48 protein-coding genes and 1 pseudogene (1 of these 49 running past the window's edge) are annotated in these 57,671 nt (G+C 73.4%); 24 read left to right on the top strand and 25 right to left on the bottom strand.

All coding sequences use genetic code 11. The features are described from left to right. The 8 genes from IE124_RS32340 to IE124_RS32305 form a co-directional block, all read left to right on the top strand. On the top strand, nt 1-6,026 hold the 3' portion of the coding sequence (locus IE124_RS32340) for a non-ribosomal peptide synthetase (protein WP_189513288.1). Its footprint begins 97 nt before the window's first position; 6,026 of the gene's 6,123 nt are visible here — the last part of the coding sequence; its start codon lies off the left edge, out of view; its stop codon occupies nt 6,024-6,026. Nucleotides 6,027-6,492: 466 nt separating this feature from the next. Next, entirely contained in the window at nt 6,493-7,338 is an 846-nt protein-coding gene (locus IE124_RS32335; protein ID WP_189513286.1) for a HipA family kinase, read from the top strand. Then, nucleotides 7,335-7,718, top strand: coding sequence for a DUF3037 domain-containing protein (locus tag IE124_RS32330; RefSeq protein WP_189513283.1), 384 nt, complete (start codon nt 7,335-7,337; stop codon nt 7,716-7,718). The genes IE124_RS32335 and IE124_RS32330 overlap by 4 nt, the downstream gene beginning before the upstream one ends. Before the next feature lie 202 nt (nt 7,719-7,920). After that, a complete protein-coding gene (gene fabG, locus IE124_RS32325) occupies nt 7,921-8,682 on the top strand; it encodes a 3-oxoacyl-ACP reductase FabG (protein ID WP_189513281.1) in 762 nt (253 codons plus the stop codon). Between the two features lie 29 nt (nt 8,683-8,711). Then, nucleotides 8,712-9,479 (top strand): SDR family oxidoreductase, encoded by a 768-nt coding sequence (locus IE124_RS32320; protein WP_189513279.1) that lies wholly within the window; start codon nt 8,712-8,714, stop codon nt 9,477-9,479. A 148-nt stretch (nt 9,480-9,627) separates the two neighbouring features. Further along, entirely contained in the window at nt 9,628-11,205 is a 1,578-nt protein-coding gene (locus IE124_RS32315) for an ABC transporter substrate-binding protein (protein WP_189513277.1), read from the top strand. Nucleotides 11,206-11,308: 103 nt separating this feature from the next. After that, complete coding sequence (ung, locus tag IE124_RS32310) at nt 11,309-11,992, top strand: uracil-DNA glycosylase (protein ID WP_189513275.1); 684 nt, start codon at nt 11,309-11,311, stop codon at nt 11,990-11,992. A 71-nt stretch (nt 11,993-12,063) separates the two neighbouring features. Beyond that, nucleotides 12,064-12,537 (top strand): tetratricopeptide repeat protein, encoded by a 474-nt coding sequence (locus IE124_RS32305; protein ID WP_189513273.1) that lies wholly within the window; start codon nt 12,064-12,066, stop codon nt 12,535-12,537. A gap of 36 nt (nt 12,538-12,573) precedes the next feature. Here IE124_RS32305 and IE124_RS32300 read toward each other — a convergent pair whose 3' ends face one another. The 3 genes from IE124_RS32300 to IE124_RS32290 all read right to left on the bottom strand — a co-directional run bounded on the left by IE124_RS32300 (nt 12,574) and on the right by IE124_RS32290 (nt 14,492). After that, nucleotides 12,574-13,098: a hypothetical protein gene (locus IE124_RS32300; RefSeq protein WP_189513271.1), complete on the bottom strand. Its 525-nt coding sequence runs from the start codon at nt 13,096-13,098 to the stop codon at nt 12,574-12,576. A gap of 102 nt (nt 13,099-13,200) precedes the next feature. Further along, on the bottom strand, nt 13,201-13,728 hold the full coding sequence (locus IE124_RS32295) for a DinB family protein (protein WP_189513269.1): 528 nt from the start codon (nt 13,726-13,728) through the stop codon (nt 13,201-13,203). Between the two features lie 149 nt (nt 13,729-13,877). Beyond that, nucleotides 13,878-14,492, bottom strand: a complete 615-nt coding sequence (locus IE124_RS32290; protein ID WP_189513304.1) for a TetR/AcrR family transcriptional regulator — start codon at nt 14,490-14,492, stop codon at nt 13,878-13,880. A gap of 205 nt (nt 14,493-14,697) precedes the next feature. Between IE124_RS32290 and IE124_RS32285 the strand changes: the two genes are divergently transcribed. Together IE124_RS32285 and IE124_RS32280 are read left to right on the top strand one after the other, a co-directional pair. Then, nucleotides 14,698-15,885 carry an FAD-dependent monooxygenase gene (locus tag IE124_RS32285; RefSeq protein WP_189513267.1) on the top strand — a complete coding sequence of 396 codons (1,188 nt, stop codon included), beginning with the start codon at nt 14,698-14,700 and terminating at the stop codon, nt 15,883-15,885. Nucleotides 15,886-16,015: 130 nt separating this feature from the next. Next, nucleotides 16,016-16,921: a Gfo/Idh/MocA family protein gene (locus IE124_RS32280; protein ID WP_189513265.1), complete on the top strand. Its 906-nt coding sequence runs from the start codon at nt 16,016-16,018 to the stop codon at nt 16,919-16,921. Here the strand turns inward: IE124_RS32280 and lnt are convergent. Then, on the bottom strand, nt 16,845-18,452 hold the full coding sequence (gene lnt / locus IE124_RS32275; protein ID WP_189513263.1) for an apolipoprotein N-acyltransferase: 1,608 nt from the start codon (nt 18,450-18,452) through the stop codon (nt 16,845-16,847). The genes IE124_RS32280 and lnt overlap by 77 nt on opposite strands. A 95-nt stretch (nt 18,453-18,547) precedes the next feature. Then, a complete protein-coding gene (locus IE124_RS32270; RefSeq protein ID WP_189513261.1) occupies nt 18,548-18,991 on the bottom strand; it encodes a nuclear transport factor 2 family protein in 444 nt (147 codons plus the stop codon). Between the two features lie 102 nt (nt 18,992-19,093). Here IE124_RS32270 and IE124_RS32265 point away from each other — a divergent pair, with 102 nt between their 5' ends. Then, entirely contained in the window at nt 19,094-19,687 is a 594-nt protein-coding gene (locus IE124_RS32265) for a flavin reductase family protein (RefSeq protein WP_189513258.1), read from the top strand. A gap of 31 nt (nt 19,688-19,718) precedes the next feature. Here the strand turns inward: IE124_RS32265 and IE124_RS32260 are convergent, their stop codons facing one another. Continuing rightward, nucleotides 19,719-20,591: an undecaprenyl-diphosphate phosphatase gene (locus IE124_RS32260; protein WP_189513256.1), complete on the bottom strand. Its 873-nt coding sequence runs from the start codon at nt 20,589-20,591 to the stop codon at nt 19,719-19,721. Between the two features lie 111 nt (nt 20,592-20,702). Continuing rightward, the gene (locus IE124_RS32255; RefSeq protein WP_189513254.1) at nt 20,703-21,176 is read right to left on the bottom strand and encodes a winged helix-turn-helix transcriptional regulator; all 474 of its coding nucleotides are present in this window, start codon (nt 21,174-21,176) and stop codon (nt 20,703-20,705) included. Between the two features lie 104 nt (nt 21,177-21,280). Here IE124_RS32255 and IE124_RS32250 point away from each other — a divergent pair, with 104 nt between their 5' ends. Then, on the top strand, nt 21,281-22,450 hold the full coding sequence (locus IE124_RS32250; protein WP_189513252.1) for a thiolase family protein: 1,170 nt from the start codon (nt 21,281-21,283) through the stop codon (nt 22,448-22,450). 46 nt (nt 22,451-22,496) lie between these two features. On the opposite strand, the gene IE124_RS32245 is transcribed toward IE124_RS32250, so the two are convergent. After that, complete coding sequence (locus IE124_RS32245) at nt 22,497-23,267, bottom strand: TVP38/TMEM64 family protein (protein ID WP_189513250.1); 771 nt, start codon at nt 23,265-23,267, stop codon at nt 22,497-22,499. A 96-nt stretch (nt 23,268-23,363) separates the two neighbouring features. Between IE124_RS32245 and IE124_RS32240 the strand changes: the two genes are divergently transcribed. Both IE124_RS32240 and IE124_RS32235 read left to right on the top strand, forming a co-directional pair. Beyond that, a complete protein-coding gene (locus IE124_RS32240) occupies nt 23,364-24,077 on the top strand; it encodes a DNA alkylation repair protein (protein WP_189513248.1) in 714 nt (237 codons plus the stop codon). A 74-nt stretch (nt 24,078-24,151) separates the two neighbouring features. Continuing rightward, nucleotides 24,152-24,997: a spermidine synthase gene (locus tag IE124_RS32235; protein WP_189513246.1), complete on the top strand. Its 846-nt coding sequence runs from the start codon at nt 24,152-24,154 to the stop codon at nt 24,995-24,997. On the opposite strand, the gene IE124_RS32230 is transcribed toward IE124_RS32235, so the two are convergent. Then, nucleotides 24,959-26,374, bottom strand: coding sequence for an MFS transporter (locus IE124_RS32230; protein ID WP_189513244.1), 1,416 nt, complete (start codon nt 26,372-26,374; stop codon nt 24,959-24,961). The genes IE124_RS32235 and IE124_RS32230 overlap by 39 nt on opposite strands. 88 nt (nt 26,375-26,462) lie before the next feature. Continuing rightward, nucleotides 26,463-27,608, bottom strand: coding sequence for a DUF8017 domain-containing protein (locus IE124_RS32225; RefSeq protein WP_189513242.1), 1,146 nt, complete (start codon nt 27,606-27,608; stop codon nt 26,463-26,465). Nucleotides 27,609-27,690: 82 nt separating this feature from the next. On the opposite strand from IE124_RS32225, the gene IE124_RS32220 reads away from it, so the two are divergent. Continuing rightward, nucleotides 27,691-28,152 carry a DUF4442 domain-containing protein gene (locus tag IE124_RS32220; RefSeq protein ID WP_223835315.1) on the top strand — a complete coding sequence of 154 codons (462 nt, stop codon included), beginning with the start codon at nt 27,691-27,693 and terminating at the stop codon, nt 28,150-28,152. A 107-nt stretch (nt 28,153-28,259) separates the two neighbouring features. Here the strand turns inward: IE124_RS32220 and IE124_RS32215 are convergent, their stop codons facing one another. After that, complete coding sequence (locus IE124_RS32215) at nt 28,260-28,697, bottom strand: NUDIX domain-containing protein (protein WP_189513240.1); 438 nt, start codon at nt 28,695-28,697, stop codon at nt 28,260-28,262. Nucleotides 28,698-28,949: 252 nt separating this feature from the next. Between IE124_RS32215 and IE124_RS32210 the strand changes: the two genes are divergently transcribed. Beyond that, nucleotides 28,950-29,603 (top strand): DedA family protein, encoded by a 654-nt coding sequence (locus IE124_RS32210; RefSeq protein ID WP_189513238.1) that lies wholly within the window; start codon nt 28,950-28,952, stop codon nt 29,601-29,603. Between the two features lie 74 nt (nt 29,604-29,677). Here IE124_RS32210 and IE124_RS32205 read toward each other — a convergent pair whose 3' ends face one another. Further along, on the bottom strand, nt 29,678-30,205 hold the full coding sequence (locus IE124_RS32205) for a gamma carbonic anhydrase family protein (protein ID WP_189513236.1): 528 nt from the start codon (nt 30,203-30,205) through the stop codon (nt 29,678-29,680). Between the two features lie 133 nt (nt 30,206-30,338). On the opposite strand from IE124_RS32205, the gene IE124_RS32200 reads away from it, so the two are divergent. Next, nucleotides 30,339-31,094, top strand: coding sequence for an acyltransferase (locus tag IE124_RS32200; protein ID WP_189513234.1), 756 nt, complete (start codon nt 30,339-30,341; stop codon nt 31,092-31,094). Between the two features lie 23 nt (nt 31,095-31,117). On the opposite strand, the gene IE124_RS32195 is transcribed toward IE124_RS32200, so the two are convergent. Further along, nucleotides 31,118-31,981: a DMT family transporter gene (locus IE124_RS32195; RefSeq protein WP_189513232.1), complete on the bottom strand. Its 864-nt coding sequence runs from the start codon at nt 31,979-31,981 to the stop codon at nt 31,118-31,120. Between the two features lie 111 nt (nt 31,982-32,092). Between IE124_RS32195 and IE124_RS32190 the strand changes: the two genes are divergently transcribed. Both IE124_RS32190 and IE124_RS32185 read left to right on the top strand, forming a co-directional pair. Next, nucleotides 32,093-32,665 carry a helix-turn-helix domain-containing protein gene (locus IE124_RS32190; protein WP_189513229.1) on the top strand — a complete coding sequence of 191 codons (573 nt, stop codon included), beginning with the start codon at nt 32,093-32,095 and terminating at the stop codon, nt 32,663-32,665. 44 nt (nt 32,666-32,709) lie between these two features. After that, nucleotides 32,710-33,273, top strand: a complete 564-nt coding sequence (locus IE124_RS32185) for a YbaK/EbsC family protein (protein WP_189513228.1) — start codon at nt 32,710-32,712, stop codon at nt 33,271-33,273. Between the two features lie 161 nt (nt 33,274-33,434). Here IE124_RS32185 and IE124_RS32180 read toward each other — a convergent pair whose 3' ends face one another. The 3 genes and pseudogenes from IE124_RS32180 to IE124_RS32170 all read right to left on the bottom strand — a co-directional run bounded on the left by IE124_RS32180 (nt 33,435) and on the right by IE124_RS32170 (nt 37,071). Beyond that, a complete protein-coding gene (locus IE124_RS32180) occupies nt 33,435-33,842 on the bottom strand; it encodes a CoA-binding protein (protein ID WP_189513226.1) in 408 nt (135 codons plus the stop codon). Nucleotides 33,843-34,018: 176 nt separating this feature from the next. After that, nucleotides 34,019-35,515: pseudogene (locus tag IE124_RS32175) on the bottom strand (carboxylesterase/lipase family protein); the annotation flags it as partial. Nucleotides 35,516-35,583: 68 nt separating this feature from the next. Continuing rightward, nucleotides 35,584-37,071, bottom strand: coding sequence for a long-chain-fatty-acid--CoA ligase (locus IE124_RS32170; RefSeq protein ID WP_189513222.1), 1,488 nt, complete (start codon nt 37,069-37,071; stop codon nt 35,584-35,586). Nucleotides 37,072-37,257: 186 nt separating this feature from the next. On the opposite strand from IE124_RS32170, the gene IE124_RS32165 reads away from it, so the two are divergent. The 4 genes from IE124_RS32165 to IE124_RS32150 all read left to right on the top strand — a co-directional run bounded on the left by IE124_RS32165 (nt 37,258) and on the right by IE124_RS32150 (nt 44,017). After that, on the top strand, nt 37,258-38,898 hold the full coding sequence (locus tag IE124_RS32165) for a PucR family transcriptional regulator (RefSeq protein ID WP_229833092.1): 1,641 nt from the start codon (nt 37,258-37,260) through the stop codon (nt 38,896-38,898). A 9-nt stretch (nt 38,899-38,907) separates the two neighbouring features. Further along, nucleotides 38,908-39,534, top strand: a complete 627-nt coding sequence (locus IE124_RS32160) for a YigZ family protein (RefSeq protein WP_189513220.1) — start codon at nt 38,908-38,910, stop codon at nt 39,532-39,534. Nucleotides 39,535-39,806: 272 nt separating this feature from the next. Then, complete coding sequence (locus tag IE124_RS32155; RefSeq protein ID WP_189513218.1) at nt 39,807-40,985, top strand: exonuclease SbcCD subunit D; 1,179 nt, start codon at nt 39,807-39,809, stop codon at nt 40,983-40,985. Beyond that, complete coding sequence (locus IE124_RS32150) at nt 40,982-44,017, top strand: AAA family ATPase (RefSeq protein WP_189513217.1); 3,036 nt, start codon at nt 40,982-40,984, stop codon at nt 44,015-44,017. Before IE124_RS32155 ends, IE124_RS32150 begins: the two co-directional genes overlap by 4 nt. Here IE124_RS32150 and IE124_RS32145 read toward each other — a convergent pair. The 3 genes from IE124_RS32145 to IE124_RS32135 all read right to left on the bottom strand — a co-directional run bounded on the left by IE124_RS32145 (nt 44,007) and on the right by IE124_RS32135 (nt 46,794). Next, the gene (locus IE124_RS32145; RefSeq protein WP_229833091.1) at nt 44,007-44,456 is read right to left on the bottom strand and encodes an Lrp/AsnC family transcriptional regulator; all 450 of its coding nucleotides are present in this window, start codon (nt 44,454-44,456) and stop codon (nt 44,007-44,009) included. The genes IE124_RS32150 and IE124_RS32145 overlap by 11 nt on opposite strands. Before the next feature lie 88 nt (nt 44,457-44,544). Continuing rightward, nucleotides 44,545-46,248, bottom strand: a complete 1,704-nt coding sequence (locus tag IE124_RS32140) for a DUF885 domain-containing protein (protein ID WP_189513213.1) — start codon at nt 46,246-46,248, stop codon at nt 44,545-44,547. 48 nt (nt 46,249-46,296) lie between these two features. After that, the gene (locus IE124_RS32135) at nt 46,297-46,794 is read right to left on the bottom strand and encodes an Lrp/AsnC family transcriptional regulator (protein ID WP_189513211.1); all 498 of its coding nucleotides are present in this window, start codon (nt 46,792-46,794) and stop codon (nt 46,297-46,299) included. Nucleotides 46,795-46,853: 59 nt separating this feature from the next. On the opposite strand from IE124_RS32135, the gene IE124_RS32130 reads away from it, so the two are divergent. Continuing rightward, nucleotides 46,854-48,083 carry a trans-sulfuration enzyme family protein gene (locus IE124_RS32130; protein ID WP_370468854.1) on the top strand — a complete coding sequence of 410 codons (1,230 nt, stop codon included), beginning with the start codon at nt 46,854-46,856 and terminating at the stop codon, nt 48,081-48,083. Here IE124_RS32130 and IE124_RS32125 read toward each other — a convergent pair. From IE124_RS32125 to IE124_RS32100, 6 genes are all read right to left on the bottom strand, one after another. Then, entirely contained in the window at nt 47,992-49,455 is a 1,464-nt protein-coding gene (locus tag IE124_RS32125) for a GNAT family N-acetyltransferase (RefSeq protein WP_189513209.1), read from the bottom strand. The genes IE124_RS32130 and IE124_RS32125 overlap by 92 nt on opposite strands. 141 nt (nt 49,456-49,596) lie before the next feature. Beyond that, on the bottom strand, nt 49,597-52,236 hold the full coding sequence (locus IE124_RS32120; protein ID WP_229833089.1) for a DUF7824 domain-containing protein: 2,640 nt from the start codon (nt 52,234-52,236) through the stop codon (nt 49,597-49,599). Nucleotides 52,237-52,403: 167 nt separating this feature from the next. After that, a complete protein-coding gene (locus IE124_RS32115; RefSeq protein WP_189513207.1) occupies nt 52,404-53,813 on the bottom strand; it encodes an SWIM zinc finger family protein in 1,410 nt (469 codons plus the stop codon). A 71-nt stretch (nt 53,814-53,884) separates the two neighbouring features. Further along, the gene (locus tag IE124_RS32110; RefSeq protein WP_189513205.1) at nt 53,885-55,513 is read right to left on the bottom strand and encodes an alkaline phosphatase D family protein; all 1,629 of its coding nucleotides are present in this window, start codon (nt 55,511-55,513) and stop codon (nt 53,885-53,887) included. Nucleotides 55,514-55,638: 125 nt separating this feature from the next. Continuing rightward, nucleotides 55,639-57,081 carry a MocR-like pyridoxine biosynthesis transcription factor PdxR gene (pdxR, locus tag IE124_RS32105; RefSeq protein ID WP_229833086.1) on the bottom strand — a complete coding sequence of 481 codons (1,443 nt, stop codon included), beginning with the start codon at nt 57,079-57,081 and terminating at the stop codon, nt 55,639-55,641. Between the two features lie 58 nt (nt 57,082-57,139). Further along, on the bottom strand, nt 57,140-57,671 hold a 532-nt coding region (locus tag IE124_RS32100), incomplete at its 5' end, for a flotillin domain-containing protein (protein WP_306432454.1).

The raw sequence follows: 57,671 nt of genomic DNA, 5'->3' as shown, positions 1-57,671 counted from the left end.
TGACGTTCCCGGTCGGCGGACCCGAGCACGGGCAGCGCGTCTCGCTCAGCCGTGCCGAATTGGACGGCCTGTGCCGCGCGCTGGCCGACGTGCTGGGCGCGCACGAACTCGCCCGCCACCGCGTGCTGATACTCGCCCCGCCGGGCCTGGACTTCATCGTGGGTCTGTTCGGCACGCTCTACGCCGGCGCGGTCGTCGTGACCTGCCCGCCACCCGTGAGCGACGAGAGCGATCCGCGCACCGAGCGGGCGGTCCAGATCGCGTCCGACGCGCAGGTGTCGGCGGTGGTGACGACCCGCGAGGTTCGGGACCGGCTCGGGGAGCTGCGCCGCCGGTTCGGCGACGTGCCGTGGATCGCGGTGGACGACGTGGAACCTTCGGCGATCGGGCCACTCGCCCTCCCTGCCATCGACCGGAGCGATCTGGCCCTGCTGCAGTACACCTCCGGGGCCACCGGAGGGCCGAAGGGTGTGATGATCAGCCACGACAATCTGGTGCACCAGCTGCCGCAGGCGGCGACGATCTTCCAACTCCCGCCCGGCAGCAACGTGGTCAGCTGGATATCGCCCTACCATGCGCTCGGAATCGTCGTGCACCTCATGCTGTCGCAGTATCTCGGCGGCCAGGCGGTGTTCCTGGCGCCGGAGGACTTCGTCGGACACCCCCTGCGCTGGTTGCGCGCCATCTCCGACACGCCGGGGCCGGTGCTGTCCTGCGCGCCGAACTTCGCCTTCGGCCTCTGCACCGATCAGGTCGGCGAGGAGGAGCGTGCGGGGCTCGACCTGTCCGGCTGGCGCACCACCCTCAACACCGCCGAGCGCGTCCAGGCGCACGGCATGGCCCGGTTCATCGAGGCCTACCAGCCGCACGGCTTCCGGACGGCTGCCATGTGCCCCGGCTTCGGCATGACCGAGGCCATGGTGCTGACCGGGCAGCGCCGGGGCCGGCCGCTCGTGCTGGACGTGGACGCGGCCGAGCTGGAACGGGGCAGAGCGGTGGTACTCGGCGAGCCGGACGCGGCCCCGGTAGCAGCCGCCGCCGAGGGCGAACGCAGGCTGCGCCTGGTCGGGGTCGGTCAGCCAGGTCCGTACTCCGAAGTGATCGTGGTCGACCCGGAGAGCAGGCGGCGGCTGGGCGAGCACGAGATCGGCGAGGTGTGGATCCGCGGCCCGGTCGTGTGCCAGGGCTATTGGAAGCGTGCGGAGCTGACCGAGGAGACGTTCGGCGCGCGGCTGTCCGACGGCGAGGGTCCGTATCTCCGTTCCGGCGACATGGCCTTCCTGCACAACGGCGAGCTGGTGCTGTGCGGCAGGCGCAAGGAGATGATCATTGTGCGGGGCCGCAACTTCTACCCCCACGACATCGAGTCGGCCGGCGAGCGGGCACACCCAGCGCTTCGAGGCGCGCCCGCGGCGGCGTTCTCCGTGGACCGCGACGCCGGCGAGGAGCTGGTCCTCGTACAGTCCGTGCCGGACACGGACGCGCTCCCCATTCCGCTGCCGGAGTTGGCCCGGCGTATCCGCTCCGCGGTGACCGCGGAGCACGAGGTGGACGTGCACCACCTGGTTCTGGTGTCGCCTGCTCAGATCCCCAAGACGATCAGCGGCAAGATCCAACGCGGCGAGTGCCGACGCCGCTATCTTGCCGACGAGCTCGAGACACTGCTCGAACCGCTCCAGGTTGGTCCGCCGTCCGCGTCCGCGTCCGTACCGGATCGGCGGGCGAACCGTCGACCCGCCGGTGGGAGCGCCGCCCTGCCCGGTCTGCTCGCGGCCCTGGACCCGTCCCTGCGGGCGGGAGTGATATCGGCCGAACTGCGTCGACGCCTCGGCGATGTGTTCGACGTTCCCGCCGACGAGGTTCCCACCGCCGTGCCGCTGGTCGCCCAGGGGCTCGAATCGATACGCGCCATGGAACTGCGCGCCATGCTGGAACGGGACCTTCAGGTGGATCTTCCGCTGGCCACCTTCCTCCGTTCGTCCGTGGAGGAGCTCACCGAGCTGATGGTCCACCGGCTCGACGCTCGGCAGGCGTCGTCGGAGTCCGAGACTTTCCACGCCGACCCGGAGCATCGGTTCGAGCCCTTTCGACTCACCGGTCTCCAGCAGGCCTACCTCGTCGGCAGGCACGCCGGCGACGAACGGGGCGATGTCGCGACCCACCTCTACCTGGAGATCGAGGCGGGCGACCTGGACCTGCGCCGGTTGAAGACAGCGCTGACCGCGCTGGTCTCCCGGCACGACATGTTGCGCGCGGTGGTGGCGGAGGACGGCACCCAGTGGGTGCTCCCGGAAGCCGATGCCACACCGGTCCCGTTCTCGGTCACCGACTGCTCCGCGGAGTCCGGCGCGCGGACCGCCGCCGCCGTACGCGAGGAGATGTCCCACGAGATCAGGCCGATCGGTCAGTGGCCGATGTGGGAAGTGCGGGCGCTGATCCTGCCGGGCGACCGGATCCGCCTGGCCATCAGCATCGACTTGCTGATCGCCGACGTGGCCAGCATCAGGCTCTTCTTCGACGACTGGCGGCGGCTGTACGCCGGTGAGCGGCTCCCACCGCTGCGGACCACCTTTCGGGACTGTGTCAACGCCCATGCCGTCGATCCGGAAGATCCGGAGTATGTCGCCGCCCGTGACTACTGGCTGCGACGGGTGCCCGAACTTCCCGAGGGGCCACGGCTGCCGTGGCGGCGCGGGGCGACCGCGCCCGCACGGTGGAGCAGAAGGGCTCACCGGCTGCCGGCCCGGTCCTGGTCACGCATCAGGCAACTGGCGCGACAGCACGAGCTCACCCCGACGTCGGTGTTGCTCGCGGCCTTCGCGACCGTGCTCGGGCGCTGGTCCACGAGCGACCGATTCCTGCTGAACCTGCCGCTGTTCAGCCGGCGCCCGGTGCATCCGGACGTCGATGCTCTGATCGGCGACTTCACCAGCGTGGTCCTGCTCGAAGTGGACCTCCGCGGCCGCCCCGGCATCGCCGAACTGGCCGACCGGTTGCACCGGCAGCTGTGGCGCGACCTGGAACACCGCTCGTTCGACGGGGTGGCGGTACAGCGGGAGCTGGCCGGAGCGCGCTCGGCCACGGGTGTCCCGCACTGCCCGGTGGTCTTCGCCAGCGCCCGCGACCAGGGCTGGGACCAGCAGGGTCGGGACACCGGAACGTTGGGCCAGAACTGGCTCGGCCGGACCACGTTGAGCATTTCGCAGACCCCGCAGGTGCTTCTGGACCATCAGGTGTACGAGAACGCCGGGGCGTTGGAGTTCAACTGGGACTCGCCGGGCGACGCGTTCCTGCCCGGCGTGCGGGACGAGATGTTCGACGCCTACTGCGGCTTGCTCGACGGTCTGGTCGACGCCGGGGCGTGGTCGGGCGGCGCGGATGCCCGCGGTGCCGGCCTGGACGAGTTCGTGGCCCGGGTGGACGCGACGGACGGTGCGGTGACTCCGTCGGCGTCGTTGGCCGACGGGGTGATGGGCTGGGCCGAGCGCGAGCCGGACCGGGTGGCGGTGGTGACGGCCGACGGCGACCTGTTGCGGTACGGGGATCTGGGGTGGTGGGCGTCCGGGGTCGCGGAAACCCTCCTGGACTCGGACGCCGACCCGGGCGCGTTGATCGCGGTGGGGATGTCGAAGTCGGCACAGCAGGTGGTGGCTGTGCTGGGCGTCCATCTGGCAGGCCGCGCCTATCTGCCGGTGGATGTGGATCTGCCTCCGCGGCGGCGTGCCGAACTGCTGGCGGCGGCGGGCTGTTCAGTGGTCCTCGTCCGCGCGGGCGACGACCACCGACAGTGGCCTGACACGGTTCGGGTCGTGGAAGTGGAGGACTGCCGGGACAGGGCCCGACGGCTCGCCACATCGCCGGCGAAGGCCACGGATGTGGCGTACGTGCTCTTCACCTCCGGCTCCACCGGTGCGCCCAAGGGCGTGGCGGTCTCGCATCAGGCCGCGCTGGGCACGTGTACGGACGTCTGCGACCGCTTCGGGATCGGGGCCGACGACACGGTGCTGGGTCTGTCGTCGCTGAGCTTCGACCTGAGCGTGTTCGATGTGTTCGGGGTGTTGGGGGCGGGCGGCCGGCTGGTGCTGCCGCGTCCCGGCTCGCAGCGGGATCCGGAACACTGGCTGGAAATGTCGGCCGAGCATGCGGTGACGGTGTGGAACAGTGTGCCCGCGGTCGCGGAGATGGTCGTCACTCAGCTGGGTGCCGGCGGTCGGCGGGCCACTGCGCTGGCCGGTGTCCGGGTGGCGTTGTGGTCCGGTGACTGGATCCCCGTCGGCCTGCCCGACCGCTGGCGCGCGTGGTCGCCCGGGTGCCGGCTGATCTCGCTGGGCGGGGCCACCGAGGCCGCCATCTGGTCCGTCTTTTACGAGATCGGCGAGGTCGACCCCGCGTGGGACTCCATCCCGTACGGCCGGCCGCTGACGAATCAGCGTGTCCATGTCCTCGACGACCGGTTGGAGAACTGCCCGGTCTGGGTGGTGGGCGAGCTGTACATCGGCGGCCTGGGGCTGGCCGAGGGGTACTGGGACGACCCGGTGCGCACTGCGGAGCGGTTCATCATCCACCCCGTGTCCGGAGAGCGGCTCTATCGCACCGGGGATCTGGGCCGGTGGCGGCCGGACGGCACGATCGAGTTCCTGGGACGGACGGACGGTCAGGTCAAGATCGGTGGTTTCCGGATCGAGCTCGGCGAGATCGACGCCACGCTCGGCCGGCACCCGGCGATCGCGAGGGCCGTCACCACGGCCACGGGGACCCGCTACCACCCGCACCTCACCACGTTCGTCGTTCCGGACCGTGTGCGACGGCCGGCCCCGGCTGAGGAAGCCGGTGGCGAGGGTGCCGAGTACGAGAGCCTGCTCGGCGCCGTGATCACCGATGCCGCCGACCGCGCGGCCGTCACCGCGGCCCAGCGTGGCCGGCGTGCCGACCTGACCTCGCCGGCGGTCGGACTGCCCGACTTCCATGACCCGGAGCGGACCGACCGCCGGTGGAACCGGCGGCGCAGCCATCGGCGGTTCGCGGCGACCGAGGTTCCGTTGGCCGAACTCGCCCGGCTGCTCCACTGCTTGCGGGCCGTCGGCGCCGAACACCGCCCGGTGCCGAAGTACCGGTACGGTTCGGCCGGATCGCTGTACCCGGTGCGGACCTATGTCTACGTCCGCCCCGGGCGAGTCGACGGGCTGCCCGGCGGCTCCTACTACTACGACCCGATGACACACCGGCTGTGCACCTTGGGTAGTGGTGTCGAGTTGCCGGCGTCCGTACACCTCTCGATGAACCAGGACGCCTTCTCCTCGGCAGCGTTCCACCTGTTTCTCGTCGGCCCGATGGCCGAGGTCGAGCCGATGTACGGGCGGCGCGCCCACGACTTCTGCCTCATCGAGGCGGGCGCGATGAGTCAGCTGCTGGCCGAGTCGGCCACCGAGGGCCCGCTGGGGCTGTGCCAGATCGGACTGCTGCGGGACGAGCAGCCTTTACGCGCGCTCTTCAGCCTGGGCGAGGACGAAGTGCTGCTGCACGGCCTGCTCGGCGGAGTGGCGCTTCCAGAACCGGGCGAGGCCATGGGCGTCGGCGTCGGCGTCCCGTCGGCTCGGGGGGCGGGGCCGGCCGGTCTGGCCGGCCAGGTGCGCGAACTCGCGGTGAACGCGCTGCCCGCGCACATGGTGCCGAGCAGGATCCGCGTGATCGACGAACTGCCGTTGACCGACCAGGGCAAAGTGGACCGTCGCCGTCTTGAGGAACTGGCCGGCGAACCCGAGACCGGCGTCGAGGCCGTCGAACCGGGATCCGATACGGAGGCGCGGGTCGCGGCGATCGTCGCCGAGACGCTCGGGCTTGACCGCGCCGGAGTCACGGAGAATCTCTTCGGCCTCGGGGCTGACTCCGTGCAGCTCATCGCCATCCGGCAGCGGCTGTCCACGGCGTTCGGCCATGAGCTGCCTCTGGTTCGGCTGTTCGAAAACGCCTCGATCCGTACGGTGGCCGCCGCACTTGAGGCCGCACCCCGGGTCCCGCCGCACTAGGACCTGTCGTCACATTCCCGTCTGCCCCGCGGCGTCTGGCACGCACCAGACGCCGCGGGGCCGCCCTTCGGGCGACGACGGGAATGTGACGACACCCCCTAGGTTCTGTTCCCGGTAGGACGAGTTCACCTGCTCCTGCTGCGGCCGGGCTTCGAGCAGGGCGCGAAACGGCTGTCCAGGCCGCGCCCTGCGCTCGCCGCCCGCACCCTCGACACCCCCTGGCCCAGGCGCGGTGGCTCGGACCTCCTCCCTGGCGATCACCCTCGGTTACTATGCTCACTTCATGTCGGAGGCCGGCAGCGAGGGGCGCGGCACCATCGGCGGTCTACTCGGGGAGCGGGGATCCCGGCTCGCCGGCCGAACTCCCCAGGTTCTCCCCAGCGCCGTTGACCGGCGATTCCTGCCTCTACGCCCCGGAGAAGTCGTCCGTGGATCATAAGATGGAAAAGATGGGTGGCCTGGGAAAGTGTTGGAAGAAGTCGTAGCGACCCGCTATGTCACGCCCTTGCGTGAGGGCGGCTCGCTCCCCGGGATCGTCGAGGCCGACGACCTCGGCACCTACGTCATGAAGTTCACGGGCGCGGGCCAGGGTCGCAAGACCCTCGTCGCCGAGGTCGTCTGCGGACAGCTCGCGCGCAGGCTCGGGCTGCGCGTGCCCGAGCTCGTCGCCATCCAGCTCGACCCGGTCATCGGTCTCTCCGAGCCCGACCAGGAGGTCCAGGAGCTGCTCAAGGCGAGCGGCGGCCTCAACCTGGGCATGGACTTCCTCCCCGGCTCGCTGGGCTTCGACCCGCTGGCGTACGAGGTCGACCCCAAGGAGGCCGGCAAGGTCGTCTGGTTCGACGCCGTGATCAACAACGTCGACCGGTCCTGGCGGAACCCGAACATGCTGGTGTGGCACGGCGATCTGTGGCTCATCGACCACGGCGCCACCATGATCTGGCACCACAACTGGCCGGGCGCGCAGGCCTCCGCGGCCAAGCCCTACGACGCCTCCGACCACGCGCTCGCGCCCTTCGCGCCGGACGTCGCCGCCGCGGCCGCCGAACTGGCGCCGCTCGTCACCCGCGAGCTGCTCGAAGCGGTCGCCGCCGACGTACCCGACGAGTGGCTCGTCGAAGAGCCCGGCTTCTCCGGCACCGACGAGGTGCGCGCCGCCTATGTCGAGGCCCTCCTGCCCCGCGCCGCCACCATCCACGAGCGGATCACGCTCGGCCCCCGCACCGAGAACCGCCCCCAGCAGCCGCCCGGCTGGCTGGCCGAGCGCCTCGCGCCCCGGACGCACTCCACCGAGAAGGACAGCACCACGTGACCCAGCGCGATGTATTCGAGTACGCGCTGCTGCGCGTGGTGCCGCGGGTCGAGCGCGGCGAGTGCTTCAACGCGGGCGTGGTCGTCTACTGCCGCGCCCGGTCCTACGTCGCCGCCCGCACCCACCTGGACGAGGCCAAGCTGGCGGTCCTCGACCCGGCGGCGGACGTCACGGGCGTCCGGGCCGCGCTGCGCGCCGTGGAAGGGGTCTGCCTGGGCGGCGACGACGCCGGGCAGGCCGCGCGAGACGACGCGGGCCGGCGCTTCCGCTGGCTGATCGCGCCGCGCTCCACGGTCGTGCAGCCGGGTCCCGTGCACACGGGCCTCACCGCCGACCCGGAGGCCGAGGTGGAGCGCCTCCTCGATCTGCTGGTGCGCTGAGCCGACGGCGGGAGGTGTCCGTCGCCGTTCCGCCACGGGGCGTGACCTGGGGCACCCGGTGGGCCGTTGACACCGGGTGCCATCGCTTCTAGCGTCTCGTTCTGCGGACGATACTAAGCGGTCGCTCATGTGCGGGACGCCTGAGCGGCGCGCTCGGTCCGTCCGCGGTCAAGGGATGATCCAAGGGCGAGGAGAACCAAGCATGTCCACCACCGAGCAGCGCGTAGCCGTCGTCACGGGTGCCGCACGAGGCATCGGCGCCGCCACCGCGCTCCGCCTCGCGGCCGAGGGCCGCGCCGTCGCCGTACTCGACCTCGACGAGGCGGCCTGCAAGGACACGGTCGAGAAGATCACCGCCGCGGGCGGCACCGCCCTCGCGGTCGGCTGCGACGTCTCCGACGGCGCCCAGGTGGAGGCCGCCGTCGCGCGGATCGCCGCCGAGCTCGGCGCGCCGACGATCCTCGTCAACAACGCCGGCGTGCTCCGCGACAACCTCCTCTTCAAGATGTCGGAGTCCGACTGGGACCTCGTCATGAACGTGCACCTCAAGGGTGCCTTCCTGATGTCGAAGGCCTGTCAGAAGCACATGGTGGACGCGGGGTTCGGCCGGATCGTCTCGCTCTCCTCCTCCTCGGCGCTCGGCAACCGCGGCCAGGCCAACTACTCGGCCGTCAAGGCCGGTCTGCAGGGCCTCACCAAGACGCTCGCCAAGGAGCTCGGCAAGTTCGGCATCACCGCCAACGCCGTCGCCCCCGGCTTCATCGTCACCGAGATGACCGCGCAGACCGCCGAGCGCGTCGGCATGGGCTTCGAGGACTTCCAGGCCGCCGCCGCCTCCATGATCCCGGTCCAGCGGGTCGGCCGCCCCGAGGACGTCGCGAACGCGATCGCCTTCTTCGCGGGCGACGACGCCGGCTTCGTCTCCGGCCAGGTCATGTACGTGGCCGGCGGCCCGCTCAACTGATCAGTCGGACCCAGCGAGAGGAAGCGGTCATGACCGCGAACGAACAGCCGGAGCTCTCCGGCAAGGTCGCCCTGGTCACCGGCGCGAGCCGGGGCATCGGCTACGGCATCGCCGAGGCGCTCGTCGCCCGCGGCGACCGGGTCGTCATCACAGGGCGTGGCGAGGAGGCCCTCAAGGAGGCCGTGGACCGGCTCGGCGCGGACCGGGTCATCGGTGTCCCCGGCAAGGCCCACGACCTGGACCACCAGGCCGCGGCCGTGGAGGCGGCCATGGACGGGTTCGGCCGACTGGACTTCCTGGTCAACAACGCCGGCACGAACCCGGTCTTCGGCCCCATCGCCGATCTGGATCTCGGGGTGGCCCGCAAGGTCTTCGAGACCAATGTGATCTCCGCGCTCGGTTTCGCCCAGCGGAGCTGGCACGCCTGGCAGAAGGATCACGGCGGTGCGATCGTGAACATCGCCTCGATCGCCGGCGTGTCCGCCTCTCCCTTCATCGGTGCGTACGGCATGAGCAAAGCCGCGATGGTGAATCTGACCCTCCAGCTCGCCCATGAATTCGCGCCTCTGGTGCGGGTCAACGCCATCGCCCCCGCCGTCGTGAAGACGAAGTTCGCGCAGGCGCTGTACGAGGGCCGTGAGGCGGAGGCGGCCGCCTCCTACCCGCTCGGCCGGCTCGGCGTCCCCGCGGACATCGGAGGCGCCGCCGCCTTCCTGACCTCGCCGCAGTCGGAGTGGATCACCGGCCAGACGCTCGTCGTGGACGGTGGGATTTTCCTGAACGCCGGAGTCGGCTGACCGATATCCGGACACTTTCCGGATTTCGTGTCCGGATTGGACCCGGTTAAACGTCGAATGACGCAAGTGCCCCGTCAGACTCGAACATTGACCTGACGGGGTGCTGCGGTATCGTCGGCCGACCCGTGGCTGAACGAGGAGCGTGCACGTGTTCAACCGGACCAGTCTGCAGGCCGCTGCAGCCCTTGCGTCCATATCCCTGGTGTCCGGATGCGGTGTGTTTTCGGACAGCGAATCCGCCGGGGATCAGAGAATCGTCATCGGTACGACGAGTTCTCCCACCACGCTTGATCCGGCTGCGGCCTGGGACAATTCCTGGGAGCTCTTCCGGAATGTGTTCCAGACCCTGGTGAGCTTCCCGACCGGCAGTACGACGCCGCAGTCGGACGCCGCCGACTGCAAGTTCACCGACACGTCGAGCCGGGTCTTCGAGTGCAAACTCCTGGACGGACTGAAGTTCTCGAACGGTCACAATCTGGACGCCGAGGCCGTGCGGTACTCGATCGAGCGCATCCGCACGATCAACCACAAGGGCGGCCCCAACGGAATGCTCGGCTCGCTCGACAAGATCGAGACCGTCGGCGACCGCACGATCGTCTTCCGCCTGAACAAGCCGGACGCCACCTTCCCCTTCGTCCTCGCGACCCCCGCGATGTCGCTCGTGGACCCCGCCGAGTACCCGGCGGACAAGCTGCGCACGGACGGCAAGCTCGTCGGCTCCGGCCCGTACGTCCTCGACGCGTACGAGGAGCGCAAGACGGCCGAGCTGACCAAGAACCAGAGCTACAAGGGCTTCGCCGCCCGCAAGAACGGCGGCGTGACCATCAAGTACTACGACCGGTCCGACGACATGGTCGCCGCGCTCCGCAAGGACGAGATCGACGCCACCTACCGCGGTCTCACCGCCGAGGAGGTCGTCGGCCTCCAGGACGACAAGCCCGAGAACAAGGGCCTCCAGCTCGTCGAGTCGACCGGCGCCGACATCCGCTACCTGGTCTTCAACACCCAGGACCCGACCGTCGCCAAGCTCGCCGTCCGCAAGGCCATCGCCCAGATCGTCGACCGCGACGAACTGGTCAACAAGGTCTACCAGGGCACCGCCGAGCCCCTGTACTCCATGGTGCCCAAGGGCATCGGCGCTCACACCACCAAGTTCTTCGACCGCTTCGGCACGCCGAGCAACAAGAAAGCCAAGAAGATCCTCCGCGACGCGGGCATCACCGAGCCGGTCGAGCTGACCTTCTGGTACACGACGGACCGGTACGGCTCCTCGACGGGCGCCGAGTTCGCGGAGCTCAAGCGCCAGCTGGACTCGTCCGGCCTCTTCACCGTCACCCTGAACGGCAAGCCCTGGAAGGAGTTCCAGGCGGGCTACCAGAAGGGCGAGTACCCGGTCTTCGGGCGTGGCTGGTTCCCCGACTTCCCGGACCCGGACAACTTCGTGGCGCCCTTCATCGGCGAGGAGAACGTCCTCGGTACGCCGTACGTGAGCCCCAAGATCACCGGCGAGCTCCTCCCGAAGTCCCGCCGCGAGAGCGACCGCGGGACCGTGACGGACGAGTTCGTCGAGGCCCAGGAGATCATGGTCCAGGACGTCCGGCTGCTGCCCCTGTGGCAGGGCAAGCTGTACATCGCGGCAGGCGAGGACATCGGCGGCGGCGAGCGCGCCCTCGACCCGCAGACGGTCATGCAGCTGTGGGAGCTGCACCGCCGCGCCAGCTGGTAGAAGTCCGGGAGCCAGAGGTCGACATACCTGCCGGGGGCCACTGTCAGTGGCCCCCGGTAGGTTTTCGGGCGTAGACAGGAACGTCCACCGGAGGTTGTTGACCGTGACCGACACCAGCATGCTGCCCGAGTCCTGGCGGGGAGTCCTCGGCGAGGAGCTGCAGAAGCCGTACTTCGCCCAGCTCACCGAGTTCGTCGAGGAGGAGCGCGCGAAGGGACCGGTCTTCCCGCCGAAGGACGAGGTCTTCGCCGCCCTCGACGCCACCCCGTACGACAAGGTGAAGGTCCTGATCCTGGGCCAGGACCCCTACCACGGCGAGGGCCAGGGACACGGTCTCTGCTTCTCCGTCCGCCCCGGCGTGAAGACCCCGCCCTCCCTGCGGAACATCTACAAGGAGATGCAGGCCGAGCTCGGCCACCCGATCCCGGACAACGGCTATCTGATGCCGTGGGCCGAGCAGGGCGTCCTGCTGCTCAACGCCGTGCTGACGGTCCGCTCCGGCGAGGCGAACTCGCACAAGGGCAAGGGCTGGGAGAAGTTCACCGACGCCGTGATCACCGCCGTCGCCTCGCGACCCGACCCCGCCGTCTTCGTCCTCTGGGGCAACTACGCCCAGAAGAAGCTGCCGCTCATCGACGAGGAGCGGCACGTGGTGGTCAAGGGCGCCCACCCCTCGCCGCTCTCCGCGAAGAAGTTCTTCGGATCGCAGCCCTTCACCCAGATCGACGCGGCCGTCGCGGCCCAGGGACACGAGCCGATCGACTGGCGCGTTCCCGACCTCGGCTGAGCCTCGGCCGGATCGGGGCCGGGTGCGGCTAGCGTCGGCTCTCCCATGGGGCGAAACGGGCGGAGGTCGGCGTGACGGAACAGCAGCAGGCGGCGGACGACGGGGTCATGACCAGGATCGGGCAGGCCATGATGCTGCTCCACGGCGGCGACCGCGAGGAGGCCCGCAACCGCTTCGGGGTGCTGTGGCAGCAGATCGGCCCCGACGGGGACCCGCTGCACCGCTGCACCCTCGCCCACTACATGGCGGACGCCCAGGACGATCCCGACACCGAACTGGCCTGGGACCTCCGGGCGCTCAGTGCGGCCGAGGGGCTCGCGGAGGAGCGGCTCGCCGCGCACGGCTCGGCCGTGGCGCTGCGCGCGCTGTACCCGTCGCTCCACCTCAACCTCGCCGCCGACTACGTCAAGCTCCAGCAGCCGGACGCCGCGCGGGTCCACCTGGACCGGGCTCGCGCGGCGTCCGACACGCTCGATGACGACGGCTACGGAAACGGGGTCCGGGCCGCGATCGAGCGCCTGGAGCTGCGGCTCAGGGCCATGTGACGAGGCCGAGGAGTCCGAGGCGGGCGGGGCGGCGGCTCACCGGCCGTACGTGCCGTGGCAGATCCTGGCCTGGTCGCTGCGGGGCTCCCAGCCTCCGTACCGCTCGCCCAGGTCGCAGACCTCCGCCCGGGAGCGCGGGGGTTCCTTCGGCAGGTCCTTGAGCTCTCTGAGCTCCTTCAGGTCCGGTACGGCGGGCCGGGGCATCGGGTCCGGGACCTCGCGGTGCCAGGGCGTGGGAGCGGTGCGCGGCGCCGGCGGTTGTGGCGCGGCCGTCGTCCGCCGGTGCTGCTCGGGTGCGGGGGCGGGTGCGGGTGTCGCGCGGGGGGCGGCGGACGGCGGGGGCGCGGCGGGGGGCGGGGGAGCGGGGAGCGCCGCTTCGAGTGCCTCGCGGGCCGGTCCCTCGACGATCTGCGGCGCCACTTCCCGGGCGGGGAGGACGGAGCTCTCCGCGGCGGGCGCGGGGGAGGGCGCCGGTGGCGGCGCGTCCACCGAGGCGCAGCCCGCCAGGGCGGCGACCGCCGCCCCGACCAGGATCTTCGCTGTGGTTCGGGTTCCATGCACCGCGCCACTCTGCTGGTCCGGCGGTGATCTTCGCGCCCCTACCGGCCGGGAATGCCCCGCACGGGTGAGGTGCCGCGGGCCCCTTGACCCGCGGGACGGTCCTCAGTCGCCGGTGGCGCCGTCGATCCGCTCACGGATGAGGTCCGCATGGCCGTTGTGGCGGGCGTACTCCTCGATCATGTGCAGGTAGATCCAGCGGAGGTTGAAGGTCTTCCCGGTGCGGTGCCTGCCCACCCCGAGGTCGTCGAGGCCGTGTCGGGCGGCCACGGTGCGCGCGTGGTCGATCTCGGCCTGCCAGGTGGCGTAGGCCTCCTCGTAGGTGTCCTCGTCCGTGACGTGGATGTCGCGGTCCCAGTCCTCCTCGTTGGCGTAGATCCAGCCCTGGTCCTCGCCGGTCAGCACACGGCGGAACCAGCCGCGCTCGACCTCGGCCATGTGCCGGACGAGACCCAGCAGGTTGAGGTCGGACGGCGGGGCGGAGAGCGTGCGCAGCTGGGCCTCGTCGAGCCCCTCGCACTTCCTCGCGAGGGTCACGCGATGGAAGTCGAGCCACTGCTCCAGCGCCTCGCGCTCGCCCGTGGTGGTGTCCGGGTCGACGCGGGGGACGGTTTCGATGCGTTCGGTGGTCATGCGCGGCATCGTCCCTCAAGATCAGCCGGCCCCGCCAGTGCTTTCGCGCCGTGCGCCCCGTCCACGGCACCCGCGGGGTCAGCGGAATCCGCGGGGTCAGCGGAATCCGCGGAGCCGGCGGATCGGCGGAAGCCCGGGGCCGGCAGCCTTCAGCCGGTGCCGAGCATGCCCCGCAGCAGCTCGTCGAAGCCGGTGCGCAGCTCTGCACGGCTGGGCACGGCGGCGTGGAAGGAACCCGCGGCGCAGGAGAACATCAGGCCCTCGCACCAGGCGACGAGCGAGAGTGCGTGCCGCTCGGGTGCCGGGGAGCCGGCCGCCGCCATCATCGCGATGACAGGGCCGTGGAAGGCGGAGCCGGCGGCGTCGAAGAAGGCGCGGAGTTCGGGACGACGGGTCGCTTCGAGGGCCAGTTCGTAGCGGGAGACGAGCAGCGCGCGGTGGTCCGTGAGGTATCGGTGCAGAGCGAGGGCGAGCGCGTCGGCGAGGGCCTCGGGGGTCGGGGGCGTACCCGAGCCGCCCTCGGCGTCCGGGCCGCCGCCGGGCAGCTCGTCCGGGGTGAGCACGCGTGCTTCCCAGTGGACCTGGCGGCGTACGGCCGTCTCCAGGAGCGCCTGGCGGGTGCGGGCGTGGTTGGAGGTCGACCCCTGCGGCAGACCGGCCCGTTCGTCCACGGCGCGGTGCGTCAGGCCCCGCATGCCGCGCTCGACGAGGAGGTCGAGGGCGGCGTCGCCGATCCGCTCGGCGCGCGAGGCGGCGGCGGGCATCGCTGCCGGAGGGGCCGGAGCGGCCGGAGGGGCCGACGGGGCCGATTGGGCAACGGAGGCCGGGGAGGTGACGGGCTCCTCGGCCGGGGCGGTCGATGCGCTCATGGGGACAACCTACTACCCGCCACTACCCGACTGACTACACCTGTAGTACGGTTCTGGCATCGGAGTCACTACATCTGTAGTCGGAGCTCAGGGGGCAGTCATGGAACAGCACCGCGCCGTCGTCGTCGGAGCCGGAATCGGCGGACTCACCGCCGCCGTCGCCCTCCACCGCGACGGCTGGCAGGTCACCGTCCTGGAGCGCGCCGCGGACCTCGCCCCCGTCGGGGCGGGTATCGGCCTCGCCCCCAACTCCCAGCGCGCCCTGGACGTCATCGGTCTCGGCGACCGCGTCCGCGAACTCGCCGCCTGGCAGGGCGACGGCGGCATGCGCGCCCCCGACGGCCGCTGGCTCGCCCGGACGAACGCCAAGGCCGCCGCCGCGCGCTTCGGCGGACCGCTCGTCCTCCTCCACCGCGCCACACTCGTCGAGATCCTCACCTCGGCCCTCCCCGAAGGCACCGTCCGCACCGGAGCGGCCGCCACGCTCGCCGACCCCGGCGACGACCACCGACCCGCCCGGCTGACCACCCCGGAGGGCGAGATCGAGGCCGAGCTCGTCGTCGCTGCCGACGGCATCCGGTCCGCGATCCGCCACGCGCTCTTCCCCGAGCACCCCGGAACCCGCTACGCCGGCTGCACCACCTGGCGCGTCGTCGTCCCCGCCCCCGCCCGCCCTTTCGCCCCGCACGAGACCTGGGGCGCCGGACGCCTCTGGGGCACCCAGCCCCTCAAGGACGGCCGGATCTACGCGTACGCCATGGCAGCCGCCCCCGCCGGCGGCCGCGCGCCCGACGACGAGAAGGCCGAACTGCTCCGCCTCTTCGGCGACTGGCACCACCCCGTCCCGGAGATCCTCGCCGCCGTCGACCCCGACCAGGTCCTGCGCCACGACGTCCACCACTTGCCCGACCCGCTGCCCGCCTTCCACCGGGGCCGGGTCGCGCTCCTCGGAGACGCCGCGCACGCGATGATGCCGAGCCTCGGCCAGGGCGGGAACCAGGCCATCGAGGACGCCGTGGTCCTCGCCCACCACGCCCGCTCCGCCGGCTTCGACCCCGGCCGTGCGCTCGGCGCCTACACCGCCGACCGCCTGCCGCGCACCACCGCCATCGTCCGCAAGGCCGCCCGCACCGGAGCCCTCACCCTGCTCTCCGCCCGGCCCGCCGTCGCCCTCCGCTCCGCGCTCGTCGGAGCGGTCTCCCGCTTCGGTCCGGGACTCGTCCTGCGGGGCTTCGACGGCATCGCCGACTGGCACCCGCCGGTGGCCCCGCCGTCCCGCGTAAGCTGACCAGCGCGAAAGGCCCGCGCGAGCAAGGCCGATGGCGGTAAGAGCGACACGCGCGACATGAGCGACACGTGCGGCACTCGCGACACGTGCGGCACTCGCGACACGAGCGACACGACAAGGGAGACCCCCCGTGAAGGTTGGCTGCATCGGACTCGGCGACATCGCGCAGAAGGCGTACCTGCCCGTCCTCGCCACCCTCCCCGGGGTCGAACTCCACCTCCAGACCCGCACCGCCGCGACCCTGGACCGGGTCGCCGAATCCCTCCACCTGCCCGCCGCGCAGCGCCACCGCGACCTCGACTCGCTGATCGCGGCAGGACTCGACGCGGCCTTCGTCCACGCGGCGACCGCCGCCCACGCCGAGATCGCCGGCCGGCTCCTCGAAGCCGGCGTCCCCACGTACGTCGACAAGCCCCTCGCCTACGAGTACGCGGACTCCGAGCGGCTCGTGGAGCTCGCCGAGAAGCGCTCGGTCAGTCTCTTCGTCGGCTTCAACCGACGCCTCGCGCCCTCCTACGCGCAGTGCGTCGAGCACCCGCGCGAGCTGATCCTGCTGCAGAAGAACCGGATCGGCCTGCCCGAGGACCCCCGTACCTTCGTCCTCGACGACTTCATCCACGTCGTCGACACCCTGCGCTTCCTCGCCCCCGGCGAGATCGAGCACGTCGACGTGCGCGCCCGGATCCGCGAGGGGCTCATGCACCACGTCGTGCTCCAGCTCTCCGGCGACGGATTCACCGCCATCGGCATGATGAACCGGCTGAACGGCTCGACCGAGGAGATCCTGGAGGTCTCGGGCCAGGACACCAAGCGCCAGGTCCTCAACCTCTCCGACGTCGTCGACCACAAGGGCCAGCCGACCGTGCGCAAGCGCGGCGACTGGGTGCCGGTGGCCCGCCAGCGCGGGATCGAGCAGGCCGTCCTGTACTTCCTCGACGCCGTGCGCGAGGGCCGGACGCTCAGCGCGCGCGACGCCCTGCTGACCCACGAGCTCTGCGAGCGCGTGGTGCGCGAGGCTCTGGTCCAGGCCTCCTGAGGGCGCCCGCGCCTGCGGCGGCGCACACGGCGCCCACCACGGCGATCGCCCCGTACAACGCCAAGTCGCCCCAGCGGACATAGCCCGTCGTCGCCGTCGAGAGCGGCAGCTCACGGACGGCGACGGCGCTCGCGTCCGTGCCGAGGACGGGACCGATCCGGCGGCCGTCGGGACCGTACACGGCACTGACCCCGGTGAGCGTCGCGTGCACGACCGGCCGGCCCGTCTCCGCCGCCCGCAGAGCCGCCAGGGACGCGTGCTGGGCGGGCGCCCAGCTGTCCTGGAAGGTGCTGGTCGCCGACTGGACGACCAGGAGCCCGGCGCCGTCCCGGACGAGGCGCCGGCTCATGTCGGGGAAGGCCGACTCGAAGCAGATGAGCGGCCCGACCCGCAGCCCTGCGGCACCCGTTCCGGCCGGCAGCGTCATCACGACCGGTGCGCCGCCCCGCCGCCGGTCCTCCTCGGCAGCCTTCCCGAACGAGGTCACCCAGCCCAGGGTGCCGCGTGCCGGCACGTACTCGCCGAACGGCACGAGCCGCATCTTGTCGTACCGCTCGCGGGTGAGCCCCGCGGGACCGACCAGGACGGCGGTCTTGAAGATGCCAGGGCGGTCGGCCCCCCGGGCGTCCACGTTCACCAGGAGCGGTGCGTCGACGACCCGCGCCAGCTCGGTGAGCCGGGCCGCGAGCTCGGGCCGCCCGGCCGGATCGGAGCCGATGCCGCTCTCACCCCAGACCACCAGATCGACCCGCTGCCCCGCGAGCGAGCGCGTCAGCTCCTCGGCGCGGTCGAACCGCCGCTCGGCCCCGTCCGGACCGCCGAAGACCCCCGGCTGTACGAGGGCCACCCGCACCGTCCCCCGCTCGCGCGGCGCCCCGACGCCCCAGGCCGCCGCACCGGCCACGAGCGCGCAGGCGGCGAGCCCCGCGATCCCGACGGCACGCAGCCCCGGCACCGCGACGAGCAGGGCCACGGCCGTGTTCGTCGCCACCACGAGCAGGGACACCAGCCACACCCCGCCGACCGAGGCGAGCCGCAGCGCCGCCGGCACCTCCCACTGGCTCGCGCCGAGCAGCCCCCACGGCCCGCCGAAGCCTTCCCAGGACCGGACCAGCTCGATCAGCAGCCAGCCGGAGGGCACCGCGAGCAGGGCGGCGGCGGCCCGGGCCGGTGACGGCACACCACCGAGCAGAGAGCGCACGAGCAAACCCCACGGCAGCCACAGCAGACCGAGCAGCGCGGCGAGCGGCAGAAGGAAGACGTGCAGGCTGGGCAGCAGCCAGTGGTGGACGGCGAGGACGAAGCCGGCCCCGCCCAGCCAGCCGTCCAGTGCGGCGCGGCGCGCCCCCGGAGCCGTACGGATGAGGAGCAGCCACGGGACGAGCGACAGGTACGCCCACCACCAGAGGCCGGGCGCGGGAAAGGCGAGCGCGGGCAGCGCGCCGCAGCCGACGGCGAGCAGGGAACGGCCGAGCCCGCGCCGACGCGCGGCCCGGTCGTCCCGGTCCCGTTTCACGAACGGCATGCGCATGGCGGCCTCCCGCCCTCGCCTCAAGTGTCGGACGTGACCGGCCTCCGCGCGGCACGGCGGCCCCGTGGCGGCCGGCCGAGCCGGGGCCCGCCGGGTCAGAGCCGGCGCCACCGCTCGTCGACGACGACCGAGGAGAGCCGCCAGCCGTCGCCGGTGCGCACGGCCGCGAAGGCGTAGCGGCCGCCGCACACGAAGTCCTCGCCGGTGGCGAAGCGCATCGGGTTCACGTAGTCGGCGCGGACGTCCGCGCCGTCCCCGGACTCCTGGTAGCCGCCCGCCTCACGGAAGAGGACCCGCCGGTTCACTATGAGGTGCTGGCGTACGGGGAAGAGGGTGAGGGTCTCGGCGAGCCAGTCGGCGACCTCGGCCGCCGGGCCCTCGATCCCGCCCGAGCCGCGGTAGTCGGCCCGGCCGTCGGGGGTGAACAGGGCCCGGTAGGCGGTCCAGTCGGCGTCGTCCACGGCCGCCGCGTACCCGGTGATGAGGTCGTCGATGGCGAGCCGGTCCATCACGGTCGCGAGGTCCACGCGCTGCGTCATCGGTTCAGTCTCGGGCAGCGGGGTCCCGAGGCCAAGGGTCGTGCGGGCGGTGAGTTCCCGGGGGCCGTCATGACGTCGTCATGGCACCGTCATACTGTCCGGATGCGCGTGAACATAGATCCCGAACTGACCGACCGGACGTCCTTCTACCGGTTGCTCACCGCCACCGTCGTGCCCCGGCCGATCGCCTGGGTCTCGACGTCCTCGGCGGACGGGACGGACAACCTGGCCCCGCACTCCTTCTTCACGATCGCCTCGGTCACTCCGCCGGTCGTGCAGTTCACGTCGGTGGGCCGCAAGGACTCCCTGCGGAACGTGGAGGAGACGGGGGAGTTCGTGGTCAACCTCGCCCCCGAAGGGCTCTTCGAGCAGATCAACGCCACGGCGACCGACTTCCCGCGCGGAGTGAGCGAGTTCGACGCCTCCGGCGTCGAGCGGGAGCAGAGCCTGCGTGTGAAGCCGCCGCGCGTCGCACAGTCACCGGTGGCGCTGGAGTGCGTGCTGCACAGCACGGTGCGGATCGGCGACTCGACGGTCGTCTTCGGTCGGGTCGTGCACGCGGCGGTCGACGAGTCGGTCATGGTCGACGGCCACCCCGAGATGTCCCTGATGCGCCCGCTGACCCGCCTCGGCAAGAACGAGTGGGGCACCCTGGGCGGCATCAAGGAGATCGCCAGGGTGCCCTACCAGGCCTGAAGGCCGGCCCGCGGACGACCAGGGGTGAGGGTCAGCCCGCGGACTCGCCCGCGTGCGGGCTGAGGACGTCCGTGCCGATCAGGATGAACAGCAGGATGCCCAGCAGGATGCGGTAGATCACGAAGGGCATGAAGCTCTTGGTGGTGATGAACTTCATGAACCACGCGATCACGGCGTAACCGACGGCGAAGGCGATGATCGTGGCGAAGATCGTCGGGCCCCAGGAGACGTGCCCTTCTCCCGCGTCCTTCAGCTCGTACGCGCCGGAGGCGAGGACCGCCGGGATCGCGAGCAGGAACGAGTAGCGGGCGGCGGCCTCGCGGGTGTAGCCCATGAGCAGGCCGCCGGAGATCGTCGCTCCCGAGCGGGAGACGCCCGGGATCAGCGCCATCGCCTGGCAGAGGCCGAAGATCAGGCCGTCCTTCACGCTGAGTTCCTTGAGCGTCTTGCGCTCGCGGACGACCCGGTGCCGGCCGCCGGCCTCGTCCCGCGCGGCCAGCCGGTCGGCGATGCCGAGGACGATGCCCATGACGATCAGGGTGGTCGCGATCAGTCGCAGGTCGCGGAAGGGGCCCTCGATCTGGTCCTTGAGCGTGATGCCCAGGACGCCGATCGGGATCGAGCCGACGATGACCAGCCAGCCCATCTGGGCGTCGTGGTCGGAGCGCATCGACTTGTCGGTGAGGGAGCGGAACCAGGCCGAGACGATCCGCGCGATGTCCTTGCGGAAGTAGATCAGGACGGCGGTCTCCGTGCCGATCTGGGTGATCGCGGTGAAGGCCGCGCCCGGGTCCTCCCAGCCGGCGAAGGCCGCGGTCAGCCGGAGGTGCGCGCTGGAGGAGATGGGAAGGAACTCCGTCAGCCCCTGTACGAGTCCGAGGATGAACGATTCGAACCAACTCATGGGGCTAGGGCCGTCCCGTTATGTACGTGTGCGGTCAGAAGGTCGAGCGCAGCGTACCGCCCCAAGATGACGTGTTCGTGCTGAGGCCCGTGACGCTCCTGTGACCAGGCCTCATGAGGCTTCGTCGGGCCCCGAGGGGCCCGCGGTCGTCCATCCCGGCGACCGGACGTGGTGGCTGAGGCTCCGCCGGTCGGCCTCGCCGCCGCAGTGGGCGCAGATGACGCGGGGGCTGAGGATCTCGCCGCAGTCGTGTTCCAGGACGACGGGGCGGTCGTTCGCGTTGAGGTGGCGGTCGCCCCAGGCCATCAGGGTCAGGAGCACCGGCTGGAGCTCCTCGCCGGCGGCCGTCGCCCGGTACTCGAAGCGCTGAGGGCGCTCGCTGTACGGCACCTTCTCCAGGATCCCGGCCTCGACGAGCCGCTTGAGGCGGGCGGTGAGGATGTCGCGCGGGGCGCCGGTGTTGCGCGCGATCCGGTCGAAGCGGTGCACGCCGAGGGAGACCTCGCGGAGCACGAGGAGTGCGTACTTCTCGCCGACGAGCGCGAGCGTGTCGGCGATCGAGCAGGGGCGGGGGGCGGCCTTCATGGGGTCAGCCTAGGGCAGGGCCGAGCAAGAGGGTTTGAAAATCCAACTCACTGGGATACGTTACCGACGAGTGTTGGTCCAGTTTTCCAACTCAGGAGTTGGTCATGCGCGACGCCGTCATCGTCGAAGCCGTCCGTACACCGATGGGAAGGGGCAAGGCCGGGGGAGCCCTGTCCGACGTCCACCCCGTCGCCCTCCTCTCCCACACCCTGCGCGCCCTGATCGAACGCAGCGGCATCGATCCCGCCCTCGTCGACGACGTGATCGGCGGAACGGTCGACCAGGTCGGCGAGCAGGCCATGAACACCACCCGCTACGCCTGGCTCGGCGCCGGCTTCCCCGAGTCCGTGCCCGCCACCACCGTCGACCGGCAGTGCGGCTCCTCCCAGCAGGCCGTCCACTTCGCCGCCCAGGGCGTCCTCTCGGGGGCGTACGACATCGCCGTCGCCTGCGGGGTCGAGTCCATGAGCCGGGTCCCCATGTGGTCGAACGTGCCGCCCGGCGCCGACCCCTTCGGCCCCGGCGTCGCCGAGCGCTATCCCGAAGGACTCGTCCCGCAGGGCGTCAGCGCCGAGCTCATCGCCGCCAAGTGGTCGATCGGCCGCGAGGCCATGGACGAGTTCGCCGCCGGATCGCACACCAGGGCGGCCCGCGCCTGGGAGGCCGGACTCTTCGACGCCGAGACCGTCCCGTACGAGGGTGTCCGCCGCGACGAGTCGGTCCGCCCGGCCACCACCCCCGAGATCCTCGCGGGACTCCGGCCCGCCTTCGAGGACCCCGGCTTCGCCGCCCGCTTCCCGCAGATCGACTGGTCCGTGACCGCCGGCAACAGCAGCCCCGTCAACGACGGCGCGTCCGCCGTCCTCGTCATGGCCGCCGACACCGCCCGGAGCCTCGGCCTGCGCCCCCTCGCCCGGCTGCACGGCTTCGCCGTCACCGGCTCCGACCCGCTCCTGATGCTCACCGGCGTCATCCCGGCCACCGAGAAGGTCCTGCGCCGCGCCGGCCTCTCCCTCGCCGACATCGACCTCTTCGAGATCAACGAGGCCTTCGCGAGCGTCGTGCTCGCCTGGCAGCAGGAGACCGGAGCCGACCCGGCCAGGGTCAACGTCCACGGCGGGGCCATCGCGCTCGGGCATCCGCTCGGCGCCAGCGGCACGCGCATCGCGACGACCCTGGTGCACGCCCTGCGGGCCCGGGGCGCCCGCTACGGCCTCCAGGCGATGTGCGAGGCGGGCGGTCTCGCCAACGCGATGATCGTCGAGGCGCTCTGAGCGGCGGACGGCCAGGGCCCGAGCCTAAAGAGCAGGCCCTGGGCCGTCAGGCCGTGCCGACCGGCTCCCGCTCCTGCGCGGGAGCCGGGTCAGGGGCCGCGGCCGGCGACCCGGACGCGGCTCGCAGCGCGTGGCGCTTGCGCCAGGCCACCACCGCCGCGCCGAGACCCGACAGGACGATGAACCCCGCGGAGAAGAGGAAGGCCGGCGACCCCGGCGAACCGGCCTGGGCGCCCGCGATCACGTACGCCGCCGTGTTCGGCACCGTCCCGATCGCCGTCGCCAGGAGGAACGGCACGTACCTCATCCGGGAGACCGCCGCGCAGTAGTTGGCCGCCGCGAACGGAACGCCCGGGAAGAGCCGGATCGCCAGCATCGAGCGGAAGCCGTGCCGGCTCAGCTGCCCGTCCGCCGCCGTCAGCCACCGGCCCCGGACGAACGGCCGCAGCGCGTCCTGCCCCAGGAACCGGCCGAGGGTGAAGGCGATCCCGGCGCCGAGCACCGTCCCCGCCACCGCCGCCGTCAGACCGGCCGCTGATCCGAACAGCGCCCCCGCGGCCAGATTGAGCACCGGGCGCGGAACGAAGGCCGCCGTGCACACGCCGTACGCGAGGCCGAAGAGCAGGACCGCGTCCGTACCGCTCGTCTGCGGCGGCCAGCCCGAGGCCAGCAGTCGCTGGGGCTCGTACAGCAGCACGAGGCCCGCCGCGGAGACCAGCAGCAGAGCGAGGATCGAGAGCCGCGAACGGGGCGCGAGCAGAGCCTGGGAACAGCGGACTGCGAAGGAGCCCGGCGGCCGGGGCACGGGAGCGAGCATTCGGGGAGAGTAGCGGACGGGTCCGTATGATCGCCGTAATGTGCGTCATGTCCGTCCGGGCGGAGCCCCGGGCCGTGCCGTGACCGAGAGGCCCCCATGACCGAGACCGCGCCGACCGACGACGTCCCCGGCAGCGCCCTCGCCGACACCGTCCTGGAACGGCTCACGACCCTCTACCCGGCGGCCGGGAACCCCTTCCGGGCCCAGGAGATGGTCGCGTACATGAAGGGCGTCGCCCCCTTCCTCGGCGTGCGGACCCCCGAGCGCCGCGCCCTGTCCCGCACGGTTCTCGACGGCACCCCCCACCCCGACGAGGACGACTGCGTCGCGATCGCCCTGCGCTGCTTCGCCCTGCCGGAGCGCGAGTACCACTACTTCGCCGTCGACTACCTCCGCCGCCATGTGAAGCGCTGCTCCTCCGGCTTCCTGCCCGTCGCCCGCCGTCTCGTCACCACCGTCTCGTGGTGGGACACCGTCGACCACCTCGCCGCCCACGTCGTCGGCGGCCTCGTCGCGGCCGACCCGGCCCTCGCGGCCCGGATGGACGAGTGGATCGAGGACGAGGACCTGTGGGTGGCGCGCACCGCGCTCCTCCACCAGCTCCGCTACAAGGACGCGACCGACGCCGACCGGCTCTTCGCCTACTGCCTGCGCCGCGCAGCCCACCCCGACTTCTTCGTCCGCAAGGCGATCGGCTGGAGCCTGCGCGAGTACGGCAAGACCGCCCCCGGCGAGGTCCGGGCCTTCGTCACGGCGAACACCTCTCTCCTCTCGCCGCTCTCCGTACGCGAGGCCCTGAAGAACCTCTGACGTCCCGCCGGGCTCCGGCCGTCCCGGCCCGCCCCGTCCGCGGTCGACGTCTGCCGCCCCGGCACAATGAGAGCGTGAACGAGCACATCCCCGTCATCCGCGAGGTCGACCAGGGCACCGCGCGCCTCATGCCCGACGTGGACCGGGAGCGGGCCTGGCTCCTGACCGTCGACGGCGCGCCCCAGTCGTACGTCGACCTCGACGATCCGGCGTACCTGGAGTTCGAGTACGCGCGCAGACTCGCCCATGTCGTCGACGGCGCCGCCGACGAGGGCGCACCGCTGGACGTCCTTCACCTGGGCGGCGGGGCGCTCTCCCTGCCCCGGTACGTCTGTGTCACCCGGCCCGGCTCGCGCCAGGACGTCGTGGAGGCGGACCGGGGGCTGCTCGCCCTCGTCGCCGAGCACCTGCCGCTGCCCGAGGGATCGGGGGTCGCCGTGCACGGCGCCGACGCCCGGCGCTGGCTGGAGACGGCGCCGGACGCCTCGGCCGACCTGATCGTCGGCGACGTCTTCGGCGGCTCGCGGGTGCCCGCGCACCTCACGTCGACCGAGTACGCCCGCGAGGTCCGCCGCGTCCTGCGGCCCGGCGGGCTCTACGCGGCCAACCTGGCCGACGGCGCGCCCTTCGCCTTCCTCCGCTCCCAGCTCGCGACCTTCGCCGCCGTCTTCCCCGAGCTGGCCCTCGTCGCCGAGCCGGCCGTGTTGCGCGGCCGCCGCTTCGGGAACGCGGTGCTGGTCGCCTCCGCCCGGGAGATCGACATCGCCCATCTCGCCCGGCGGGCCGCAGCGGACGCCTTCCCCGCGCGCGTGGAGCACGGGGCGACGCTCGACCGGTTCACCGGCGACGCGGAACCGGTCCTGGACGCCGGGGCCGTACCGTCACCCGTCCCGCCCGAGGGCGCCTTCGGCGTCGGCTGAGGGGGCCGTCGCGGGAGCCGGTGCGGGAGCGAGTGCCTTCTCCGGAGCCGGAGCCGGAGCCGGAGCCGGAGCCGGAGCCGGAGCCGGCGTCTTCACCGCGGCCGGCGCCTTGACCGCGACCTCCTTGGAGTGCGAACGACGGGTCAGGTTCCGCACGTCCGGCACCAACAGGACCAGTGCGGTGACGAAGACCATCAGCGCCGCCGCGCCCCACAGGGCCTCGCTCCGGCCGAACGCGCTCTCGGCCGGGCCCGCGAGCGCCGTGGACAGCGGCAGCAGGGCGGTGGAGCCGAACCAGTCGTAGGCGGACACCCGGGAGAGCTTCTCCTCCGGGATCTCCTGGTGCAGGGCCGTCATCCACGAGACGCCGAAGACCTCGATCGCCACGCCGCTGACGAACATGGCGGCCGTGAGCCCCACCGCGTCCAGCGGGACGGCGAGCGCCGCCGAGGGCAGCGCGATCGGGAAGACGCAGAGCGTCCCGACGAACAGCAGCCGGCGCGGCTTCCACCGGGTCATCAGGAGGGCTCCGGCGAGGGTCCCCACCCCGTACGCGGCGAGCGCGATGCCCCAGGGGCGGGCGCCGCCCAACTCGTCCCGGGCGACGAGCGGCCCGAAGACCGCCTCGACCGCCCCGATCAGGCCCACGACCACCGAGAACTGGGCGACGATCGACCACAGCCACGGCCGGCCGACGAACTCGTCCCAGCCCTCGCGCAGATCGGCGAAGAGCCCGCCGCCAGGGGCCCGCTCGGGAGTGCCGCTCACATCGAGGAAGGCCCGCAGCCCGCCCGCGACGGCGAAGGCGAGCGCGTCGATCGCGAGGACCCAGCCGGGCCCGACGAAGGCGACCAGTGCCCCGCCCAGCGCGGCGCCGCCGACTCCGGCGCCGTGCATGGCCATCCGGTAGACGGCGAAGGCCCGGCCGGCCTGCTCCCCGGTGACGCTGGTCAGGAGCATGCCCTCGGCGGCCGGGTTGAAGAAGGCCTGCCCGGCGCCGCACAGGGCGGTGAGCAGCATCATGTGCCAGATCTGCGCCCCGCCCGAGAGCACGAGGACGGCGAAGACGGCCTGCGAGACGCAGTTGAGGGCGTTGGCCGCGACCATCACCCGGTGGCGCGGTATCCGGTCCGCCACCGCGCCGCCTATGAGCAGGAAGAGGACGAGCGGCAGGAAGCGGGCCATCGCGACGAGTCCCACGTCGCCCGCGCTGCCCCCGCTCTCGAAGACCGCCCACGTGGTGGCGATCAGCGCGCCGTGCGCGCCGAGGTTGGTCACCACCGTCGCGGCCGTGAGCAGGACGTAGTTGCGGCCCGCCCACTCGGGCCGGCGGGAGGCGGAGGGGGCGCGGCGGGGGGAGGCGGCGGGTTTCGTCACCCCGGGACTATCCCTGCCGCCTCCCCTTCCTGCCAAACCGGTATCCGGACGGTGGGGAACGCCGTGCGGCGCTCCCTCACCGGCCGGGTCAGGACGCGGAGGTCAGCCTGACCGTGGAGAGGATCTTCTTCATGGTGGCGTCCGGCAGCTCGTCCTTGACGCCGTCGGCGCCGTAGAGCACCCAGGACGCGAAGTCGCCCTTGGCGTTCTTGAAGGTGAACGCGATCGACTTGCCGTCCGACTCGCACTTGTTGCGCTTCTTCACGCCCGGCGCCGTGGCCGTCGCCATGCTGCCGGTGAGCCCGGACGCCGTCGTGTACGGGACGGGCTTGCTGATCTTGACGGTGTTTTTGGGCATGTGCTGCGCGTAGGCGCCCCACACCCACGAGCCGGCCTCGCCGCGGGCGGCCTCGGTCGTGCTCTTCGCGCCCTGGCCGCCCTTGGTGCCGGCGGCGCTCAGCGACCAGTTCGACGCGGTGCCGTTCTTGTCGGTGTCGTAGCTGCACCACTTGCTCTTCAGGACGCTGGGGCTCGACATCGTCATGAGCGGCAGGCCGTCGTTCTTCTTCTCGTCAGGGAAGGAGAGAGACGACCCCGGCTTCAGCACCTCCCACTCGGGCGGTACGTCGAACAGGGTGCCGTACTTCGGATTGTGGACGACCTTCCAGCCGGGGATCGTCGGCTGCTGGGCCGCGCCGTCCCGCGGGTTGTCGAGCGGCGGCGCGGAGGGCTCGGCGGCCTCGGACGGAGCTCCGGAGGGCGGCGCCGAGACGGAAGGTGTCTTGCCGTCGGCGACCGGCTTCTCGTCGTCCTCCTTGGAGAGCACCAGGAAGCCGGTCACGCCGGCCGCGACGACCACGGCGGTCGCGGCGACGATCGCCACGAGCGTCGACTTCTTCCTGCCGCCGCCCGGGCCGGGCGCCCCGGGCTGCCCCGGACCCGTTCCCTGCCCCGGGACCGCGTACTGCGCCACGGTCGGCTGCTGGTACGGGTTCGGCTGCTGGTACCCCGGCTGCTGGGGGTAGCCCTGCTGGCCGTACCCCTGCTGCTGCGGGTAGCCCGGCTGAGCGGGCTGCTGCGGATACCCGGGCTGCGTCGGCTGCTGCGGGTAACCGGGCTGGGCCGGCGGCTGCTGATACGGGTTCGGCTGCTGGTACCCCGACTGCTGGTAGGGGTTCTGACTCTGGTCCTGCGGGTTCTGCTCGCCCCCGGGCGGCTGCTGTCCTGGCCACATGGCCAGTAACGATAGAGGTGCGGCGGCGGAGGGGCCACGAGAGGGATGGCCAAGGCTGCTACCGGTGGGTAACATCACGGCCATGAGCGCAGACCAGATGACCGTCGGCGAGATGCTCGCCGCCACGGTCCCCATGGCCGGAACCCTCAACCTGGAGTTCCTGGAGACCACCGCCGAGCGCGCCGTCGTGCGCCTGCCGGACCAGCCCGCCTACCACAACCACGTCGGCGGCCCGCACGCCGGAGCGATGTTCACCCTGGCCGAGTCCGCCAGTGGCGCCATCGTGCTCGCCGCCTTCGGCGACCAGCTGACCCGCGCCGTGCCGCTCGCCGTCAGCGCCGAGATCGGCTACAAGAAGCTGGCCATGGGCGTCGTCACCGCCACCGCGACCCTGGGCCGCCCCGTGGCCGAGGTCGTCGCCGAACTCGACGCCGGACAGCGGCCGGAGTTCCCGGTGCGGATCGACATCACCCGCGAGGACGGCGCCGTGACCGGCGAGATGACGGTCCTCTGGACGCTGCGCCCCCACAACCCGGCGAAGTGAGCGGAGCGGCGGGGGCGCGTCCCTCGCCGCCCTGCCGGCCGTCGACCGGGCGGCTCCCGAGGTCAGGGGCCGTCGCCGTCCTCAACGGGCCGCGGTGACCGGGGACTTCACTCCGCCGCCCCGGATGTGAGCAGGCGAAGGGCGTCGGCGGCCGCCGGGGACAGCATGGAGTCCCGGAGGTCCGCCAGGGGGATCCAGGTCGCCGCGTCGGTCGAACCGTCGACCTCGACCACGGCCGGCGCCCCCGCCCCGAGGCCGACCGCGTAGAAGAGCCCGGTGAGGTGCCAGCTCACGCCGCCCCGCCGGACCGCGTACGTCCGCGCGTCGAGCAGCCGGGCCGTGGTGAGTTCGAGTCCGGTCTCCTCCCGGAGCTCGCGGGCCAGGGCCTCCACCGGCTGCTCGCCCGGGTCGATCCCGCCGCCCGGCAGGTGCCACGACCCCGGATCGAAGATCGGAGACGCCTCCGACAGGCGAGCCAGCAACATCCGGCCGTCCTCCACCGCGACGGCATACGCGGAGACTCGAGTCCGCGCGTGATCCTCCATGGTCCCCGCTCCTCCCACATGAACTGCCTGAGGCGAGGACTCTAGGGCACGCCAAGATCGACTTCTGTCCTCCTGGGGCGGCGCACGGCACGGCCGGCTCCTCGGCACGGGGCGCCGGACCGTCCGCGTCGGCTCCTCCTCGGCCGACCCCGGCCCATCCTCCGGGTCGAGGTCCGCCCCTCCCGACCGGGTAGGCTGCCCCGGCGTGCCCGACGCGGTGCACGCCGGGCGGCCGACACGGGAGGAACCGCGTTGCACGTGCAGGAATGGCTGGAGACGATCCCGCCGGTAGCGATCTACGCGCTGGTGGGCGTGGTGATCGGGCTGGAGAGCCTGGGCATCCCGCTGCCCGGTGAGATCGTGCTCGTGAGCTCGGCGCTGCTCGCCTCGCAGCACGGCGACATCAACCCGTACGTACTCGGCGCCTGCGCCACGGCCGGCGCGATCATCGGCGACTCGATCGGCTACGCCATCGGCCGCAGGGGTGGCAGACCGCTCCTCGCCTGGCTGGGCAACAAGTTCCCGAAACACTTCAGCGAGGCGAACATCGCGCTCGCCGAGCGCTCCTTCCAGAAGTGGGGCATGTGGGCCGTCTTCTTCGGCCGCTTCATCGCCCTGCTGCGTATCTTCGCCGGGCCCCTCGCGGGCGTCCTGCACATGCCGTACTGGAAGTTCCTCATCGCCAACGTCTTCGGCGGCATCCTCTGGGCCGGCGGCACCACGGCCGTCATCTACTCGGTCGGCATCGTCGCCGAGGCCTGGCTCAAGCGCTTCTCCTGGCTGGGGCTCGTCCTCGCCGTGCTGATCGGCGTCGCCTCGATGCTGATCATCAAGAACCGCGCCAAGAAGGCGGCGGCGGAGCGGCCGGAGGCCGTGGAGCCGGAGCCGGTCACCGTCGGGGACTGAGATCCACAGGACCACGGACAGGAGGGCGGCACCCGCGCGGGTGCCGCCCTCCTGTCCGTGTCCGAACCGTACGGTCAGTCCTCGAAGGCCGCCGCGTGGCTCTTGGCGAGCTCCAGGTAGACCTCGGCGTTCAGCTTGATGCCCGCCTTCTCCTCCTCGGTGAGCGGGCGGCGGACCTTCGCCGGGACGCCGGCGACCAGCGAACCCGGCGGCACCTGCATGCCCTGCGGGACGAGGGCCTGGGCGGCCACCAGCGAACCCGCGCCGATCCTGGCCCCGTTGAGGACCGTCGAGCCCATGCCGACGAGGACGTCGTCCTCGATCACGCAGCCGTGCACGGTCGCGTTGTGGCCGACGGTCACCCGGGCCCCGATCGAGACGGGGAAACCGGGGTCGACGTGGACCGTGGAGTTGTCCTGGATGTTGGTGTCCTCGCCGATCGCGATGGGACCGCAGTCCGCCCGCAGCACGGTGTGGTACCAGATGTTGGCGCGGGCGCCGAGGGTCACCTCGCCCAGCACCACCGAGGTCGGGGCCGTGAACGCGGTCGGGTCGATCTGCGGCTCCTTACCGCCCACACCCTTGATCAACGCCTCTGCCATGGTTCGCTCCTGATCGTTCAGCCGTCGTGTCACGCCCGGGGGTGGCCCCCGGCCGCACCCTATGCGGTGCTCATGACCGACATCACAGCGCACCGCACTGATCAGGCACGACGGCGCCGACTACCGTGGCCGGGTGCCCAGGAACAGAAACACGTTCTCATCCCTCGCCGCCTGGCGGCGCAAGGCCGTCGCCGCTGCCGTGCAGGGCGCCTGGCGCTGGGCGCAGCAGGCCGGTTCCGTCACCGCCGAGCATCCGGGGAAGCTGCGCTTCCGCCGCCTCGGCGCGGGGACCCGGCTCGCCTTCCCGCAGGGCACGGTCTTCGGCGAGCCGTGGATCGAGATCGGCGAGTGCTGCATCATCGCCGAACAGGTCACCCTCACGGCGGGGATGCTGCCGGGCCTCGACCTCGGCACGGAGACGGTCCTGACCCTCGGCGACGGGGTCGTCCTCGGGCGCGGCAGCCACGTCATCGCCGACACGACGGTGACCATCGGCTCGGACACCTACTGCGGGCCGTACGTCTACATCACCTCGACCAACCACAGCTACGACGACCCCGACGAGCCCATCGGCCGCCAGTGGCCCCGCTCGGAGCCGGTCTCCATCGGGCCCGGCTGCTGGCTCGGCACGGGAGCGGTGATCCTGCCCGGCGCCCGCATCGGCAGGAACGTGGTCGTCGCCGCGGGTGCGGTCGTACGCGGCGAGGTGCCGGACCACTCGGTGGTGGCCGGCGCCCCGGCCAGGGTCGTCCGCAGCTGGGACCCGGAGAAGGGCTGGCAGCCGCCGCTGCGCACTCCGGCCCCGAAACCGATCCCGGAGCACGTGACCTCGGAGCAGCTCGCGGCGCTCGCGGCCTGGGAGGTCGAACAGGCGGGCACGTCCTCGTAGGTCGTGGCCCGCTCCGCGGGACGTCAGGCCGCTGCCAGCAGGACCGTGCCGCCGAGCGCGAGGGCCGCGCCGGCCGCCTGCACCGGGCGGAGCCGTTCCCTGAGGACCGCGAACGCGGCCAGGGCCGTGATCACCGGGTAGAGGCTGGCGAGGACCGCCGCGACGACGACCGGTCCCTGCTGGGCGGCGATCGCGTACGTCCCGTTGGCCGCGACGTCCGCGAGGCCGACGAAGGCGAGGGCGGGGAGGGCCGCGCGGATGACGGCGGGGCCGCCCTCGGGGAGGGCCCGGCCGCCCCGGCGCACGGAGACGTACAGAGCGCCGCCGCCCACCAGGACGTTGGTGACGCGCTGGACGAGCAGGGCGAGGAAGAGGCCGGTGACGGTGGTGGACGACTCCGCGATGAGGGCCATCACCGAGCCGAAGCCGAAGGCCGCGAAGAGGGTGAGCAGGACCGCCTGGCGCTGCACGGGCGCGCCGCGCAGTTCGGGGCCGCCCGCGAGGGTCACGCCGGCGATCGCCACGACGACGCCCGCGAGCTGGAGGAGCCCGGGGCGGTCGCCGAGGGCCAGGCCGACCGACACGGGGACGACGACGCCGAGCGAACCGAGCGGCGAGACCACGCCCATGGGGCCGAGGGCCAGTGCCTTGTAGAAGGCGAGCATGGCCGCCGGGCCGACGACGCCGGCCCCGACCGCGTACCAGAGCTGGGGGCCCGCCTCGGTCCAGGCCCCGGTCGCCAGGACGAGGGTGCCGAGGACGAGGACCGCGAGGGTCTGGGAGACCACGACGACCGTGAGGGCCGGGATCCGGCGGGTGAGCAGTCCGCCGCCGAAGTCGGCGAGGCCCCAGAGCAGCGCGGTGGCCAGGGCGAACAGGGCGGTCATGGATCCTCGCAGTCGCGTACGGCAGCACGCAGTACAGTGCAGTGAACAGTCGGGTACACCCCACCGTAGTTCAGTGCATTGAACTCTGTCATCCAGAATATTGGACGGAATGTGTCGGACCTCGATCAGCTCACGCAGTCGCTCGCCCGGAACCTGAAGCGCTGGCGCAAGGAGCGGGGGTTCACCCTGGACGCGCTCGCCGCCCGGGCCGGAGTCAGCCGGGGCATGATCATCCAGATTGAGCAGGCCAGGACCAACCCCAGCGTCGGCACGACCGTGAAGCTGGCGGACGCCCTCGGCGTCTCCATCACCACCCTCCTCGACTACGAGCAGGGCCCCCAGGTCCGCCTGGTCCCGCCGGACCAGGCCGTCCGCATGTGGTCCACCGCCACCGGCAGCCACACCACCCTCCTGGTCGGCACCGAGGCCCGCGGGCCCCTGGAGCTCTGGTCCTGGACGCTCATGCCGGGCGAGGGCAGCGACTCGGACCCGCACCCGGACGGCACCACCGAGCTCCTGCACGTCTCCGCCGGCGTCCTCACCCTCGTCGTCGACGAGGTGGAGCACTCCCTGCCGGCCGGCACGTCCGCGGTCTTCGAGGCCAACGTGGCGCACACCTACCGCAACGACGGCGACGAGACGGTCGAGATGACGATGGCCGTCTCCATCCCGCCCGCACGCTGAGACGGACGTCCACGCCCCGGGAGCGGGTTGTTAGCGTGACAGGCATGCGCGCACCCATCGGAGACTTCGACAACGCCCGCCCCGCCGCCGACTGCCTCGACGAGCTGACCGGCCCCGTCGCCGCCGCCGTCCGCGCCTGGAGCGGCCCCGTACCCGCCGACCAGCTCGTGTACGTGGACACCGACCCGGACGTCGCCGACACCGCCGTCTTCCTGGAGCACTACGGGCCCGCGCTGCTCGACGAGTCCGCCAACTGCGTGGTCGTCGCGGGCAAGCGCGGCGAGACGACGACCCTGGCCGCCTGCCTCGTGAAGTCGGCGACCCGTGTCGACGTCAACGGGGTCGTGCGCAAGCACCTCGGCGCCCGCAAGGCCTCCTTCGCACCCATGGACACCGCGACCGGCGAGACCGGCATGGAGTACGGCGGCATCACCCCCGTCGGCCTCCCCGCCGACTGGGCCCTCCTCGTGGACGCCGCCGTCGTGGACACCGAGTGGGTCCTCGTCGGCAGCGGCCGCCGGCGCGGCAAGCTGATCATGCCGGGGAAGGCCTTCGCCCAACTCCCCGGCGCGGTCGTCCTGGAGGGCCTCGGCGTCCCGGTCGCCTGAGGCGGACCGTGGGCCCGCGCGGACCCTGCGAGGCGCGGGTCCCGTGCGGCCCGTCGTGGTCCTGCGAGGCCCGGGTCCCCGCGGCCCGTCTCGGTCTTACGGCCCCGGGGTCCGCGCGACCCGTCGTGGCCTCACGGGACCCGTGCCCGCGCGGGTCCCGTTCAGGCGAGGCGGGGCAGCTCTATCGCGGGGCAGCGGTCCATGACCATGTCCAGGCCCGCCTCGCGGGTCCGGTCGAACGCGGCCTCGTCGACCACGTCCAGCTGGAACCAGACCGCCTTGGCGCCGATCGCGACCGCCTGGTCGGCGACCGCGCCCGCCTGCTCGCTGTTCACGAACACGTCCACGACGTCGACCGGGAACGGGATGTCGGCGAGGGAGGCGTAGCCCTGCTCGCCGTGGACCGTCTCGGCCTTCGGGTGCACGGGGACGATCCGCTTGCCGTACTGCTGGAGCAGCGCAGCCACTCCGTACGCGGCCCGGCGCTGGTTCGACGACAGGCCGACGACCGCCCACGTGTCGCCGCTCTGGGTGAGGATCCGGCGGATGGTCTCCGGGTTGCCGTGCACGCATGCCTCCTGAGGGCCGTGACTCGACGGCGCCGGGCCGGCGCCGTCACCGTGTCCAACAGGCGCGGTCGCGAGGCGATTCCCGCTGCCGCCCGAGAGTCGGCAGCGGCGCCGAACGGCCTGATCGGGCTGATAGTCGGCGTCGTCCGGCTCGGCCTCGCCGTCCCCCATCAGCTCCCCCAGGCGAGACGCTCCTCCTCGCGCGGGGCCTCGACCAGGGCCGGGCCGCCCGGGCCGAAGGTCATCACAGGGCGGGCCGGGCCCCATCGACGCCAGCCCGGGTTGCCGGTCTTCGCGAACGCCACCCAGGCGGCGTGCATGGCCGTGGCCAGGTCGCGGGGAGCGTTCGGGCCCGTCAGCATGCGCGTCTCCGGCGCGTCGAGCGTGTCGAAGACGAAGCCGAGTTCGAGCGCGTGGCAGGCGCGGAGGCCGAGGACGGGGGAGGGCCATCCGAACTCGTACAGGTAGGTCGCGGCGGCCCTTCCGGAGTTCAGCCGGAAGTCCGCCAGCAGGTTCAGCGGGACCCGCAGTATCCAGTCCGTCGCGATCGCGCCCAGGACCTCACCCGGCTTCTCCTGCCGCCGGCGAGCCCGATACACCTTCGCCGTGTGGGGGGCTATCCGTCCCTTCCGGAGCAGGAGCCGCTGAACCAGCGGACCCACCCGGTCGGCGTGGCCGTCCGGGACGAACCACAGCCGGTACTCGTCCGTGTTCGTGCCCATCAGCAGCTCCACCTCCGCCGAGGCGCCGTCCGCGAGCGCGTCCCCCGGGTCCTCCAGCAGGACCTCGCCGTCCACGGCGAGGTGGAACTGGTTGCCGCTGATGAGGGGCGATCCCTTGCCCGTCACCGCTGTCTGCGCCGCGAGCAGCCGCTCCCGGTCCACACCGGCGAACGCCTCCGCCGTCGCCGGCACCCTGAGCCGCGCGGCGATCGCCTCCGTGGTCTTCCGGGCGAAGCCGATCGACTTGGCGGTCGGTGCGCCGCTCTGCAGCACGGCACGCCGGAACAGCCCCTTCGCGAGCGGCGAGGCCAGCAGGGCGCCGATGGAGATCGCACCGGCGGACTCGCCGAACACGGTGACCCGCTCCGGGTCCCCTCCGAAGGCCGCGATGTTCTCCCGTACCCAGGTCAGCGCGGCGATCTGGTCGCGCAGACCGAGATTGGCGGGCGCGTCGGGGAAGACTCCGAACCCTTCGATGCCGAGGCGGTAGTTGATCGACACGAGGACGACGCCGTCCCGCGCGAAGGCGGTGCCGTCGTAGACGGGGACCGCCGAGGAGCCGTGGACCAGCGACCCGCCGTGGATCCAGACCATGACGGCGCGCCCGCCGCCGGGGGCGCCCCCGTCACCGGGGCCGGTGGCCGGCCAGGGGGCCCAGACGTTGAGGTTCAGGCAGTCGTCCCCCGGCACCTCGGGGTCGGGGAGCAGTGCGGCGAGCGGCGGGGCGTACGGGCGCTTGGGCGCCGTCGGCCCGAAGGCGGTGGCCTCCCGGATCCCGTCCCAGGACTCCGCCGGCTCCGGCACGCGGAACCGCAACTCCCCGACGGGGGCCTGCGCGTAGGGGATGCCGAGGAAGGACGCCACACCGTCCTTCAGGGAACCCCGCAGGACGCCGTTCCTCGTACGGACCCCGGGACCGTCCTGGACGTGGTCCGCGACGTACTCCGACATCGATTCACCTTTCCGTGGGTCGACGGTGACGCACCGTCCAGATCATGGGGTTACGGGAGGGCTTACGGTCAACCCCCCGCCAACAGCGCCCTCTTGAGGACCTTCCCGGTCGGGCCGAGCGGCAGTGCCTCCACGAAGCGCACGATCCGCGGGTACTTGTGGCGGCCGAGGCGCTCCCGCGACCACTCCACGAGCTCCTCCTCGGCGAGCGGGGCCGCGCCCGCCCGGCGTACCACCACCGCGCACACCTCCTCGCCCTTCGTGTCGTCGGGCACGCCGATCACCGCGACCTCCGAGACCGAGGGATGGCGCACGAGCACCTCCTCGACCTCGCGCGGGTAGATGTTGAAGCCGCCCCGGATGACCAGGTCCTTCTTCCGGTCCACGATCCGCAGGAAGCCGTCCTCGTCCAGGACGCCCAGGTCGCCCGTGCGGAACCAGCCGTCCACGATCGCGGCGGCGGTCGCCGCGGGGTCGTCGAGGTAGCCCGCGAAGACGTTGTGCCCGCGCACCACGACCTCCCCGACCTCGCCGTCCGCGAGCAGCACGACCTCCCGGTCCACGGCGGCGTCCGCGATCCCTACCTCCACACCCCACACCGCGTGCCCGACCGTCCCCGGCCTGCGGCCGAGGTGCGGCTGGTTGAAGGTGGCGACCGGTGACGTCTCCGTCAGGCCGTAGCCTTCGAGGACCTGCGTGCGGAAGGCCTCCTCGAAGCGTTCGAGGACGGCGACCGGGAGGGCCGCACCGCCCGAGACGGCGGCGCGCAGGGCCGTCGGGCGCCGGTCGGATGCCGCCGCGGCCTCCACCAGCGCGTGGTACATCGTCGGCACCCCCATGAAGACGGTCACGTCCTCGGCGGCGAGCACCTCCAGGGCCGCCGGGCCGCTGAACCGGGGCATCAGCACGAGCGTCGCGCCCTGGCGCAGCGTCCCGTTCATCGCGCAGGTCTGGCCGTAGCTGTGGAAGAGCGGCAGACAGCCGAGGACGACGTCGCCCTCGCCGAGGCCGAGGAGGTCCCGGGAGGTCACGGAGGCGTTCATGACGATGTTGAGGTGGGTCAGCAGGGCTCCCTTGGGGCGGCCCGTCGTCCCGCTCGTGTAGAGGATCACGGCTGCGTCGGCGGGGTCGGCCGGCTCGGCCGCGGGCAGCGGCTCGGCCGCCGACGGCGCCCCCTGGAACGCGCGCACCCCGGCAGCGCGGGCCGCCTCGTCGGCCACCGCCCACAGCGGCCCGCCGCTCACGACGCCCACCGCGCCGCTGTGCTCCAGGACGTACCGCACCTCGTCTGCGACGAGCAGCGCGTGCACCGGCACGACGGTCACGCCGGCCGCGAGCGCGCCGTAGTACACGCGGAGGAACTCGGTCGTGTTCGGCAGCAGCACGGCGAGCCGGTCGCCCGGCTTCAGGCCCGCCTCCCGCAGCCCGGCCGCGCAGCGGAGCGCCTCCGTCCACAGCTCGCGGTAGGTGAGCCGGGCCGCGCCCTCGACCACCGCGATCCGGTCGGGGAAGTGACGGGCCGACTCGCCCAGGATGCCGGCGACGCTCAGTGACATGACACGCTCCAGGGACGCGGAGTTGTCCGCGCTTCGACGATCGGCTGACACGGCAAAGAATCCGACGCCGCACAGCCCGGATGCCATGTGCAGATGCCCACCATGTGCCGTGCCGGGGTGGGCAGCGGCCCCGCTGCCGCGCGCGACCCGTGGCATTCGCCAAATCCCGGGGCTACGGTGCGAGCCATGACGCACAGCCCGGCCGCCCCTCTCCCCGGCGGCGAACCCCGCACGCAGGCCGTGCGCCCGGACGCCGCCGACCAGGCCGGCGCGGATGCCCGTCGCCGGCACGGGCCGGACGCCCCACGCCCGACCGGCGCGGAGGCTCCCGCGGGCCGCCCCGCCGCTTCTGCGGGCCGTCCCGCTCCCGCCGCTCGCCCCGCTCCGACTTCCGGCCGTCCCGCTCCCGCCGCTCGCCCCGCTCCGACTTCCGGCCGTCCCGCCGCTCCCGCCGCCCGGCCTGGCTCGGCCCCCGCCCGTGCCGCCGCCCAGCGCTCCGCCTCCCCTCGGTCCGGCGGAGCCCACACCCCCCTCGGGTCCGACGCCGGGTCCGGGGCGCTTCGGCGGGCGCTGGCCACGACGATGCTCGCCGACGTGGACCGGCTCACCGACCGGGCCGTCGACGACATCCGCGCCCACTCCGGTACGTACGCGGCCGACGCCCCCGTCACCCGTGACGACCTCTGGGAGATCTGCCGCGACAACCTCCTGCGCGCCCTGGAGGACTTCGGCGGCCTCGCCCCGACCGGGGGCGACTTCGAGTGGGCGGCACGCGAGACCGGCCGCCGCCGCGCCGAGCAGGGCGTCCCCCTCGACACCGTCCTCCAGGCCTACCGCCGAGGCGGCCGGGTCCTCTGGCAGGTCATGGCCGAGCACCTCAGGGCCCGGGCGGGCCGGGAGGCCGACAGCCGGGACGTCGAGCTCGACATGGCGAGCGGTGTCTGGGAGACGATCGACCGCTACTCCGTCGCGATGGCCGACGCGTACCGGCTCGCCCAGCTGGAGCTCCAGAGCCGCCAGGACACCCGGCGCGTCGCCCTCTTCGAGGCGCTGCTCGACGGCCGCGCCGACGACCCCGCCGTCGCCTCCGCCGCGGCCGCCGCGCTCGGCGTCCCCGCGTACGACCGGTACGTCGTCGTGGTCGCCGCCCAGGACCCGGCCGCCCCGCCGCACCCGGCGCCCGTCCTGGAGGCGCGGGGGATGTGGTCGTACTGGCGGCCCCGCTCCGGCCGGTACGCCGGGATCGTCCGGCTGCCGCGCCGCGACACCCCCGCCGGCGGCCCGGCCAGCGGCCCCCGGGGCTCCGCCGACCCGGCCGCGGGCGCCCTCCTCGACGTCCTGCGGGAGCTGACCGGCGCCACGGCCGGGATCTCCCCGGAGTTCGAGCGGCTCTCCCACGCGGGCCGGGCCCTCCGGCTCGCCGAGCAGACGCTCCGTACCCTCCCGGCGGGCAGCGGGGAGGCCGCCGCCTTCGACGACCGGCTCGCGCAGGTGCTCCTCAGCGGGCGCGCCGACATCGCCGAGCGGATCGTCACGGTCCACCTCGGGCCCGTCCTCGCCACCGGCGGCGAGCGGGCGGCGCTCCTGACCACGCTCCGGGTCTGGCTGGACCACGGCTGCTCGGCCGCCCGGGCCGCGGAACTGCTCTACTGCCACCGCAACACCGTCCTCAACCGCATCGGCCGCATCGCCGAGCTCACAGGTCGCTCCAGCGAGTCCGGCGAGGCACGCCTCGGCTGGGCCCTGGCGCTGCGCGCGCTGCCGTACGCGGGCCTGGGGGACTCTCCCGAACCGGCCGCCGGGGAGTACGAGGTGGGCGGAACGTAGGCTGGCGGGATGCAGGAGCAGTACCGCACTCTGGCCCGCGAGGGTGTGCACGAGACCGAGATCAACCGCTCGCGCTTCCTCTGCGCGCTCGCGCCCGTCGCCGACGAGCGGGAGGCGCAGGAGTTCGTCGCGCGCATCCGCAAGGAGCACCCCACCGCCACGCACAACTGCTTCGCCTACGTCCTGGGCGCGGACGCCTCCGTGCAGAAGGCGAGCGACGACGGCGAGCCCGGCGGCACGGCGGGCGTGCCGATGCTCCAGATGCTCCTGCGCCGTGAGATGCGTTACGTCGCCGCCGTCGTCACCCGCTACTACGGCGGAGTGAAGCTCGGTGCGGGAGGTCTCATCCGCGCGTACGGCGGGGTGGTCGGGGAGGCGCTCGACGAGCTCGGCACGGTGACCCGGCAGCGTTTCCGGCTCGCCACCGTCACCGTCGACCACCAGCGGGCCGGAAAGCTGGAGAACGACCTGCGGGCGACCGGTCGCGCCGTCCGGGACGTGCGGTACGCCGAGGCCGTCACGATCGAGATCGGCCTCCCGGACGCCGACGTCCCCGCCTTCGAGGCCTGGCTCGCGGACACCACGGCGGGCACGGCCCTGCTCGCCCTCGGCGGCGAGGCGTACGGCGACGCCTGAGCACCACCCGCCTGTGCACCACCCGCCTGTGCACCACCCGCCTGTGCACCACCCGCCCGTGCACCACCCGCCTGTCCACCACCCGCCCGAGCACCGCGCGCCGGAGCACCACCCGCCCGAGCACCGCGTCCGGCAGTGCCGGCCGTGAGCGCCCACCCCGCCCCCGGAATCCCGACCGGCCCCACCCACCCCTCCGGCCGGGATAGCGTGGAGGGCGCACACGACGGGAAGCGGCGGCGAGGAGCGGGGCACATGCGGGGTGGGACGGCATCGTGAGGCTCCTGCACACCTCGGACTGGCATCTCGGCCGGTCCTTCCACCGCGTCGGGCTCCTCGAAGCCCAGGCCGCCTTCCTCGACCACCTCGTGGCGACCGTCCACGCGCACCGCGTGGACGCCGTCCTCGTCGCCGGGGACGTCTACGACCGGGCCGTCCCGCCGCTGCCCGCGGTCGAGCTCTTCGACACGGCACTCCACCGCCTCGCCGAGGCCGGCGTGCCGACCGTCATGATCTCCGGCAACCACGACTCGGCCCGCCGCCTCGGCGTCGGCGCGGGGCTCATCGAGCGGGCGGGCATCCACCTCCGTACCGACCCGGCCGGCATCGGCACCCCCGTCGTCCTCACCGACGAACACGGCGACGTCGCCCTCTACGGCCTGCCGTACCTCGAACCCGCCCTCGTGCGCGAACAGCTCGGCGCGGCGAAGGGCGGGCACGAGGCCGTGCTCGCCGCCGCCATGGACCGGGTGCGCGCCGACCTCGCGGACCGCCCCGCCGGCACCCGCTCCGTCGTCCTCGCCCATGCCTTCGTGGCCGGCGGCGCCCCCAGCGACAGCGAGCGGGACATCACCGTCGGCGGCGTCGCCGCCGTCCCCACAGGGGTCTTCGACGGCGTCGACTACGTCGCGCTCGGCCACCTCCACGGCAGCCAGACCCTCACCCCGCGGGTGCGCTACTCCGGCTCCCCGCTCGCGTACTCCTTCTCCGAGGCCGACCACCGCAAGACGATGTGGCTCGTCGACCTCGGCCCGAGCGGCCCCGACGGGGCGATCACCGGCGCCGAGCGCCTCGACTGCCCCGTCCCACGCCCCCTCGCCCGGATCCGGGGGCGGCTCGACGACCTCCTCGCCGACCCCGCGCTCGCGCCCCACGAGCAGTCCTGGGTCGAGGCCACCCTCACCGACCCCGCGCGGCCCGCCGAGCCCATGGCCCGGCTCACCGAGCGCTTCCCGCACACCCTGAACCTCGTCTTCGACCCCGAGCGGACCGAGGACGGCGCCGACGCCTCCTACGCCCAGCGGCTCCGGGACCGCAGCGACCAGCAGATCGCGGAGGACTTCGTGGCCCACGTACGCGGTGGCGAAGGGCTGGACGGCCCCGAGCGGACGGTGCTGTACGGCGCCTTCGAGGACGTACGGGTCGACTCGGCCGAGCGCGAGGTGGGCCGGTGAGGCTGCACCGTCTGGAGATCACCGCGTTCGGGCCCTTCGGCACCACGCAGACGGTCGACTTCGACACGCTCTCCGCCGCCGGTCTCTTCCTCCTCCACGGCCCGACCGGCGCCGGGAAGACCTCCGTCCTCGACGCCGTCTGTTTCGCGCTGTACGGAAGCGTGCCCGGCGTCCGCCAGAGCCCGGGCACCTCCCTGCGCAGCGACCACGCCCCCGTCGGCACCTCCACCGAGGTCCTCCTCGAACTGACCGTGGGGGACCGGCGCCTGGAGATCACCCGGAGGCCCGCCCAGCAGCGGCCCAAGAAGCGCGGCGCCCCCGGCTTCACCACGGAGAAGGCCCAGACCTGGCTCCGCGAGTACGACCCCGCGACCGCCACCTGGGCCGGACTCAGCCGCTCCCACCAGGAGATCGGTGAGGAGATCACCCAGCTCCTCGGCATGAGCCGCGAGCAGTTCTGCCAGGTCGTCCTCCTCCCGCAGGGCGACTTCGCGAAGTTCCTGCGCGCCGACGCCGAGGCCCGGGGCAAGCTCCTCGGCCGCCTCTTCGACACCCGCCGCTTCGCCGCCGTCGAGGAGCGCCTCGCCGACCTCCGGCGCGCCGCCGAGCAGCAGGTACGGGACGGGGACGAGCGGCTCCTCACCCTCGCCCACCGCATGGCGCAGGCCGCCGGCGGCCTCGACGCCGCCCGTACTCCCGTCGAGGGGCGCCCCGGGGACCCCGGCCTCGCCGAGTCCGTCCTGACCTGGGCCGCCGTCGCCCGCACCGAGGCCCGCGAGGCCCTCGACATCGCCGGCGTGCGGTTTGCCGCCGCCGAGCGCGGACAGGTCTCCGCGCGCGCGGCCCTCGACGCCGAGAAGGAGCTCGCCGACCGCCAGGCCCGGCACGCCGACGCGCTCCGCCGCCGCGAGCAGCTCACCGCCCGCACCCCGGAGCGCGACCGCCACCAGGCCGCCCTCGACCGGTCCCTCAAGGCCGAGCGCGTCGCTCCCGCGCTGGGCCTGCGCGCCGACGCCGAGCGCGAGCACGCCACCGCGCAGGCGGCCCGCGAACGCTCCCGCGCGCTCCTGCCCCCCGACCTCGCCGACCAGGGGGCCGAGCACCTCTCCGCCCTCGAACACCGGCTGCGCGGGGAGCTCGGCGGCCTGGACGCGGCCCGCCGCGCCGAGCGCCGTGCCGCCGCGCTCGCCGAGGAGCGGACCGCCCTGGCGCGCGAGGCCCGGGCCGACGAGGGCGCCCTCCAGGACGCGGCCGGCTGGCTCGCCGACTGGGAGCCCCGCCGGACCGCCCTCGCCGAACGCGTCCAGGCCACGGCGGACGCCGCGACCCGCGCCGAGCACCTCGCGGGCCGTCTGGAGCCCGCCCGCCGCCGCCTCGCCGCGGCCCGCCGCCGCGACACCCTGGAGCGGGACACCGCAGCCGCCGAGGCGCGCCTCACGGAGGCCCGAGAGCTCCGGAACACCGCCCACGAGACCTGGCTCGACGTCAAGTCCCGCCGCCTGCAGGGCATCGCCGCCGAACTCGCCGCCACCCTCACCGAGGGCGAAGCCTGCCAGGTGTGCGGCTCCACGGCCCACCCCGCCCCGGCCCGCACCACCGCCGACCACGTCGACCGCGCCACAGAGGACGCGGCCTACGCGGCCTACACCCGCGCCGACGAGGCCCGTACCGCCGCCGAGCGGGAGCGGGACCTCAACCGGGCGGCCTGGTCGGCGGCCCGCACGGAGGTCCGCTGCGACGAGACGGGCGCGGATCCCGTCGTCGGCGAACTCGCCCGGGAGGTCGAGGAGCTGACCCACCTGCACGGCGAGGCGCACGCGCTCGCCGGGCAGACGCACAGCGCCCGCGAGGCGCTCGCCCGGGCCGAGCGGGAGTACGAGGGGCGGGTCGCCGCGCAGCGGGAGGCCGAGCGGCGGGCCGCCGCGCGCACCTCGCGCCGCGAGGCCATCGAAGGGGAGCAGGCGACGCTCGACGAGGAACTCGTGCGCGGGCGGGGCGAGTTCGGCAGTGTGGCCGAGCACGCCACCCGGCTGGAGCGGAAGATCGCCTTCCTGGTCGAGGCCGCCCGGGCCGTCCGAGCCGCCGAAGAGGCCGCCCAGCGGCTCAAGGAGGCCGACGACCGGCTCGCCGACGCCGCCTACCGCGCGGGCTTCGCCACTCCGGCCGAGGCCCGCGGAGCGCTCGTCGGAGAGGCCGAACGCCGCGACCTCCAGCGGCGCGTGGACGCCTGGCAGGCCGAGGCGGCCGCCGTCGCGGACCGGCTCGCCGAGCCCGGCACCGCCGCGGCCGCCGCCCTCCCGCCCGCCGACCCGGCAACCGCCGACGCCGCCCACACGGCGGCCGAACGCCGCCTCCGGCAGGCGGCCTCCGACCTGGCGGCGGCCCGCGCCCGGGCGACCGGACTGACCGGCCTCTCCCGACAGGCCGGCACCGAGGTCCACCGGCTCGGTCCGGTCCGCGAGGAGTACGACCGGGTGGCCCGGCTCGCCGCCCTCACCGCGGGGACGTCCGCGGAGAACGAGCGCCGGATGCGCCTGGAGTCGTACGTCCTGGCCGCCCGCCTCGAACAGGTCGCCGCCGCGGCGACCGCCCGCCTCCAGCGCATGTCCTCAGGCCGCTACACCCTCGTCCACTCCGACGCGCGCTCCGGCGGCAAGCGGGCCGGCCTCGGGCTGCACGTCGTCGACGCCTGGACGGGCAACGAACGCGACACCGCCACGCTCTCCGGCGGCGAGACCTTCTTCGCCTCCCTCGCGCTGGCCCTCGGCCTCGCCGACGTCGTGACGGACGAGGCGGGCGGCGTCCGCCTCGACACCCTCTTCATCGACGAGGGCTTCGGGAGCCTCGACGAGCAGACGCTCGACGAGGTCCTCGACGTCCTCGACTCGCTGCGCGAGCGCGACCGCAGCGTCGGCATCGTCAGCCACGTCGGCGACCTGCGCCGCCGCGTCCCGGCTCAGCTGGAGGTCGTCAAGGCGCGGCACGGTTCCGCGGTGCGGCTGCGCACCGGCGGGGACGCGCTCAGCGGCTGATGGAGCGCCGGGGCAGCGGCGAGGAGTAGACGACGCTCGTCGTCACCGAGCCGAGGGTGGCGATCTTCCCGGAGATCTCCTCCAGGTGCCGCATGGAGCGGGCGGCGACCTTCAGGACGAAGCAGTCGTCGCCCGTCACGTGGTGGGCCTCCAGGACCTGGGGCGTGGCGGCGATGAGGTCGTGGAACGGCTTGTAGTTGCCGTGCGGGTAGCGCAGCCGGACGAAGGCGAGGATGGGCAGGCCGAGCCGGTCCTGGTCGACGATCGCCGTGTATCCGGCGATCACCCCGGCGTCCTCCAGGCGCCGCACCCGCTCGGTCACGGCGGACGGCGACATCGACACGGCGCGGGCCAGCTCGGCGAAGCTGGCCCGGCCCTCGGACTGCAGGGCGTCGAGAATGCGCCAGTCGGTGGCGTCCGGAGTGTATGCGCTGGTCATGCACCAGAGGTAGCAGGGGAATCCCCGGCCGATCAAGGCGACGGCCGGGGATTCTCATGCGCTGGTACGAGGCTTCGCGTCCTGCTTCTCAGAGCCGCGACAGCTCGTCGACCAGGTCGTCGAGACCCAGCGGGCCCTGCGAGAGGGCCGCCATGTGCCAGGTCTTCGCGTCGAACGCGTCGCCGTGCGCGGCCCGCGCGTTGGCCCTGCCCAGCAGCCAGGCGCGCTCGCCCAGCTTGTAGCCGATCGCCTGCCCCGGCATGGAGAGGTAGCGGGTCATCTCGCTCTCCACGAAGGCCGGCGGCCGGCTGCTGTGCAGCTGGAAGAACTCCTGCGCGAGCTCCGGCGTCCACCGCTCGCCCGGCCGGAACGGCGAGTCCGCCGGGATCTCCAGGCCCAGGTGCATGCCGATGTCCACGATCACCCGGCACGCGCGCATCATCTGGCCGTCGAGGTAGCCGAGGCGCCGCTCCGCGTCGGGCAGGAAGCCGAGCTCGTCCATCAGGCGCTCCGCGTACAGCGCCCACCCCTCCATGTTGGCGCTCACCTTGCCGATGGTCGCCTGGTAGCGGGAGAGCCGGTCGGCGACGTGCACCCACTGGGCGCTCTGGAGGTGATGGCCCGGCACCCCCTCGTGGTACCAGGTCGACACCAGGTCGTAGACGGGGAAGCGGTTCAGGCCGTCCACCGGGAGCCAGGTGCGGCCGGGGCGCGAGAAGTCCTCGGACGGGCCGGTGTAGTACGGGGCCGCGGCGCCGCCGGCCGGGGCGATCCGGGACTCCACCCGCCGTACGCGCTCGGCCAGTTCGAAGTGGGTGCCGTCGAGCGCCTCGATGGCCTCGTCCATCAGCGCCTGGAGCCAGACCCGTACCTCCTCGACCCCTTCGATGTGCGTGCCGTGCTCGTCGAGGTGGGCGAGGGCCTCCCAGGGGCCCGCGCCGGGCAGGATCCGGTCGGCCTCGGTCCGCATCTCGCCGAGGAGCCTGTGGTACTCGGACCAGCCGTACGCGTAGGCCTGGTCGAGGTCCAGGTCGGTGCCGTTGAAGTAGCGGCTCCAGCGCTGGTACCGCTCACGGCCCACCGTGTTCGGCGCGTCCGCGACGGTCGGTGCGTACACCTCCCGCATCCAGTCCCGCAGCGCCGCCACCGCCCCGGTGGCACCCCGGGAGGCCTCCGCGAGCTCGGACCTGAGCTCCTCGGGCAGCGTGTCGGGACAGGCCGCGGCGAACTCCTCGAACCAGCCCCGCCGTTCGCTCGTCGCGCCGGCCCACTCGGTGAGCTGGCCGACGAAGGTGGCGGTGGGGCGCGGCCCGGCGTAGAGCTTGCGCTCCAGGCCGAGCGCCAGCGCCGAGCGGTACCCCTCCAGCGCCGCGGGGACGGCCCGCAGCCGGGTGGCGACCGCCGTCCAGTCCTCGGCGGTCTCCGTCGGCATCATCGTGAAGACGATGCGCACGCTGTGGGCGGGCGAGCGCAGGTTGCTGACCACGCACAGGCCCTCGTCGGCCTCGTGCACGGCGAGTTCGGCCGTGAGACGCTCCCGCAGCAGCCGCGCGCACCGCCGCTCCGCGTCGCTCTCGGCGCCGGGGGCGAGCTCCGCCGCGTCCAGCGCCGCGAGCGTGCGCCGGGCGAGGTCGGCCACGGCCTTCTGCCCGGCGGGCGAGAAGTCCGGCAGACGACCGGCGCTCTCCTTGACTCCCAGGTACGTACCGGTGATCGGGTCGAGGGCGATGAGTGCGTCGACGTGGGCGTCGGCGACCTGGCGGGGCAGCGGGCTGCTGGAAGTCTCTGGCATGGGGGTCATCCTGGCGTCTTGCGCCGGGTCCGTCACCCTCGTCCGGCCTCAGTCGGCTGACAAGGAAGGGCCCGCCGAGGGCGGCAGGAGCGGGCCGCATTCCCACTGCTGGAAGATCAGCCGCGTCTCGACGCGGGCCACCTCGCGGCGGGACGTGAACTCGTCCAGTACGAGTCGTTGCAGGTCGGCGGGGTCCGCCACGGCCACGTGGACCAGGTAGTCGTCGGGACCCGTGAGGTGGAAGAGCGCCCGGGACTCGGGAAGGGCCCGGATCCGGTCGACGAACGGACCGATCAGTTCGCGCCGATGGGGCCGGACCTGGACGAGGAGAAGGGCTTCCAGCCCACGACCGAGTTTGGCCGGATCCAGTCGTAGTTGATGGCCCAGGATCACGCCCGTGCGGCGCAGCCGGGCCACTCGGTCCAGGCAGGTCGAGGGCGCCACGCCGACCTCGGCGGCGAGTTCGCGGTAGGTGGTCCGGGCGTCGTTCTGCAAGAGGCGAAGAATGTGCAGATCGACCGCGTCCAGTACGACAGATTCGGCCATCTGTCGAACGTAGCACGGCTCGTTCCCGCTACCTTCCGGTAAACGTTCACAGTGCCGCCATGGACGCCATGGACCGCGACCCCTCGGCCACCCCGAGGGCGCTCGCCACCGAAGCCGTGCACGCCGGCCGCGAGGACCTCGCCACGCTCGGTCTGCACGCCCCGCCGATCGACCTGTCGACCACCTACCCCTCGTACGACGCCCGGGCGGAGGCCGCCCGCATCGACGAGTTCGCGACCACCGGCGCGAGGCTCGACGGTCCGCCCGTCTACGCCCGGCTCGACAATCCCACCGTGGCCCGCTTCGAGGAGGCCCTCGCCCGCCTGGAGGGCACCGAGGCCGCCGTCGCCTTCGCCAGCGGCATGGCGGCGTTCACCGCCGTCCTGCTCGCCCGGGCGAGCCAGGGGCTGCGTCACGTGGTCGCGGTCCGTCCGCTGTACGGCTGCAGCGACCACCTCCTCGAGGCCGGGCTGCTCGGCACCGAGGTCACCTGGACCGACCCGGCGGGCATCGCCGACGCGATCCGCCCCGACACGGGCCTCGTCATGGTGGAGTCCCCGGCGAACCCGACGCTGGCCGAGGCCGACATCCGCGCCCTCGCCCACTCCTGCGGCTCCGTGCCGCTCCTGGTCGACAACACCTTCGCCACGCCGGTCCTCCAGCGCCCCGTCGAGCAGGGCGCGCGGATCGTGCTGCACAGCGCGACCAAGTACCTGGGCGGGCACGGCGACGTCATGGGCGGCGTCGTCGCCTGCGACGAGGAGTTCGCCCGTACGCTCCGCCAGGTCCGCTTCGCGACCGGCGGGGTGCTCCACCCGCTCGCCGGCTATCTGCTGCTCCGCGGCCTCTCCACCCTTCCCGTACGGGTCAGGGCGGCGTCCTCCTCGGCCGCCGAGCTCGTCCGGCGGCTCGCCACCGACCCCCGGATAGCCCGCGTCCACTATCCGCGGATCGGCGGCGCGATGATCGCCTTCGAGGTCTACGGCGACCCGCACGACGTGATCGCCGGAGTACGGCTGATCACGCCGGCGGTCAGCCTCGGCAGCGTCGACACCCTCATCCAGCACCCGGCCTCCATCAGCCACCGGATCGTGGCCGAGGGAGACCGCCGCTCGGCGGGCGTCAGCGACCGGCTGCTGCGCATGTCGGTCGGCCTGGAGGACGTCGAGGACCTGTGGCGGGACCTGACGCAGGCGCTCAGCGCTCCGCCCGCCGGACCTCTTCGTGAGGCAGGGGCCGAGTCTCTGACCGCGGGCTCCGGTGCGGTGCCGCGGCCAGTCGCGCGGTGATGACGAGCGTGCCCTCCTCGATCTGGTAGTCGAGGGGGAGCCGCAGCGCCCGCATGGCGGCCACCATCCCGGTGTTGGACGCCTGGGTCACGGCGTACACGCTCGCGCAGCCGGCCTCCTCGGCCATCGCCACCAGGCGGCCGAGGAGTTCGGCGCCGATCCCGCGCCGCTGCCAGTCGTCCTCGACCATCAGGGCGACCTCGGTCTCGTCGCCGTCCCACAGCAGATGGCCGAGGGCGACGAGCCGGCCGGAGGCCGTCTGCACGGCGAGGGTGCGCCCGAAGCGGGGGCTGAGCAGATGGTCGAGGTAGCGGTCGGCGTCCCCGACGGGGCCGTGGTAGCGCAGGCCGAGCGTGCGGGCCGAGCAGCGGTCGTGCATCGCCCGTGCGGCCCGCAGGTCACGCTGGTCGGCGCGGCGGACCGTGATCTCGTTGCCCTCCGGAAGGGTCAGTACGTCCTGGCTGCGCGGCACGCGCGGGCCGAGCCGGGCGTCGAGCTCGACGAGCGCGCGGGCGCGGGCGAACTCGGTCGGGGTGAAGGGCAGATAGGGCCGCTCGACGATGAGCGTGCCGCCGTGCGGATCGCGCAGCCGCATCACGGTCTCCTCCAGCACTCCTTCGACCGGGGCCTGTTCGCCGATCGGCCGGCCCGTGAGGGACAGCGCCGGCACGGAGTGGAGCGTGCAGCGGCCGAGGAGCCCGCGCAACGCGAGGGGCAGTTCGGCAGCGTCGAGAGCCGTACGGGTGGCGAGGCCGATGACCCGGGTCGGCGTGTCGACCAGGTCGTGGGCGTCGGCCCGCTCGGTCCACGTGTCACGGCCGCCGGCCGCCGCCGTCTCGCGGGCGAGGTCCTGGGCGGAGAGCTCGGCGGGGGCGCGCAGAAGGAACTCGTCGACCGTGCCCCGCGCGAGAGGGTGGGTCTGGAGGGTGAGGATGTCCACGCCCAGCCGGGCGAGGACCGTGCACAGGGCGGCGAGGCTGCCCGGAGTGTCCTCGACGGTGGTCCGCATGCGCCAGAGCGCGGTCTCGGCGGGCGGCCTCGGGGCGCCCTCCGCGTCCTCGCCTCCACCGGTCGCGTCCTCGCCGTCTTCGGCCGTCGAAGCGGCGGGGGAACGCCCGTCGGCGTCCCCGCCCGCGGTCCCGGGGGGCGGAGCATGGCTGTGCCTCCGCGCCCACCAGGTGTGGAACGCCGCGGTGGCGACCAGCGCGATCGCCGAGAACACCAGGAGGTAGGCGCCGTCGGGCCCCTTGGCGATGGTCTTGGCGATCGTGTCGGCCACCACCACGGCGGTGAACAGGGCGGCGAGCTCGATCAGGTCGTGCCGCCAGTGGTGCGGGCGGCGGCTGCTCTTCGAAGACGTCACGTCGGTCATGACCTCACTGTGACCCAGCGGTGTTGCGTGATCACGAACGTTCTGTGACTGACGGGTTAAGCGCCGATCTGGTGCCTTAGGGCCCGATTCAGACCGTTTGGGTCAAGGTCTGATCGGGCCCATGACCGGGCGCCGATCGGCTCACCGACGGAGCGCGTCCCGCAGCCGCTTCGCCTGGGCGACCAGCTGGGTGGAGCCCTTCGCCGAGGCGACGCCGTCGAGGCCCGCGAGCTCGCCCCGCGCCCCGCACCGCTCCACGCAGTCGGCCGCCACCGCGAGCACCTCGCCCAGGCCACGCACCGGCTTCCCGTCGCCCAGCGCTTCCGGGAGCGCCGCGGCGAGGACCGCCCAGACCGTCCCGTACGCCCCGGTGGCCGCCGCCGTCCGGGCCGCGTCCGCCAGCCGGTTCGGCTTCACCGAACCCTCGGCGAGCAGCCAGCCCAGCTCCTCACCCACCCGCCGCGCGTCCAGGTCGCCCCGGGACGCGAGCACGAGCAGCGCGTCCACCGCCCGCAGCCGGTCGTCCGCGTCCCCGTTGCCCAGCCCGAGCGCGAGCGCGAGCGCGACGCCCCGGCCCACGGGGCCCTCGGCCTCGGCCGTCCCGGTCAGCGGTTCGGTCGTCTCCCGCGCGCCGCCGCCGACGGACCGCGCGAGTGAGGGCACGAGGCAGGCCGCGAGCACCTCGCGGTCGGCCGGCAGGACCGAGGCCCAGTGCTCCCCGCCGACGATCCAGTGCGAGCACGAGCGGGGCGCCGCCTCCAGGACACCGCCCAGCCACCGAAAGGCGGGCGGGAACTCCTCCCGCACCACGGCGCTGTCCGCGACGTCCACGACCAGCCGGTGCACGACGTGCCACCGCAGCAGCGAACGGTCCTCCTCCCGCCCGAGGACCCGCACGTCCGCCGCCAGCGGCGTCTCCGACCGCAGCCACGCTGCGAGCCGCAGCCCGGCCGGGGTGTCCAGCTCCCAGGCCTCCTCGGCCGCCCGCCCGGCCCCCGGATCGGCCCGCAGGACCCGCAGCAGGGCCTGGGCCAGGTCGACGGGGGCGTGCTCGACGCCCGCGTCCCGGTAGGCGCGCAGCCGCTCCACGAGCGTCGCCGGATCGATGCCGCCGGTGCTCAGGGTCGGCGCGGCCAGCAGGAAGGGCAGCGCGTCCGTACCGACGAGGGAGGCGGCCTCCCACAGCCGGGTGTCCCTGATGCCCGTCAGCCCCTCGTGGAGACAGGCCGTCGCCTCCGGCTCCCGCGCGAGACGGGAGTCGATCCACGACCGGTCGACCGTCCCGAGCAGCCCCGCCAGCACCGCGTGCACGCCGTGGCTGCCGTACGCGAAGTGGTACGGCTCCTCCCAGCCCGCCGTGGCGAACGCCTCCCGCACCGCCGAGGTCAGCGCCTCCCGGTCCCGGTGTGCGTGGCGCACCAGCCCGTCGAGGGCCCGCTCGAAGCGCACCGGATCGTCGGAGACACCCTTCGCCAGCAGCTCCTCCACCAGTTCCTCGACCGTCGCCGCCGGGGGTCCGACCAGTTGCGGCTCGGGCACGGGCGGCAGGATCTCCTCGTAGGGGAGCCCGGCCCCGAACTCCACGGACCCCCCGAACAGCTCCACGGCGGCCTGTCGGTGCACCGGGCTCAGCAGCCCGGCCCGACCGGCCAGCTCCAGCCGTACGGACCCGTCCACAGCGGGCAGATGACGACCCACAAGCTTCAGCCCGCGCCCCTGGAGCTCGGTGTCCTCGTTCCCGAAGACCTCCGACACCGCCGGCAGCAGCTCGGCCGCCGCACCCGGATCCCGCGCCAGTACCTTGCCGACCAGCGTCAACTGCGCCCGCACCAGCTTCTTCTCGGTCCGGAAGAGCGCCGCCCCCGTCATCTCGGCCAGAGCGCCGGTCGACAGCGTCCCGTCCGCCGCCAGCCCGGAGAGGGCCTCCTGCGCGTACCCCGCGATCGGCGACGGCCCGTCCGCCACCATCCCGACCAGGTCCGGGACCCGCTCACGGAACTCCGCCGCCGTCGGCCCGACCAGCCGCAGGACGTCCAGCGGGAACCGCAGGTCACGGGGACGACCGCCCCGCAGCAGCCGGGAGACGGCCGCGCCCAGGACTTCCGCCCGGTCCAGCACGCCCTCCGCGACGAGCGCCGCGACGGCGGTGGGCCAGTGCGCCCGGGGAGCCTCGGTGAGCGTCCAGGTCAGCTCGTCGGGGCTCTCCGCCATCGACAGCGCGTGGACCACGAGGACCGGCGTCTGCGGGTCCTCCCGCAGCCGGTCCAGGAGCGCGGGGGCGTCGGCCGACCGCCGCCAGCGGCTGCCCGCCCGGAACTCCCAGGCCCAGCCGAGGACGTAGCCGTCCGTCGCCGGAACCGGGCAGCCCGCACGCTCGGCCAGTCCGCGGATCACCCGGTAGCTGTGCTCCGCCACGGACGGCCGCGCGGCGAGTCGGCCCGCCACTTCGGCCAGCCACTCCGGCGTCTGCCCGGCGACCGCCCGGAGCACCAGGTCACCGCCCTCCGAGCGCCAGGGCAGCAGATCGCGGCCGCCGAGCCAGGTCGCCGCCCCCGCGGCCCCCGGGTGGCAGCCGGCCCCCGCGACGTACAGCGCGCGCCGGACGTCGGCCGCCTCCCTCGGCCGCTTCGACTCCCAGCCCCGCACCTCGGCGCGCAGCACCTTCAGCCGGGCGAGGACGGTCCGCCGCTCCGCCGCACCCAGCCCCTCCAGCCGCGCGGGCACGTCTTCGGCGCGCCCACCGCGCACCGCCTCCATCAACTTCGCGATCTCCGCGGACACTCCACTCGCTCCACTCGCTGCGGTCGCTGTGGTCTCCGCGCTCTCTGCGCTCTCTGCGGTCACCACGGTCACTTCGGCCCCCTCGCCCTTCCCCGTCCCCACGGCCTTCTCCGTCCCTCGTGTCACTGCCCCGGCCCCCGACTTCCGCTGCTCCGCTTCGTGACCCGTCACCCCGCAACCTCCTGACCCGCTCTCGGCTCCCCGCCCGGCACGGGCTCGGCGGCCGACGCGCCGCGCCGGACCATCCGAACCGCAAGCGCGTGCTTGCACGGGCCGCGCCGCCCCTGGTGGTCCGCCCACCACTGGCACGTGCAGGTCAGCGACCCGTGCGACTCCCGTACCCGGTAGCGCCGCTCGCCCGAGGTCACCGTCGCCGCCTCCCCTTCGAGCTCCACCGCGCCCTCCGCGACCAGCCTGCGCGCGCTCACCAGCCGGGGGTTGTGCCGCTCGGCACGGTCCGCGTCGTACGGCAGCTCGCGGTGGAAGTAGGCGGCCTCCGCCACGTCGTACCCCACCCGGCCCGCCGTGCCCAGCCGGGTCAGCGCCGCCCGCACCCGGTCGGCCGTGAGACCGGACTGCGCCGCGAGGTCCGCCGGGTCGATCCGGGGCTCCCAGGCCAGCAGCACCGCCACCAGTTCCGCGTCCCGCGCCGCGTCCTCCGTCGCCAGCGCCTCCAGGACGCCGCCCTCGCCGGAGAAGCCCCGCGCCGGGTCGGGCGACAGCGTCAGCGTGAGCCGCATGCCCGGCAGGGTCACCTCCCAGGCGCTCGCCGTCGCCGCCGTGCCGTCCGGCACCGGCCCGTACACTCGCAGCCCCGTCGCGTGCCGCAGCACCCGCTCCAGGGCGGCCAGCCGGTCGGGGCCCGGCAGACACACCGCACCCGGGCCCGGCCGCGTCGTCGGACGCAGCGTCCGGCCCGCGGGGGCGATCCACAGCGGACCCCGCCCCCGGCCCTGTCCGCGCGGCAGCGAGCGCAGGAACCGTACGGCTTCCGCTCCCGCCAGCTCGGCCCGCAGGTCGAACCGGGTCGAGGCGACCTGAGCCTCGGCGAAGCCCCGCAGCCACCGGTCCGGAAGCGGGACCTTCTTCTCCACGACGGCCCCGGCCAGAGTGGTCACCGCCAACTCCTCGGGGCCGACCCGCAGATGCAGCGGCTCGTCCCCGGTCATCCGCGACAGGGCCTCGCGCAGCGGGTCGTTGACATCCACGTTGGTCGTGCCGTGACCCGTCTCCGCGCCGTCGAGTCCCTCGGAGAGCACGTCCAGGCGCGCGTACACCCCGCCGCAGCCGGAGAAGGACTCGAACCGCAGCCGGTCCCCGTTCCCCGTCACCACAGGGTCCAGCGAACCCGGCCGCGTCCGCTGGTGGTAGCGGGCCGCGGCCACGTCGGCGACCGCGAGCAGACCGCGCGCGGCGGCCTGAGGAGCGGCCAGGAAACCGGAGAAGAAACGGGGACGGGCCTCGGCACCCCGGGGCGTGAGACCACCCGCCGTCTCCAGGCCGAGCAGCCGGCCGGAGCCCGTTGACTCCAGCACGGAAGGGCGTGCGTAGGCGAGCGCATGTACGGATCGCGTCATGAGGAAAACGGTAGGACCCCCCACTGACAATCCCCCCGCGAGTCCTCTCCGCACCGCGCCCCGCCCGGCGGTTACTGTCCGACGAGCCCCGGCCGCAGCACCTTGCTGAACAGCACCGACCCGCCCTCGGCCCGGAGCCGCACCGTCAGTTCGCCGCTGTGTCCGTCGATGTCGACCTCCCCGAAGTACTGCGGGCTCTCCATCGGCGACACGTTCGCCCGCTCCGGCGCCCGGACGAAGACCCGCTCCGGGCCGAAGGTCGCGTCCAGCGCGTTCGCCGGGAACCCGCCCGCCGCCAGCGGCCCGGAGACGAACTCCCAGAAGGGCGCGAAGTCCTGGAAGGCAGCCCGCTCCGGCGCGTAGTGCTGCGCCGACGTGTAGTGCACGTCCGCCGTCAGCCACACCGTGCCGGTGATCCGGCGGTGCTTCACGAACCGCAGCAGCTCCGCGATCTGGAGCTCGCGGCCCAGCGGCGCGCCCGGGTCGCCCTGCGCGACCGCCTCGAAGTTCGCGGAGCCGTCCGGCACGACGAGCCCGAGCGGCATGTCCGCCGCGAGCACCTTCCACACCGCCGTCGACGCGGCGAGCTCCCGCTTCAGCCAGGCGAGCTGCTCCGCGCCCAGGATGCCCGTGGTGTCGTCGGCCTGCCGGCCGGGGGAGTTGGCGTTCCGGTACGACCGCATGTCGAGCACGAACACGTCGAGCAGCGGCCCGTACCGCACCACCCGGTGCATCCGCCCGGCCCGCGAGCCCCCGCCCGCACCCGCGCCGACGCCCCTGCCCGCACTCCCGCGCGCGTGGAGGGTGGACACCGGCGTGTACTCGCCGAAGGCCCGCAGCGCGCGGGCCGCGAGCACGTCCACGTCCTTCTCCGTGTACCGCGCGTCGTCCAGGATCTGGCCCGGGTACCAGTTGTTGCGCACCTCGTGGTCGTCCCACTGCACCACCGACGGCACCTGCGCGTTGAACGCCCGGACGTTGTGGTCGAGGAGGTTGTAGCGGAAGTTGCCCCGGTACTCCGCGAGCGTCTCCGCGACCTTCGACTTCTCCGGCGTCGTGACGTTCCGCCAGATGCGCCCGTCGGGCAGCGTCACGCTCGGCTGGACGACCCCGTCGGCGTAGATCGAGTCGCCGCTGCACAGGAAGAAGTCCGGGTCGAGGCGGCGCATCTCCTCGTACGCGCGGAAGCCGCCGATGTCCGGGTTGATGCCCCAGCCCTGGCCCGCGATGTCCCCGGACCACAGGAAGCGGACCCCGTCACGGCGCCGCTCCGGGGCCGTGCGGAAGGTACCGACGACCGGCTCGCCCGTCCGGCGCGGGTCGTCCGGGTCCGCGAGCGTCACCCGGTAGTGGATCTGCTCGCCGGCCGGCAGCCCGCGCAGCGCGGTCGTACCGGTGAAGTCCGTGCCCGCGCCGACCAGTGGCCCGTGGTGCCGGCGTACCCGTCGGAACGACTCGCTCGCCGAGGTCTCGACGAGCATGCGCGCGGGCCGGTCCGAGCGCACCCACACCAGACCGGAGGAGGCCGTGACGTCTCCCGTCTGCACACCCCAGCCGGCCCGCGGCCGTCCCGACAGCGCGAACGCCGGGGCCGTCAGGCCCGCGCCGCCGAGCGCGAGCGCCGCCGAGGCGGCGAGCGAGCCGCGCAGCAGTTCGCGCCGTGCGGGGGAGGGAGACGTACCGGGTGCGGGGTGGGACATGGAAGACCTCCGGGAGCGTGTCCGGGCGCGCGATTCGCGCCGCCGCACCCTGCCTAACGGCCGGGGACGGCGCCCGCGCGAACCCCGCGTGAACAGATCACTCCCGCCCGGTCACTCCCGCCCGGTCACTTCCGGCCCGCCGCCTCCGCCACCAGCCGGACACCCCGCTCGATGGCCGAGGGCGCCAGATGCGCGTACCCGACGACCAGCCGTACGTCTCCGTCGGCGGGCCGCTGCGTGCCGTACTCCTCCAGGGGCCGCAGCGCCACGCCCGCCTCCGCCGCCCGCGCCAGGAACCGTGCGGGTGGCCCGTACCGGCCCGGCACACGCGCGATGACGTGGAGCCCGGCCGCGATCCCGCTCACGCCGGTGCCCGGAAGATACTCGGCGAGCGCGGCGAGCAGCGCGTCCCGCCGCTCCCGGTAGGCGCGCTGACAGTGCCTCAACTGCCGGTCGTAGCCGCCACCCGTCACGAACTCCGCGAGCGTCGCCTGATCGAGTACGGGATTGCCGAGGTCCATGGTCCGCTTCCGCTCGACGACCTCGTCGAGCAGCGCCTCCGGGACGAGCATCCAGCCCAGGCGCAGCCCGGGGGCCAGCGACTTGCTGACCGAGCCCGCGTACGCGACGCGCTCCGGGTCGAGGCCCTGGAGCGCGCCGACGGGCGCCCGGTCGTACCGGAAGTCGCCGTCGTAGTCGTCCTCCAGGACGTACCCGTCCACCGTCCGCGCCCAGTCGAGGAGCGTGGCACGCCGCTCCGCCGACCAGCTGATCCCGGACGGGAACTGGTGCGAGGGAGTCACGACCACCGCGCGCACCCCGGACTCTGCGAGCGGCCCGGGTCGCAGTCCCTCCTCGTCGAGCGGCAGCCACACGGTGTCCATCCCGGTCGCCGCGAACAGCCGCCCGTGCTCCGGGCTGCCGGGATCCTCGACGCCTACCGCGCGCAGACCCCGCCCCCGCAGCACGAAGCCGAGCAGCGTCGACGCCTGCGCCACGCCCGAACAGACCACGAGACGCTCCGGATCGGCCACCACGCCCCGCCGCCGCGTCAGCATCCCGGCTAGGGCCTCGCGCAGCTCCGGCAGCCCGCGCGGGTCCGGGTAGCCGAGCGCGGGGTGCGGCAGCCGCGCCATGACGGACCGCTGGGCCGCCGCCCACGCGGCCCTCGGGAACAGCGACAGGTCGGGGGTGCCCGGTCGGAAGTCCACCAGGACCCCGGGCACCCCGGGCGCCGGGTCGCGGACCCCGCGTACGGCGGAGCGCGCCGCACCGCCCACCCAGGTCCCCGCGCCCCGGTCGCTGCGCAGGTACCCCTCGGCGGTGAGCTGCTCGTACGTCTCGGTGACCAGACCTCGCGAGACACCGAGGTCGGCCGCGAGCTCACGGCTCGACGGAAGCCGGGTCCCCGGCGCCAGCCGCCCCGAGCGCACCGCGTCCCGCAGGGCTTCCTGGAGGGCCCGCCCCCGCCGCCGGGCCGCTGCGCCGGCCGCCGGCAGGAGCAACTCCCAGGCGGGCTGGGCGCGCGGCCCCGCGTCCGGACGGCTCCCGTCCGCCTCGAATGGCACGTCCGCCTCACGATCCTGTCTCCGGGAGTCCGCTCCCGACCCGTACGACGAGTGTGCCCTACTCGCCGATCTCGACCGGAGTGCCGGTGGTGGACTGTCCCGGGGCCGGCGCCGGGACCGGCTTCCGCTGGGTGATGCCCTGGAGGAGCTGGGCGAGGTCGACCCCCGTGGTGGAGGAGAGGAGTTCCATGCCCTGGGCGACGTTGTCGGTGACGGTACGGGTCAACTGGCCGGCGCCGTCGGTGGAGATGACGGTCAGCTTGTCGACGGCCGACAGCGGCTCGGACGCCTTGGCGACGACCTGCGGCAGCACCTCGACCAGCATCTGGAGGACGGCGGCGTCACCGTACTGAGCGAAGGCGTCTGCCTTCTTCTCCATGGCCTCGGCCTCTGCGGAGCCCCGCGCGGCGATGGCCGCGGCCTCGGCCTCGCCCTCGATGCGTACGGCGTCGGCGAGGGCCGCGCGGCGCGCCTTCTCACCCTCACCCGTGAGCCTGTCCCGCTGGGCGTCGGCCTCGGCCTGCTTGACCAGGGCGATGCGGCGCGCCTCGGCCTCCTGCTCGGCCTGGTAGCGGGCGGCGTCGGCGGGC

The sequence above is a fragment of the Streptomyces narbonensis genome, from assembly GCF_014649015.1.
In the GTDB taxonomy this organism is placed as follows: domain Bacteria; phylum Actinomycetota; class Actinomycetes; order Streptomycetales; family Streptomycetaceae; genus Streptomyces; species Streptomyces narbonensis.
Note: the sequence above shows the minus strand (reverse complement) of the source record. Positions and strands in the feature narration are given on the sequence as shown.

Excerpts from the sequence above, each read along its gene's own strand:
- IE124_RS32135 (WP_189513211.1), bottom strand. The coding sequence starts at position 46,794 with ATGGCCGAATCTGTCGTACTGGACGCGGTCGATCTGCACATTCTTCGC.
- IE124_RS32220 (WP_223835315.1), top strand. The coding sequence starts at position 27,691 with ATGAGCGCAGACCAGATGACCGTCGGCGAGATGCTCGCCGCCACGGTC.
- IE124_RS32285 (WP_189513267.1), top strand. The coding sequence starts at position 14,698 with ATGGAACAGCACCGCGCCGTCGTCGTCGGAGCCGGAATCGGCGGACTC.
- IE124_RS32320 (WP_189513279.1), top strand. The coding sequence starts at position 8,712 with ATGACCGCGAACGAACAGCCGGAGCTCTCCGGCAAGGTCGCCCTGGTC.
- IE124_RS32140 (WP_189513213.1), bottom strand. The coding sequence starts at position 46,248 with ATGCCAGAGACTTCCAGCAGCCCGCTGCCCCGCCAGGTCGCCGACGCC.
- IE124_RS32240 (WP_189513248.1), top strand. The coding sequence starts at position 23,364 with ATGACCGAGACCGCGCCGACCGACGACGTCCCCGGCAGCGCCCTCGCC.
- IE124_RS32290 (WP_189513304.1), bottom strand. The coding sequence starts at position 14,492 with ATGCCCGCCGCCGCCTCGCGCGCCGAGCGGATCGGCGACGCCGCCCTC.
- IE124_RS32165 (WP_229833092.1), top strand. The coding sequence starts at position 37,258 with ATGACGCACAGCCCGGCCGCCCCTCTCCCCGGCGGCGAACCCCGCACG.
- IE124_RS32250 (WP_189513252.1), top strand. The coding sequence starts at position 21,281 with ATGCGCGACGCCGTCATCGTCGAAGCCGTCCGTACACCGATGGGAAGG.
- IE124_RS32295 (WP_189513269.1), bottom strand. The coding sequence starts at position 13,728 with ATGACCACCGAACGCATCGAAACCGTCCCCCGCGTCGACCCGGACACC.
- IE124_RS32170 (WP_189513222.1), bottom strand. The coding sequence starts at position 37,071 with ATGTCACTGAGCGTCGCCGGCATCCTGGGCGAGTCGGCCCGTCACTTC.
- lnt (WP_189513263.1), bottom strand. The coding sequence starts at position 18,452 with ATGCGCATGCCGTTCGTGAAACGGGACCGGGACGACCGGGCCGCGCGT.
- IE124_RS32110 (WP_189513205.1), bottom strand. The coding sequence starts at position 55,513 with ATGTCCCACCCCGCACCCGGTACGTCTCCCTCCCCCGCACGGCGCGAA.
- IE124_RS32260 (WP_189513256.1), bottom strand. The coding sequence starts at position 20,591 with ATGAGTTGGTTCGAATCGTTCATCCTCGGACTCGTACAGGGGCTGACG.
- IE124_RS32125 (WP_189513209.1), bottom strand. The coding sequence starts at position 49,455 with ATGACCGACGTGACGTCTTCGAAGAGCAGCCGCCGCCCGCACCACTGG.
- IE124_RS32215 (WP_189513240.1), bottom strand. The coding sequence starts at position 28,697 with ATGGAGGATCACGCGCGGACTCGAGTCTCCGCGTATGCCGTCGCGGTG.
- IE124_RS32145 (WP_229833091.1), bottom strand. The coding sequence starts at position 44,456 with ATGACCAGCGCATACACTCCGGACGCCACCGACTGGCGCATTCTCGAC.
- IE124_RS32245 (WP_189513250.1), bottom strand. The coding sequence starts at position 23,267 with ATGCTCGCTCCCGTGCCCCGGCCGCCGGGCTCCTTCGCAGTCCGCTGT.
- IE124_RS32115 (WP_189513207.1), bottom strand. The coding sequence starts at position 53,813 with ATGACGCGATCCGTACATGCGCTCGCCTACGCACGCCCTTCCGTGCTG.
- IE124_RS32195 (WP_189513232.1), bottom strand. The coding sequence starts at position 31,981 with ATGACCGCCCTGTTCGCCCTGGCCACCGCGCTGCTCTGGGGCCTCGCC.
- IE124_RS32225 (WP_189513242.1), bottom strand. The coding sequence starts at position 27,608 with ATGTGGCCAGGACAGCAGCCGCCCGGGGGCGAGCAGAACCCGCAGGAC.
- fabG (WP_189513281.1), top strand. The coding sequence starts at position 7,921 with ATGTCCACCACCGAGCAGCGCGTAGCCGTCGTCACGGGTGCCGCACGA.
- IE124_RS32255 (WP_189513254.1), bottom strand. The coding sequence starts at position 21,176 with ATGAAGGCCGCCCCCCGCCCCTGCTCGATCGCCGACACGCTCGCGCTC.
- IE124_RS32160 (WP_189513220.1), top strand. The coding sequence starts at position 38,908 with ATGCAGGAGCAGTACCGCACTCTGGCCCGCGAGGGTGTGCACGAGACC.
- IE124_RS32130 (WP_370468854.1), top strand. The coding sequence starts at position 46,854 with ATGGACGCCATGGACCGCGACCCCTCGGCCACCCCGAGGGCGCTCGCC.
- IE124_RS32185 (WP_189513228.1), top strand. The coding sequence starts at position 32,710 with ATGCGCGCACCCATCGGAGACTTCGACAACGCCCGCCCCGCCGCCGAC.
- IE124_RS32205 (WP_189513236.1), bottom strand. The coding sequence starts at position 30,205 with ATGGCAGAGGCGTTGATCAAGGGTGTGGGCGGTAAGGAGCCGCAGATC.
- IE124_RS32270 (WP_189513261.1), bottom strand. The coding sequence starts at position 18,991 with ATGACGCAGCGCGTGGACCTCGCGACCGTGATGGACCGGCTCGCCATC.
- IE124_RS32265 (WP_189513258.1), top strand. The coding sequence starts at position 19,094 with ATGCGCGTGAACATAGATCCCGAACTGACCGACCGGACGTCCTTCTAC.